The 57,671-nt window shown below is 35.4% G+C and carries 49 protein-coding genes, 2 tRNA genes and 1 pseudogene (1 of these 52 running past the window's edge); 31 read left to right on the plus strand and 21 right to left on the minus strand.

The features are described 5' to 3' along the window. Nucleotides 1–344: 344 nt before the first annotated feature. From RMO83_RS11695 to RMO83_RS11760, 14 genes and pseudogenes are all read left to right on the plus strand, one after another. The gene (locus RMO83_RS11695; protein WP_310559878.1) at nucleotides 345–3,188 is read left to right on the plus strand and encodes a gliding motility protein; all 2,844 of its coding nucleotides are present in this window, start codon (nucleotides 345–347) and stop codon (nucleotides 3,186–3,188) included. Between the two features lie 3 nt (nucleotides 3,189–3,191). Continuing rightward, nucleotides 3,192–3,599, plus strand: coding sequence for a polymer-forming cytoskeletal protein (locus RMO83_RS11700; RefSeq protein ID WP_310559879.1), 408 nt, complete (start codon nucleotides 3,192–3,194; stop codon nucleotides 3,597–3,599). Then, complete coding sequence (locus RMO83_RS11705) at nucleotides 3,565–3,798, plus strand: AtpZ/AtpI family protein (protein ID WP_310559880.1); 234 nt, start codon at nucleotides 3,565–3,567, stop codon at nucleotides 3,796–3,798. The genes RMO83_RS11700 and RMO83_RS11705 overlap by 35 nt, the downstream gene beginning before the upstream one ends. An 8-nt stretch (nucleotides 3,799–3,806) precedes the next feature. After that, entirely contained in the window at nucleotides 3,807–4,205 is a 399-nt protein-coding gene (locus RMO83_RS11710) for a hypothetical protein (RefSeq protein WP_310559881.1), read from the plus strand. 117 nt (nucleotides 4,206–4,322) lie between these two features. After that, entirely contained in the window at nucleotides 4,323–5,450 is a 1,128-nt protein-coding gene (gene atpB, locus RMO83_RS11715) for a F0F1 ATP synthase subunit A (RefSeq protein ID WP_310559882.1), read from the plus strand. 114 nt (nucleotides 5,451–5,564) lie between these two features. After that, complete coding sequence (atpE, locus tag RMO83_RS11720; protein WP_073367797.1) at nucleotides 5,565–5,756, plus strand: ATP synthase F0 subunit C; 192 nt, start codon at nucleotides 5,565–5,567, stop codon at nucleotides 5,754–5,756. An 82-nt stretch (nucleotides 5,757–5,838) separates the two neighbouring features. Then, a complete protein-coding gene (locus RMO83_RS11725; protein WP_310559883.1) occupies nucleotides 5,839–6,339 on the plus strand; it encodes a F0F1 ATP synthase subunit B in 501 nt (166 codons plus the stop codon). A gap of 1 nt (nucleotide 6,340) precedes the next feature. Then, a complete protein-coding gene (gene atpH / locus RMO83_RS11730; protein WP_310559884.1) occupies nucleotides 6,341–6,877 on the plus strand; it encodes an ATP synthase F1 subunit delta in 537 nt (178 codons plus the stop codon). A 16-nt stretch (nucleotides 6,878–6,893) separates the two neighbouring features. Beyond that, nucleotides 6,894–8,471 carry a F0F1 ATP synthase subunit alpha gene (gene atpA, locus RMO83_RS11735; RefSeq protein WP_310559885.1) on the plus strand — a complete coding sequence of 526 codons (1,578 nt, stop codon included), beginning with the start codon at nucleotides 6,894–6,896 and terminating at the stop codon, nucleotides 8,469–8,471. Nucleotides 8,472–8,553: 82 nt separating this feature from the next. Next, nucleotides 8,554–9,414, plus strand: coding sequence for an ATP synthase F1 subunit gamma (gene atpG / locus RMO83_RS11740; RefSeq protein WP_310559886.1), 861 nt, complete (start codon nucleotides 8,554–8,556; stop codon nucleotides 9,412–9,414). Nucleotides 9,415–9,744: 330 nt separating this feature from the next. Further along, nucleotides 9,745–10,152: a carboxypeptidase-like regulatory domain-containing protein gene (locus RMO83_RS11745; protein ID WP_310559887.1), complete on the plus strand. Its 408-nt coding sequence runs from the start codon at nucleotides 9,745–9,747 to the stop codon at nucleotides 10,150–10,152. Nucleotides 10,153–10,171: 19 nt separating this feature from the next. Further along, a pseudogene (locus RMO83_RS11750) lies at nucleotides 10,172–10,302 on the plus strand (F0F1 ATP synthase subunit gamma); the annotation flags it as partial. 224 nt (nucleotides 10,303–10,526) lie between these two features. Continuing rightward, complete coding sequence (locus RMO83_RS11755; protein WP_310559888.1) at nucleotides 10,527–13,307, plus strand: outer membrane beta-barrel protein; 2,781 nt, start codon at nucleotides 10,527–10,529, stop codon at nucleotides 13,305–13,307. Nucleotides 13,308–13,490: 183 nt separating this feature from the next. Continuing rightward, nucleotides 13,491–14,702 carry a hypothetical protein gene (locus RMO83_RS11760; protein ID WP_310559889.1) on the plus strand — a complete coding sequence of 404 codons (1,212 nt, stop codon included), beginning with the start codon at nucleotides 13,491–13,493 and terminating at the stop codon, nucleotides 14,700–14,702. Between the two features lie 115 nt (nucleotides 14,703–14,817). On the opposite strand, the gene RMO83_RS11765 is transcribed toward RMO83_RS11760, so the two are convergent. Beyond that, a complete protein-coding gene (locus RMO83_RS11765; RefSeq protein ID WP_310559890.1) occupies nucleotides 14,818–15,165 on the minus strand; it encodes a membrane-binding protein in 348 nt (115 codons plus the stop codon). A 200-nt stretch (nucleotides 15,166–15,365) separates the two neighbouring features. On the opposite strand from RMO83_RS11765, the gene RMO83_RS11770 reads away from it, so the two are divergent. The 7 genes from RMO83_RS11770 to RMO83_RS11800 all read left to right on the plus strand — a co-directional run bounded on the left by RMO83_RS11770 (nucleotide 15,366) and on the right by RMO83_RS11800 (nucleotide 22,679). After that, nucleotides 15,366–15,803 (plus strand): GNAT family N-acetyltransferase, encoded by a 438-nt coding sequence (locus RMO83_RS11770; RefSeq protein WP_310559891.1) that lies wholly within the window; start codon nucleotides 15,366–15,368, stop codon nucleotides 15,801–15,803. Nucleotides 15,804–15,998: 195 nt separating this feature from the next. After that, nucleotides 15,999–17,462, plus strand: a complete 1,464-nt coding sequence (locus RMO83_RS11775) for an oligosaccharide flippase family protein (protein WP_310559892.1) — start codon at nucleotides 15,999–16,001, stop codon at nucleotides 17,460–17,462. Nucleotides 17,463–17,528: 66 nt separating this feature from the next. After that, the gene (gene dut, locus RMO83_RS11780; RefSeq protein WP_310559893.1) at nucleotides 17,529–17,963 is read left to right on the plus strand and encodes a dUTP diphosphatase; all 435 of its coding nucleotides are present in this window, start codon (nucleotides 17,529–17,531) and stop codon (nucleotides 17,961–17,963) included. A 168-nt stretch (nucleotides 17,964–18,131) separates the two neighbouring features. Next, a complete protein-coding gene (locus tag RMO83_RS11785) occupies nucleotides 18,132–19,142 on the plus strand; it encodes a sugar phosphate nucleotidyltransferase (RefSeq protein ID WP_310559894.1) in 1,011 nt (336 codons plus the stop codon). 51 nt (nucleotides 19,143–19,193) lie between these two features. Continuing rightward, nucleotides 19,194–20,543 carry a cytochrome C biosynthesis protein gene (locus tag RMO83_RS11790; RefSeq protein WP_310559895.1) on the plus strand — a complete coding sequence of 450 codons (1,350 nt, stop codon included), beginning with the start codon at nucleotides 19,194–19,196 and terminating at the stop codon, nucleotides 20,541–20,543. 8 nt (nucleotides 20,544–20,551) lie between these two features. Further along, nucleotides 20,552–21,349, plus strand: coding sequence for a DUF4292 domain-containing protein (locus RMO83_RS11795; protein WP_310559896.1), 798 nt, complete (start codon nucleotides 20,552–20,554; stop codon nucleotides 21,347–21,349). A gap of 22 nt (nucleotides 21,350–21,371) precedes the next feature. Next, nucleotides 21,372–22,679: a peptidoglycan DD-metalloendopeptidase family protein gene (locus RMO83_RS11800; RefSeq protein ID WP_310559897.1), complete on the plus strand. Its 1,308-nt coding sequence runs from the start codon at nucleotides 21,372–21,374 to the stop codon at nucleotides 22,677–22,679. A 76-nt stretch (nucleotides 22,680–22,755) separates the two neighbouring features. On the opposite strand, the gene RMO83_RS11805 is transcribed toward RMO83_RS11800, so the two are convergent. Genes RMO83_RS11805 through RMO83_RS11815 form a run of 3 tightly spaced genes read right to left on the minus strand, consistent with a single transcriptional unit; the run spans nucleotide 22,756 to nucleotide 26,154 of the window. Next, on the minus strand, nucleotides 22,756–23,727 hold the full coding sequence (locus tag RMO83_RS11805) for a transglutaminase family protein (RefSeq protein WP_310559898.1): 972 nt from the start codon (nucleotides 23,725–23,727) through the stop codon (nucleotides 22,756–22,758). A gap of 4 nt (nucleotides 23,728–23,731) precedes the next feature. Next, entirely contained in the window at nucleotides 23,732–24,685 is a 954-nt protein-coding gene (locus tag RMO83_RS11810; RefSeq protein ID WP_310559899.1) for an alpha-E domain-containing protein, read from the minus strand. A 32-nt stretch (nucleotides 24,686–24,717) separates the two neighbouring features. Then, entirely contained in the window at nucleotides 24,718–26,154 is a 1,437-nt protein-coding gene (locus RMO83_RS11815) for a circularly permuted type 2 ATP-grasp protein (RefSeq protein ID WP_310559900.1), read from the minus strand. A gap of 695 nt (nucleotides 26,155–26,849) precedes the next feature. On the opposite strand from RMO83_RS11815, the gene RMO83_RS11820 reads away from it, so the two are divergent. The 5 genes from RMO83_RS11820 (at nucleotide 26,850) to RMO83_RS11840 (ending at nucleotide 30,362) form a co-directional block, all read left to right on the plus strand. Beyond that, on the plus strand, nucleotides 26,850–27,461 hold the full coding sequence (locus RMO83_RS11820) for a hypothetical protein (RefSeq protein ID WP_310559901.1): 612 nt from the start codon (nucleotides 26,850–26,852) through the stop codon (nucleotides 27,459–27,461). A 455-nt stretch (nucleotides 27,462–27,916) separates the two neighbouring features. Further along, nucleotides 27,917–28,471, plus strand: coding sequence for a cupin domain-containing protein (locus tag RMO83_RS11825; protein WP_310559902.1), 555 nt, complete (start codon nucleotides 27,917–27,919; stop codon nucleotides 28,469–28,471). A 54-nt stretch (nucleotides 28,472–28,525) separates the two neighbouring features. After that, a complete protein-coding gene (locus tag RMO83_RS11830; RefSeq protein WP_310559903.1) occupies nucleotides 28,526–29,041 on the plus strand; it encodes a hypothetical protein in 516 nt (171 codons plus the stop codon). Nucleotides 29,042–29,052: 11 nt separating this feature from the next. After that, nucleotides 29,053–29,565, plus strand: a complete 513-nt coding sequence (locus tag RMO83_RS11835; RefSeq protein WP_310559904.1) for a hypothetical protein — start codon at nucleotides 29,053–29,055, stop codon at nucleotides 29,563–29,565. Nucleotides 29,566–29,753: 188 nt separating this feature from the next. Beyond that, nucleotides 29,754–30,362 (plus strand): hypothetical protein, encoded by a 609-nt coding sequence (locus RMO83_RS11840; protein ID WP_310559905.1) that lies wholly within the window; start codon nucleotides 29,754–29,756, stop codon nucleotides 30,360–30,362. A gap of 152 nt (nucleotides 30,363–30,514) precedes the next feature. Here the strand turns inward: RMO83_RS11840 and RMO83_RS11845 are convergent, their stop codons facing one another. Together RMO83_RS11845 and RMO83_RS11850 are read right to left on the minus strand one after the other, a co-directional pair. Continuing rightward, nucleotides 30,515–30,757 carry a hypothetical protein gene (locus RMO83_RS11845; RefSeq protein WP_310559906.1) on the minus strand — a complete coding sequence of 81 codons (243 nt, stop codon included), beginning with the start codon at nucleotides 30,755–30,757 and terminating at the stop codon, nucleotides 30,515–30,517. A gap of 57 nt (nucleotides 30,758–30,814) precedes the next feature. Further along, a complete protein-coding gene (locus tag RMO83_RS11850) occupies nucleotides 30,815–31,630 on the minus strand; it encodes a helix-turn-helix domain-containing protein (protein ID WP_310559907.1) in 816 nt (271 codons plus the stop codon). A 266-nt stretch (nucleotides 31,631–31,896) separates the two neighbouring features. On the opposite strand from RMO83_RS11850, the gene RMO83_RS11855 reads away from it, so the two are divergent. Beyond that, nucleotides 31,897–33,975, plus strand: a complete 2,079-nt coding sequence (locus RMO83_RS11855) for a TonB-dependent receptor domain-containing protein (RefSeq protein WP_310559908.1) — start codon at nucleotides 31,897–31,899, stop codon at nucleotides 33,973–33,975. Between the two features lie 13 nt (nucleotides 33,976–33,988). Here the strand turns inward: RMO83_RS11855 and RMO83_RS11860 are convergent, their stop codons facing one another. The 10 genes from RMO83_RS11860 to rseP all read right to left on the minus strand — a co-directional run bounded on the left by RMO83_RS11860 (nucleotide 33,989) and on the right by rseP (nucleotide 45,847). Continuing rightward, entirely contained in the window at nucleotides 33,989–34,450 is a 462-nt protein-coding gene (locus RMO83_RS11860) for a cytochrome c (protein ID WP_310559909.1), read from the minus strand. Between the two features lie 12 nt (nucleotides 34,451–34,462). Then, the gene (locus RMO83_RS11865; RefSeq protein WP_310559910.1) at nucleotides 34,463–35,587 is read right to left on the minus strand and encodes a PQQ-dependent sugar dehydrogenase; all 1,125 of its coding nucleotides are present in this window, start codon (nucleotides 35,585–35,587) and stop codon (nucleotides 34,463–34,465) included. A 154-nt stretch (nucleotides 35,588–35,741) separates the two neighbouring features. Next, nucleotides 35,742–38,132 carry an EcoAI/FtnUII family type I restriction enzme subunit R gene (gene hsdR, locus RMO83_RS11870; protein WP_310559911.1) on the minus strand — a complete coding sequence of 797 codons (2,391 nt, stop codon included), beginning with the start codon at nucleotides 38,130–38,132 and terminating at the stop codon, nucleotides 35,742–35,744. A 105-nt stretch (nucleotides 38,133–38,237) separates the two neighbouring features. Next, nucleotides 38,238–39,896: an ATP-binding protein gene (locus RMO83_RS11875; protein WP_310559912.1), complete on the minus strand. Its 1,659-nt coding sequence runs from the start codon at nucleotides 39,894–39,896 to the stop codon at nucleotides 38,238–38,240. Between the two features lies 1 nt (nucleotide 39,897). Next, nucleotides 39,898–41,094, minus strand: coding sequence for a restriction endonuclease subunit S (locus RMO83_RS11880; RefSeq protein WP_310559913.1), 1,197 nt, complete (start codon nucleotides 41,092–41,094; stop codon nucleotides 39,898–39,900). Beyond that, nucleotides 41,091–42,545, minus strand: coding sequence for an N-6 DNA methylase (locus tag RMO83_RS11885; RefSeq protein ID WP_310559914.1), 1,455 nt, complete (start codon nucleotides 42,543–42,545; stop codon nucleotides 41,091–41,093). Before RMO83_RS11885 ends, RMO83_RS11880 begins: the two co-directional genes overlap by 4 nt. Nucleotides 42,546–43,282: 737 nt before the next feature. Beyond that, entirely contained in the window at nucleotides 43,283–43,723 is a 441-nt protein-coding gene (locus RMO83_RS11890) for an HU family DNA-binding protein (RefSeq protein WP_310559915.1), read from the minus strand. Nucleotides 43,724–44,067: 344 nt separating this feature from the next. Further along, nucleotides 44,068–44,139 (minus strand) — tRNA-Arg (locus RMO83_RS11895). A 150-nt stretch (nucleotides 44,140–44,289) separates the two neighbouring features. Further along, a tRNA-Asn gene (locus RMO83_RS11900) sits at nucleotides 44,290–44,363 on the minus strand. Between the two features lie 137 nt (nucleotides 44,364–44,500). Further along, the gene (gene rseP, locus RMO83_RS11905; RefSeq protein ID WP_310559916.1) at nucleotides 44,501–45,847 is read right to left on the minus strand and encodes an RIP metalloprotease RseP; all 1,347 of its coding nucleotides are present in this window, start codon (nucleotides 45,845–45,847) and stop codon (nucleotides 44,501–44,503) included. Between the two features lie 238 nt (nucleotides 45,848–46,085). Here rseP and RMO83_RS11910 point away from each other — a divergent pair, with 238 nt between their 5' ends. The 4 genes from RMO83_RS11910 (at nucleotide 46,086) to hflX (ending at nucleotide 50,931) form a co-directional block, all read left to right on the plus strand. After that, a complete protein-coding gene (locus tag RMO83_RS11910; protein WP_310559917.1) occupies nucleotides 46,086–47,153 on the plus strand; it encodes an NADH:flavin oxidoreductase/NADH oxidase in 1,068 nt (355 codons plus the stop codon). A 133-nt stretch (nucleotides 47,154–47,286) separates the two neighbouring features. Beyond that, nucleotides 47,287–48,330 (plus strand): Gfo/Idh/MocA family oxidoreductase, encoded by a 1,044-nt coding sequence (locus tag RMO83_RS11915; protein WP_310559918.1) that lies wholly within the window; start codon nucleotides 47,287–47,289, stop codon nucleotides 48,328–48,330. 95 nt (nucleotides 48,331–48,425) lie between these two features. Then, nucleotides 48,426–49,637 carry an MFS transporter gene (locus tag RMO83_RS11920; protein WP_310559919.1) on the plus strand — a complete coding sequence of 404 codons (1,212 nt, stop codon included), beginning with the start codon at nucleotides 48,426–48,428 and terminating at the stop codon, nucleotides 49,635–49,637. 61 nt (nucleotides 49,638–49,698) lie between these two features. Continuing rightward, nucleotides 49,699–50,931 (plus strand): GTPase HflX, encoded by a 1,233-nt coding sequence (gene hflX / locus RMO83_RS11925; RefSeq protein ID WP_310559920.1) that lies wholly within the window; start codon nucleotides 49,699–49,701, stop codon nucleotides 50,929–50,931. Between the two features lie 67 nt (nucleotides 50,932–50,998). Here the strand turns inward: hflX and RMO83_RS11930 are convergent, their stop codons facing one another. The 5 genes from RMO83_RS11930 to RMO83_RS11950 all read right to left on the minus strand — a co-directional run. Next, a complete protein-coding gene (locus RMO83_RS11930) occupies nucleotides 50,999–52,774 on the minus strand; it encodes a T9SS type A sorting domain-containing protein (protein ID WP_310559921.1) in 1,776 nt (591 codons plus the stop codon). Nucleotides 52,775–52,893: 119 nt separating this feature from the next. Then, nucleotides 52,894–54,483, minus strand: coding sequence for an ELWxxDGT repeat protein (locus RMO83_RS11935; RefSeq protein ID WP_310559922.1), 1,590 nt, complete (start codon nucleotides 54,481–54,483; stop codon nucleotides 52,894–52,896). Nucleotides 54,484–54,641: 158 nt separating this feature from the next. Beyond that, complete coding sequence (locus RMO83_RS11940) at nucleotides 54,642–55,844, minus strand: T9SS type A sorting domain-containing protein (RefSeq protein WP_310559923.1); 1,203 nt, start codon at nucleotides 55,842–55,844, stop codon at nucleotides 54,642–54,644. A 117-nt stretch (nucleotides 55,845–55,961) separates the two neighbouring features. Beyond that, nucleotides 55,962–57,614 carry an ELWxxDGT repeat protein gene (locus tag RMO83_RS11945; protein ID WP_310559924.1) on the minus strand — a complete coding sequence of 551 codons (1,653 nt, stop codon included), beginning with the start codon at nucleotides 57,612–57,614 and terminating at the stop codon, nucleotides 55,962–55,964. Nucleotides 57,615–57,666: 52 nt separating this feature from the next. Next, nucleotides 57,667–57,671, minus strand: partial view of a hypothetical protein gene (locus RMO83_RS11950; protein ID WP_310559925.1) — the end only. It continues 592 nt past the right edge of the window; the window shows 5 of its 597 coding nt (coding positions 593–597); its start codon lies beyond the right edge, outside the window; the stop codon is at nucleotides 57,667–57,669.

Here is a 57,671-nt window from a genome sequence, read left to right on the forward strand (position 1 = left end):
CAAACTTAAGATAAATTTAAACCACATAGAATCACTGTTAAAATTGTTAAAAAGATTGTCATAGAAAATACATTTTGCGCATAGTAGCTATGTCAACTATGTAAAAGTGAAGCTTTCTAAAATTATACCTATGTTGCTACATTAAAAACTATGTGGTTAAAAACTCCACAACATTTCCAGTAGAAGCATTTTTATCTACTAAATTACGTTATAATGCAGTTGTATATTTCATTTAGTCCACAAATTTGGACTATTTTGAAATAACTAACGGTATAAATTTCTATATTTCAAAAAGAAACGTATTTTTACCAGTCATTATACTAAAATGCGCTTTTAAAAGTTAAATGATAAACTGTTTCCAATTGAAAACCAAGATATTTAAACACACTTTCTTAACCTTATTTTTGATTTTTTTGGTGGCTTGTTCTACTAAGAAAGACACATTTTTAGCCAGAAACTCTCACGCTTTAAGTACCAGAGACAATATTTTGTATAACGGTACAATCGCATTAAACAAGGGAGTTGAAAGTATAAAAAGTGGTAATAAAGATAATTTTTGGTCGCGATTGCCTATAGAGAGAATGCAATTAAAGGAAGATGATTCTCCTAACGGAAATACCAAAAACACCGATTTTGAAGCGGCTGAAGCCAAAGCCACTAAAGCCATTCAAAAACATTCCATGAACATTGATGGCCAAGAAAAAAATTATCAAATAGACGAAGCTTATCTGCTTTTGGGAAAAGCGCGCTATTATGATCAACGCTTTTTTCCTGCACTCGAAGCCTTCAATTATATTTTATACAAATATCCTATGAGTAGCAATATTGGTCCTGCCAAAATCTGGCGTGAAAAAACTAATATGCGTTTAGGAAACGATGCTCAGGTTCTAAATAACATCGCAAGACTGCTAAAAGAGAAAAAACTGAAACCACAAGTTGTGGCTGATGCCAATGCGCTTTTAGCCGAATCTTTTTTAAATGTAGAAGAAAAAGATAGTGCCATTGTAAAATTAAAAATTGCTGAAAACAACACCAAAATCAATGCTGAAAAGGCTCGATATCGTTTTATTCTTGGACAATTGTATCAAGAACTAGGAATTAAAGATACTGCTCTGACTTATTATCAAGGTGTAATCGATATGAACAGAAAAGCTAGTAGAGAATATGTTGTTCAGGCTTACGCCAAAAAAGCTCAATTGTTCGATTTTGAAAACGGAGATAAAGAGGCTTTTGTAAAAACCTATAACAAACTCGTTGCCGACCGAGAAAATCGTCCTTTTTTAGGAACTATCTATTATGAAAAGGGCGTTTTTTATGATAAAAATAACGATGAAAAATTGGCCACTGATTTTTACAATGCATCTTTAAAATCAAAATCAACGGACAACTACTTAATAGCTTCGAATTACAGGAATATAGGGAATATGCACTTTAAAAACACCGACTATTTCACTGCCGCAAAGTATTACGATAGTACTTTGGTTAAATTAGATGTTAAAACTAGAGAGCATATTCATATCAAAAAAATCCGAAAAGATTTAGATGAAGTCATTGAATTTGAGACTATTGCAAAGTCAAACGACAGTATCTTGAATGTAGTTGCTATGAGCGACGCCAATAAAATTTTATATTATGAAGATTACATCGTTAAATTAAAAAAAGCAGATGAAGAGAAAAGGCTTTTAGCCGAAAAAGAAAAAGAAAAACAAAAAAATAGAGACATAAACGATATATCATCGTCTGATGATCCTGCACCAGGATCACCGCAAGGCGGAAAAACACCTCCAAGGAAATCTCTTGCGCCGCCTTCTATGAAAGCGCTGTCATCAGATAGCGCGTCAAATGTTTTCTATTTTTATAATCAAGCGACGGTAGCTTATGGAAAGTTAGAGTTTAAGAAAAAATTTGGGAACAGAGCCTTGGGAGGAAATTGGAGAATGACGCCCACTCGAACTGACGTAGCTGTTGGTGAGATAACAAACGATATAGATAAAACACAAAAAGAAGAAACTTTTGTTGCCGAAACACCTCAATATACGACAGCATTTTATATCGGAATGCTTCCCAAAACTCAAAAAGAAATTGATAGTATTGCCAAAGAAAGAAACTTTGTTTATTATCAACTTGGATTGATTTACAAAGAAAAATTCAAGGAATATAAATTGGCAAGTACTACATTTGAGCATTTACTACAGCAAAATCCCGAAGCAAAACTCGTATTACCTTCAATGTATAATTTGTATAAGATGTATCAAATTACGGATGCTGTCAAGGCCGAAGAAATGAAAATCCGAATTTCTAGCCAATATCCGGATACTCGCTATGCACAAATTATTAACAACAAAAACCCTAATACAATTACCGAATCAGAATCTACTGAGGCGGAATATAATAAGTGGTACAAATCGTATCAGCAAGAACAATTTGTTACGCTTTTACAAAAAATAGATGGTCTAATTATTCAATATTATGGAGATGAAATTGTGCCCAAATACGAATTGCTAAAAGCCAAAACCATTGGAAAACTTAGAGGTGTGGAATCCTACAAGAAGGCCATGCTATTCGTCGCAGAAAATTATGCATCAACCGAGGAAGGGAAAAATGCCCGTGAAATTTTAACCACTCAAATTCCTTTATTGGAAAAAATGAATTTTACCAGCACCGAATCTAAAAATTGGAAAATACTTTATAAAGTAGGTCAACAAGACGACAAAGCCACAAAAAACTTAGAAGATAAAATTAAGAAATTCATTGAGGACGAAAATCCAACAAGACTGACTTATACTTTTGATATTTATACCGAAAAAGAAAATTTTATTACCATTCAAGGAATAAAATCAGAAGCCTATGCCAAAAATGTTGCTTCAATCTTGAAGGACGATAAAAAATTTAAAATCATAGATCCAGCAATAGTAATTTCGAGTGATAACTATGGCGTAGTTCAAATCAAGAAAAATTTAGACGAATATTTATCACCAAAAAAACCAGTAGAAACTCCATCTCAGCAACTTGCACCAAAGGCTGTTGTTCCGCAACCAGCAACAGACAGGATTGCAGTGCCAAATGATATAAATTCAAATGACGAAACACTACCGCCTAGCAAAGCATCCAAAGTAAGACCTCCAGACGGGGCGTTAGAAATAGAAGGCAGTGATGATCCCAATCTAGGTTTAACTCCAAAACAGTAAATTATGTTTGAAAAAAAGACAAAATCATACACGGAATTTTTGGGGAAAACCAATAGAATTGTTGAAGGAACAATTATAAAAGGAGATATTATTTCGCAAGCCGACTTTAGATTGGATGGAGAATTGACAGGAAATTTTCAAACCAAAGGAAAAATCGTCATTGGCCCAGCAGGAAGTGTTTCTGGAGATATTATTTGCAAAAACGCCGACATCGAAGGAAAGTTTAATGGGAAAATTGAAGTTGCTGAAATTTTGAATGTGAAAAACAAAGCCAGCATTCACGGCGAAGTAATTTGCGGAAAATTATCGGTTGAACCAGGAGCTGACTTTAGTGCTTCTTGCAGGATGAAAACCAACACAAAAAACCACATTGTAAATGACGGACAACAAGGGCCAGAAGAAGCAAAATAACAATAAGTGGTTAGCGCTCATTAATATTCCTATTCAAATGGGGGCAATCATATTCCTATTTTCGTATTTTGGAAATTGGCTAGACGAGAAATACCCCAATTCACATAGTGTATATGTCAAAATTTTAACCTTGGTGGGAGTTGCAATAGCTTTTTACAATATCAACAGGCAGCTGAAAGACATCAACAAATCTTCATAAAATCCCGAATGAATTTAAAAAAATACAAGCCCATTCTCGAAGTTTTATTTCTTTCGACTTTGGTTTATTTAATTCACAAACTAATTTTTTTTCTGAATGAAAATAATCCAAATATTGAAGGCTTTCATTTTCTTATAGAAGTTGTTTACGGATTTTTCTTCCTGTGCTCAGTACTAATTCTCCTAATATTAATTAAGGTCAAAGAAAAGAATATTGACAATGTTGGCTACACTTTTCTATTGGTCACTTGCATCAAGATGGCTCTTTCTTACGCTGTTTTGTCTCCTATACTACATTCCGGAAATCCAAATATTAGAATCGAAAAACTCAATTTCTTTCTCATTTTTGCTTTGTTTTTAACAATTGAAACCATTGTAACTGTCAGAATTTTAAACAATAAGCAATAAATCGTTATTAAAAAGACAATTCCTTGGTTTTTTTTTATTTATTGCTTTTGGCATATTAATTTAAAATGTACCTTTGCACCCAATTTCAGAAACTAAAAATTAAGTTAATAAACAGTTATGGTGATTTCAAACAAACCACTTCATTTTATAATAGCAATTTTAATAGCCTGTCTTCCACTATTTGGTTTAGCAAATAACCCTTCGGAAAACACAGCAGCCCAAACTGAAAAAACTGGCGTTGCTCCAGAAACAGCTGAAGAAAACTCTGAAATTAAAGAACAAATAAAAGAAGTAATTGGTCATCACGTTTTGGATGGTCACGAATTTTCTCTTTTTGAAGACGAAGCAACTGGAGCTCATTACGGATTTCCATTACCAATTATTCTTTGGGACAACGGAGTTCATATTTTCTCTTCTTCTAAATTTCACCACGGAGAAGCAGTTGCAGAATCAAACGGAAATTTCTACAAATTACACCACGAAAAAATATACAAAACCGATGCTGCCGGAACTTTAACCGAAGAGCACGGACATCCAACAAATGCAAAACCAATCGACCTTTCTATCACAAAAGGAGTTTTGACCATAATGGTTGTGGCTTTGTTAATGTTTTTATTATTCACCAGCCTAGCAAAATCTTACTCTAAAAACGGAGGAATTTCTTCAGGTTTCGGAAGACTTTTCGAACCAATCGTATTGTACATTCGTGACGAAATTGCGATTCCAAACATTGGCGAAAAGCACTATAAAAGATATATGAGTTATTTATTGACCATCTTTTTCTTTGTATGGTTTTTGAATATCTTTGGTTTGACTCCACTAGGAATCAACGTTACCGGAAATATCGCCATCACTTTTGGTTTAGCGGTAATCACTTTCATAATCACGACTCTTACAGCCAACAAAAATTATTGGGGACACATTTTCTGGATGCCAGGTGTGCCAACTCCAATGAAAATTATTTTGGCACCAATAGAATTATTGGGTGTATTTATCAAACCGTTCGCATTGATGATACGTTTATACGCCAATATTTTTGCAGGTCACGTAGTATTGATGAGTTTGATTGGATTGATATTTATTTTCAAAAGTTGGTTGGGAAGTAGCTTGTCATTTATGTTGTCATTCGCTATATCCATCATCGAAATATTAGTTGCATTGTTGCAAGCCTATATCTTTACAATGTTATCAGCATTGTATTTTGGATCGGCAGTTGAGGAGCATCATCACGAAGAAGCTCACTAGATTGCAGATTTCTGAATTATGATTTTTGAATGCAGATTTGCAATTCTGAAATCTAAAATCGTTAATCTTCAATCTTAAATTAATTTGAATGTTTAATTTTTAATACATATTTTTATGGAAATTCCTAAAATCGTTGGAGCAGGATTAGTAGTTATTGGAGCAGGTATTGGTATTGGTAGAATCGGTGGTTCTGCAATGGATGCAATCGCTCGTCAACCAGAAGCTACTGGAAAAATTCAAACAGCTATGCTTATTGCAGCTGCGCTTATTGAAGGTATTGGATTTGCAGCTTTATTCGCTGTATAATTCTACAAAACAAAAAGCTGTAACGGTTGGTTGCAGCTTTAGTTTTTAAATTAAATTAAAAGAATACAATTAAAAATATACTATGGAAAAGTTAATAAATGATTTTTCGTTTGGATTATTTATCTGGCAAACAATAATTTTTGTTGGATTAATTTTCCTATTGAAAAAATTTGCTTGGAAACCTATTTTGGATGCCGTTAACGAAAGAGAAGAAGGAATCAAAAATGCCCTGCTTTCTGCCGATAACGCTAGAAAAGAAATGCAAAACCTTCAGGCAGACAATCAACGTATTTTGCAAGAAGCAAGAATGGAACGTGATTCTTTATTAAAAGACGCACGTGAAATGAAAGACAAAATGGTTGCAGATGCTAAAAATGAAGCTCAAGCTCAAGGTTTGAAAATGATCGAGCAAGCAAAAGCAGCTATCGAAAGCGAAAAAAATGCAGCTATGGCTGAATTGAGAGCGCAAGTTTCTAATTTGTCAATCGAAATTGCTGAAAAATTATTAAAAGACGAATTGTCTAACAAAGAAGCCCAAGTAAAATTGGTGGAAAAAATGTTAGGCGACGCTAAATTAAACTAATATGTCAAGTACAAGAGCAGCAATTCGTTATGCCAAAGCCATTTTAGAAATAGCAGATTCCAAAAAAGTCGCTTCTGAAGTGAGTGCTGATATGTCGTTGATTTCAAAAACAATATCATCAAATTCTGAATTGACTTTATTTATCCAAAATCCACTTATTGTAACGGATACCAAAAAGGATGTTGTTTCTGAAGTTTTTGCTTCTGTTAATGCGGTAACCACAAGCCTTTTCCAATTATTGTTGGAAAACAAAAGATTTGAAATTTTGGATGGCATTGCAATAGAGTATAACAAATTGTTTGATATTATGAACGGTGTTGAAGTAGCCAAAGTTACGACTGCCATTCCTATGGATGCCGCTTTAGAAGCTAAAGTTTCGGCAAAAATAGCAACCTTTTCATCAAGCAAAAAAATCACGATTGAAAACACGATAGATCCATCCATCATTGGAGGATTTATTTTAAGAATAGGCGACAAGCAATACAACGCTTCCATTGCCGACAGATTACAAGTATTAAAAAGAGAATTAAGTAACTAGTTATTTATAAATAATTATGGCGGAAATTAAACCTGCTGAGATTTCAGCAATATTAAGAAAGCAAGTAGAAGGTTTTGAATCTGGTGCTACATTAGAAGAAGTAGGTTCTGTACTTCAAGTTGGAGATGGAATTGCTCGTGTTTACGGACTTTCTAATGTTCAATATGGTGAGCTTGTAGAATTTGACAATGGCCTTGAGGCGATTGTATTGAATCTTGAAGAAGATAATGTTGGGGTTGTACTTTTAGGACCATCAACAGGAATCAAAGAAGGTTCTACAGTAAAAAGAACACAACGTATCGCTTCTCTTAAAACAGGAGAAGGAATGGTAGGCCGTGTAGTAAATACACTTGGTCAACCAATTGATGGTAAAGGCCCTATTGGCGGTGAACTTTTCGAAATGCCATTAGAAAGAAAAGCTCCTGGAGTTATCTTCCGTCAGCCAGTTACCGAGCCATTACAAACAGGTATCAAAGCAGTAGACGCAATGATTCCAGTAGGTCGTGGACAACGTGAGCTAGTTATTGGTGACCGTCAAACAGGTAAATCTACCGTTTGTTTGGATACTATTTTGAATCAAAAAGAATTTTACGATGCAGGAAAACCTGTATTCTGTATATATGTTGCCATTGGGCAAAAAGCGTCAACTGTGGCAGGAATCGCAAAAATGTTGGAAGAAAGAGGTGCAATGGCTTACACAGTTATTGTGGCTGCCAATGCTTCTGATCCAGCTCCAATGCAAGTATATGCTCCTATGGCAGGTGCTGCAATTGGAGAATATTTTAGAGATTCTGGTCGTCCAGCTTTGATCGTTTATGATGATTTATCTAAACAAGCTGTTGCTTACCGTGAGGTTTCTCTTTTATTAAGAAGACCACCGGGACGTGAGGCATATCCTGGAGACGTTTTCTACTTACACTCTCGTTTATTAGAAAGAGCTTGTAAAGTAATTGCTGATGATGATATTGCCAAAAATATGAATGATTTACCAGATACTTTGAAAGGTATCGTTAAAGGTGGTGGTTCATTAACAGCTTTGCCAATTATCGAAACACAAGCCGGTGACGTTTCTGCATATATCCCAACTAACGTAATTTCGATCACAGATGGTCAGATTTTCTTAGATGGAGATTTGTTTAATTCAGGAGTTCGTCCAGCGATCAACGTAGGTATTTCGGTATCTCGTGTGGGTGGAAATGCGCAAATTAAATCAATGAAAAAAGTAGCAGGTACTTTGAAATTAGACCAAGCACAATACCGCGAATTAGAGGCGTTTGCTAAGTTTGGTTCTGATTTGGATGCCGTTACTTTGAATGTAATTGAAAAAGGAAAAAGAAACGTGGAGATTTTGAAACAAAATCTAAACGACCCCTACACTGTTGAAAATCAAACGGCTATTATTTATGCAGGTTCTAAAAACTTGTTGCGTAATGTTCCTGTAAATAAAGTAAAAGAATTCGAAAAAGATTATTTGGACTACTTGAACAACAAAAACAGAGCTACTCTTGATGCATTGAAAGCAGGAAAACTGACTGACGAAATCACAGATGTTCTAGAAGCAGCAGCTAAAGAAATTTCAGCGAAATATAATTAAATAGGTTCTAGGTTTTGGGTATTGGGTTTTAGGTAAAACATAATCCAACACCCAATACCAAACACCCAATACCCATCGTACAATGGCAAATTTAAAGGAAATCCGTAATAGAATTACTTCCGTTTCATCGACGATGCAGATTACTGCAGCGATGAAAATGGTTTCTGCAGCAAAGCTAAAGAAGGCACAAGATGCCATCACGGCAATGCGACCTTATGCCGAAAAATTGACGGAATTATTACAAAATCTTTCAGCGACTCTTGATGGAGACGTTGGAGGAGAATTTACAAAACAACGTGAGGTTAAGAAAGTATTAGTCGTTGCGATAACTTCGAATAGAGGTTTGTGTGGTGCTTTTAATACCAATGTAATCAAGGAAGTTAAAAACCGTGCTGATTTTTACGCAGGAAAACAAGTGGATGTTTTTGCCATTGGTAAAAAAGGAAACGACATTTTGACCAAAACGCTAAAAGTTGTGGAAAACCAAAGTCAAGTTTTTGACGCTTTGACTTTTGACAATGTTACTGTAATTGCTGAAACATTGACACAAAAATTTGTGTCTGGCGAGTATGACAAAATCGAATTGGTGTACAACCAATTTAAAAATGCCGCGACTCAAATCGTTCAAGTAGAGCAATTTTTGCCATTAGCAGCAATAAAATCAGATACTCCAGCTTCTACTGGAGATTATATTTTTGAACCATCTAAAGAAGAAATTGTATTAACATTGATTCCAAAATCATTAAAAACACAATTGTACAAAGGAATTAGAGATTCATTCGCTTCAGAACACGGAGCGCGTATGACTGCAATGCACAAAGCAACAGACAACGCAACCGAATTGAGAGACCAATTGAAATTGACTTACAACAAAGCGCGTCAAGCTGCGATTACTAACGAGATCTTAGAGATCGTCGGTGGAGCGGAAGCTTTGAAAGGTTAAGAATTTTATTCGATATATATTTAAGAGTCCCGATTTTATCGGGACTCTTTTTGTTTTCTAAAACCTTATATTTCACATAATTTTTAATACCGATTATGTGTTCAATATAGTCCAATAAATTGTCCTAGTTTCTCATTATATCGGCATTATACCAGAAGTTCATCTAACTAAATTATAATTTTGTTTGGTATTACTTGAGTAGCACTGAACATAGACTTATTGTTTAGTTCACATTAAATTAACATTGACCGATTTAAATAAATATTTGTTAATCTATAAGTAACATTCGAGATTAGTTTTCAAGGTATTTTTGCATAAAATTTCTAAAGAATGAAGAATTTAAAACTAGTGCTATTCACTTTTCTTTTCGCAGCCATTTCCACTGCACAGACTAAAGGCACCTTGACAGGCATCATTACTGATAAAGATGCGAACAACGATCCATTAGCATTTGCAACTGTTTTAGTAAAAGAAACTAAAACCAGCATATCGTCCGACGAAAACGGAAAATATTCTATTGAGCTAAATCCTGGAAACTATACAATTGAATTTAGCTTTGTAGGGTACGAATCTTTTGAAAAAACCATAACCATTAAAAAAGGAGAGGTAACTACAATAGATGGTTACATGGGTTCCGGAAATTATACCTTGAAAGATGTTGTAGCAGCAACAAATCGTAAAAAGATTACCGAATCTGAAATCATAGTTGAGGTTAAAAAAAGCCAAACAAGTGGTTAATGCAATTTCAGCGGAGCAAATGTCTAAAGTGACAGACAACGTCACCAATTGAGAGATCAATTGAAATTGATTTATAACAAAGCACTTCAAGCGGCGATTACTAATGAGATCTGTGAGATTGTTGGTGGCGCAGAAGCTTTGAATAGATAAAATTATTATTCTACATATATTTAAGAAGTCCCGAAGATTAGGGACTTTTTTTATGCTTTAAAAACCCTAAATTTTACATAAAATTAAACTTAGGTTAAAATCAACATATAATTATTGTTTACCTAACATAAAATTAACCTTGGTAGCGTTTCTATAAAATTTGTTAATCTCTAATTAACGTGTAGACCTTATATTAGGGGTAATTTTGCAAAAAATTTAAAAAAATGAAGAATATAAAACTAATTGTATCAGCCTTTTTTTTTGTTACTATTGCAATAGCGCAAACCAAAGGCACTTTGACAGGTATTATCACTGATAAAGAGTCAAACAATGCACCTTTACCATTTGCAAATGTTTTTGTTAAAGAAACAAGAAACTCCACAACTTCAAATGAAATCGGAAAATATTTGATTGAACTAAATCCAGGAACCTATGTAATTCAATTTAGTTCAGTAGGCTATGAATCTTTTGAAAAGACAGTAACCATTAACGCAGGAGAAATAACTACATTAAATTGTACCTTAGGTTCTGGAAATTATACTTTAAAGGATGTTGTTGTTAAGGCGACTGCCAGTAGAGAAAAAGAAACCGCTATTTTGTTAGACCAAAAAAACGCTGTCGTTATCAAACAAAGTATAGGAGCTCAAGAAATGTCTCGAAAAGGAATTAGTGATGTAGAGGAGGGTTTAACCAAAATTACTGGAATTACAAAGGTGGACGGTAGAGGATTATTCATTCGTGGTTTAGAAGACAGATACAATAATTTATTGATAAACGATCTACAATCGCCATCAAACAGTCCTTTCAAAAAAATAATTCCATTGGATTTATTTCCTACTGACGTTGTGGGAATTTTAAATGTTTATAAAACTTTTAATCCAAATATCTCAGGAGATTTTGCGGGCGCAACAGTTAATATCGAAACACCTCAACCAAAAAATATTACTAAATTGAACATTGGTTTTGGCTACACCACAAACAATAATCTTAGAGATTTCTTGCTTTCACACGATGCCAATTCAAGCAAAGGGAAATTAGGTCTTATTGGCGATGACAGGGCAATTCCAGATGCATTTGGATCGGTTCCAAATGGAACAAAACTTTCCCCATCACAATACGAGGAAGCATACGGTAAAAACAATTGGGATGTTGCATCCACCAATAGCCCTTTGAATTCCAGTATTGGATTCTTGCACGCCCAAAAATTCAAATTGGAGAAAGAAAGAAACTTCAGCTACATTATGTCATTCAATTTTGATAACAACTATGTTTATAATGAAGGTGTTGACCGAACTTTCAATCTTGGTCAAGGCAATTATGATAATAATCTTTACACCACACAATACAGTTATCAAACAACGCTTTCTGGTTTATTGGGATTAAATTACAAAACAAAACGTTTGAGCACCAGCTTAAATTCGATGATAATCAAGGCGACTGAAAGCAAAATACAAGATCAACTAGGATATACCAATAGTTTGGCCAACCAAACCAATAATCTTATTCGGATGAATCAATACGAGGAGTCGATTTACTGGAATAACCAATTATTAGCAGATTATAAAATAACCGAAGACGCAAAACACACTATTAAAGCTGGTGGAGCTTATGTAAGCACTTCTTTTCAACAACCAGACAGAAAATTTCTTTTGGGAGTTAAAAACGAAAACGACATTAATATGTCCTATGGTGGAAATAACTTGAATCGTCAATATCTTGACATCAAAGGAAATTTCTATTTCTCTTCGTTTCTGGAATACAACTTGAAATTTGGTTCTAAAGAAAAGAATAACAACTTGTCGATAGGTTACAACAGCTTTCTGAATGATATGCAATCCAGCTACCGTTTCTTGTCAGGCAAAAAAAATATCGAAAAAAACTATACTGCTAATCTAAACAGCATCAGTTCATCTATCAATGACGACATCAACAATGGAATATTGTATGTTCAGGAAGAATCCAATGGAGATTACAAAGTAAAACTGAACCAGTTTGTGAATGTGGGTTATTTTAATTTATTCATGAATTTTGGAGAAAAGTGGGATATCAATGCGGGATTGAGAGCCGAAAATTCTACACGTGAAATAAAATACAGAGAACAAGGAGATCCTTTTGGAAGTGCTTATCGTTTAAAATCAGATGACAAACTTGACATTCTTCCATCTATAAATGCAAAATACCTTTTGAACGACAATAGCAATTTAAGAGTATCATTGGCAAAAACCATCACTCGACCAGTTGCCATGGAATTACTTCCCATAAACTACATCAATGCCGACGGAACTTCTGAAAGTGGTAACCCAAATTTGCTGAACAGCGAAAATTATAATGTTGATTTCAAATACGAATTATTCCCTAATAATAAAGAATTGTTTGCTGTTGGAGTGTTTGGAAAAATGATCAACAATCCAATCGAAAGGGTTTTTAAACCAACGGCAAACAGCGGTGGACAAATTACCACTTTCAAAAACTCGGAAGAAGCCATAATCTTTGGAGCCGAAATAGAAATGTTATTTCAATTGAGCAGAATTCACGAATCGCTTTCTAATTTCTCTTGGGGTTTCAACACTTCTTTAATGAGTACCGACGTCACTATTGACATCACTAAAATAGGAAACGAATTAGAAAATACCAAAAACAGGGCTTTGCAAGGAGCTTCCAATTGGTTGATCAACTCTGATTTGAAGTATGATTTCAATATCAACAAGGATTGGAAAAATTCAATGAGCTTGGTTTACAATGTTTACGGAGACAGGATTTTTGCAGTGGGTTCATCAGGAATAGACCATATCTATGAAAAATCATTCAGTAAACTAGATTTTATTTGGACTAATACCATCTCGAAAAACATTGAAGTGAAATTTGCGATAGACAACATTTTAAATCCAAGCTATAAAAAAGAACTCGGAAGCGAAAGTACACTGAACATTACCGAAGATTCGCTAATCGTTCGAGAATATAAAAGGGGAGTTGGTTTCTCCATCAATCTGGGATACACCTTCTAAAAACAACATCAAAAAGAGCTTATTCAGCTCTTTTTTTTATGTTTTTTGGTAACATAAAATTTACGTGAAATTCACGGTTATATAATACTTTAGTAACAATTTACTAACCGAACTCAGGAATATCAAAACTAATTTTGGCATTAATAATTAAATAGAAAAAATTAAAATTAAAAATCACTAAAAATGAAAAAATTAGTATTTAGTATCGCCTTCTTATCATTGGTTTTTACCGGTTGTTCATCAAGCGACGACGACGTGGTAACCCCTCCAGTTTTGGGGACAGGAGAAATAACAGGAGATGTAACAGCTTCTAAAACGTATATCAAAGGAACTTACACTTTAAGCGGAACGGTTAGAATAAAAAGTGGAATAACAGTAACTTTCGAAGCAGGTTCTGTTATTACAGCTGACGTCACCAATGGTACCGATGCATTATTGGTAGAAAAAGGAGGAATGTTAAACATCGCGGGGACGGCTGCTGAACCAGTTGTGTTTACAGAGAAATCGAAAACTGCTGGATCTTGGGGTGGAATAATCATGTTTGGAGAAGCTCCAATCGTTTCTGGAAAAACGGCTGACGGAACTCCAATTACAACAGCAACTTCAGAAGACGGAACAAATATTGTTTACGGTGGAACCAACGCTACTCACAGCAGTGGAAGTTTGAAATATGCTCGTGTAGAATATGCAGGAAAGAAAATCCTTGACGGAAACTCTGAAATGAATGGATTTTCATTCTATGCAGTAGGTTCAGGAACAGTATTGGAAAACCTTGTTTCTTATAAAGGTGCTGACGATGGTTTTGAATTTTACGGTGGAACTGTAAGTGCCAAAAACTTGATTTCTTACGGAAATACGGACGATTCTTTTGACTGGCAAGATGGATGGCAGGGTCAAGCTAATACCAACTGGTATGCTTACCAAACAGGAGCTGGGAATTTCGGAATGGAAATTGAAGCAAAAAGTGTAAACAACGCTTTCGGACCAAAAGTTTCCAACATCACATTAAGAAGAGCTGCCGGTACAGCTACTGAAGCTGGAAATCCACTTGAAATTGATGCTTTTCAATTCAAAAAAGAAGGAAATGGAGAATATTCTAACATTGTAATTTCAGGATACACAAATACTGCAATTTCAGGAACTACAACTATAAATGCAGTTGCGGTAAGAATTCAAGAAGCTGCCACAAATACTAACCAAGTTAATGGCGGAAAAATAAAAATGTTGAATGTTAAAATTGCAGACAGCACCCCTCTAACTGGGGCAGGAGTATCTACAATTACAGTAGCTTTTCCAGTTGGAAATTTCACGACAAGCACAACTGCTACTGGTGCAGCTTTGACTCCTGGGGCTTGGGCAATTGTTGATGGTGTAAACTTGTTAAGCAATTTGTAAGAACACATTTATAATTATATTTAAAAAGCCGTCTCAAATAATTGAGACGGCTTTGCTTTTTTTCCTTTGTACAGCAGTATTTAACTTTATCCTATTCACCTACGAAACAACGTTTCTAATTGCTATAAGCAACAGGGTTTTTGTTTATGACTACAACCTTTACAATATTGTTGTTTTTATAATCAACAATTTTTGTTACATACGGACTTTCAAAATATTGCCATTTACCGTGTTTTTTACCCTCTCTGTACTGAGCAATTGCTGTTATGGTTCCATCTTCTGAATAAGAAATCCATTTTCCTTCTAATTTACCATCTATAAAATCTCCAACTTGTTTCACTTGACCATTTTCATAATAATAAGTTGCAGTTACTACATCGTCTACATTTTCAATTACAGGTGTATTTTGAGAAAATATAACTGCAGAAACCATCATCATTGAAATTAATAACATCTTTTTCATAATTCTTTTGTTTTAAATTAATAATTACATAACAAATATATATATTAATTTACAATAAAAAAACTATTTGGTAACAATTTGATAACATTGGAGGATGTTTTTATGTTTTAATTGACACAAAAAGCATATAGTGGTTGCTTCTGATACGATTCCGAAACTTTTTTGCTTAATTTTAAACCTTATTACTAACATTCCCAACTTTGAAAATTACCGAACTCACCACATTAGACGAAATGTTTGCTCAAATCGAAATAATCCGTCAGTTGTACCCCAATATTTCCGACGAAAAATACAAATCCTATCTTGAAGCAATGATTCCTCACAATTATACCCAAGTTGTCGTTAATGATGGCGAAGAATCTGTTGGACTCACCGGTTTATGGTATGGTATTAAATTATGGTGTGGAAAGTATATGGAAATCGACAATTTTATTGTGCATCCCAATCATCGCTCTAAAGGAATTGGCAAACTCCTAACCGATTACGTCAATCAAAAAGCAACTGATTTAGACTGCACAATGATTGTGCTCGATGCTTACACCCAAAATTTTACCGCACATCGTTTTTATTACAATCAAGGATATAATCCGAGAGGATTTCATTTCATAAAAACCCTAAACGAAGAAGGATTAACTTAAATCGCTAAAATGCCCCGAATTTTCTTGAATTTTAAAAATGGGTGTAAATCTGTGAATTGAAAATCAGCGAATACCAAATAAAATCACATTAATGAGCTAAATTTGTGTCTATTTTTTTTAAAAGCGAATGCTCTGAATCAGTTTTAAACCAAAGAATTGGTTATTTTTGCCTGATACAAATTAACGGACACTCTTTTGGGATTATATAAAAATCTTTTCAAGCAAACTGCCATTTACGGACTCGCAACGGTTTTGCCGCGAATGTTGAGTTTTTTATTGGTGCGGCTCTACACCGGGATATTGCCCACAGCCGATTATGGCGAAGTTTCCATTCTATTATCTTGGATGGTTTTTTTCAACGTAATCTTGTCTTACGGAATGGAAACTGGTTTTTTTAGGTTTTACAATTCCGAAAAAGACAAGCAAAATGTCATTGCTACTTCGACAATTTCCATATTTTGGTCCACCATCTTCTTCCTTTTTGGAGCCTTAATTTTTAGAGACTCGTTGGCGGCTTATGCCAAAGTCGATGTGCAATTTATTACGTATTCAATATGGATTTTAGCTCTGGATGCGTTGGTTATTATTCCGTTTTCAAAACTCAGGGCTAACCAACAACCCATCAAATATGCCGCTATTAAAATTGCAAATGTGATGGTCAATTTGATTCTTAACATTTTCTTTTTGGTGTATTTACCGCAATTGTCCGCAGAAAATCCTAACTCATTCCTCGATAATTTATATGTTGAACACTCCGAAATAGGGTACATTTTCATTGCCAATTTACTAGCGAGTTTGATAACACTAGTTGTGCTTTCGCCAAATTATTTCTCCTTAGATCGAAAATTCGACACTATTCTTTGGAAAAAGATGATGAAATATGGTTTGCCCATTCTTGTAGCAGGAATTGCATTTGCAGTCAACGAACATTTTGATAAAATTTTATTGGGTTATTTACTTCCTGAAAATATTGCCAAATCCGAAGTAGGAGCGTATTCTGCCTGTTACAAATTGGGGTTGTTTATGGTTTTGTTTGCCACGGCATTCCGTTTGGGAATTGAGCCGTTTTTTTTCAGTCATTCCAGCAGTGATAATGCGCCACAGACGTATGCCGTAATTACCAAATATTTCGTGATATTGGGTTCTTTAATTTTACTTGGCGTAATAGTTTTTGCCGATGTTTTAAAGATGTTGTTACTCGACAACACCTCCTATTGGGAAGCGATGAAAGTCGTGCCTTTAATTATTTTGGCTAATTTCTGCCTAGGTATTTACAACAATCTTTCCGTTTGGTACAAACTCACCGATAAAACGCAAATTGGTGCTTATATTTCGATTGTAGGAGCCATATTAACCTTGGTCTTAAACTATCTTTTGATTCCAAAATATAGCTATTACGGCTCAGCAATTGCCACTATTGTTGCTTACGGAAGTATGATGGTTATTTCTTATGTGCTAGGAAATAAATATTACCCTATTCCGTATGATATGGAGAAAATAGGCGGTTACCTAGGAATATCAATCTTTTTCTCTATCATTTCTTTCTATGGATTTAGAGAAAATTATTTCGTTGGCATTCCATTGTTAATTGGCTTTATATATTTTATATATCACAACGAAAAAGAAACTATATTAGCCATTGTAAAAAGGAAAAAATAAAATACATCCGCGTACGGACAGGTCGTACGGACAGGTTGCGACCTGTCCCTACCAATAATAATAAAAATGAAAATCAACATTATCAACAAATCGCAACACGAATTGCCCAACTATGAAACCATAGCTTCGGCAGGAATGGATTTGCGTGCCAATTTAACTGAATCTATAACCTTGAGACCATTGGAAAGAACTATAGTTAAAACTGGACTTTTCATTGAATTACCAATAGGTTACGAAGCTCAAGTTAGGCCAAGAAGTGGTTTGGCCGCCAAAAAAGGAATCACCGTACTCAATTCGCCAGGAACTGTCGATGCAGATTATCGTGGAGAAATTGGCGTGATTTTAGTCAATTTATCCAACGAAGTTTTCGTTGTCGAAAATGGCGAACGTATTGCTCAACTCATCATCGCCAAACACGAAAGAGCTGAATGGACTGAAGTGCAAGAGTTGTCCGAAACTTCAAGAGGAGATGGTGGTTTTGGGAGTACTGGAGTGAAGTAAGTATTCAGTGGTCAGAATTTTAGTGTTCAACCACAGTTAGTAGATTAAATACTCAAAAAAATCCGTGGAAATCGGTTTAATCCGTTCAATCTGTGGCCAAAAACAAAAAAAACTTCGTGAACTTTGCGAAACCCTTCGTGAACTTTGCGGTTAAATAACCTATAAAAAATGAAAATAATAGTACCAATGGCTGGACGAGGTTCTAGATTAAGACCACACACATTAACCATTCCTAAACCTTTAATACCAATTGCTGGAAAGCCAATCGTACACCGTTTAGTCGAAGATATTGCAGGAGTTTTGAATCAGGATATTGAAGAAATTGCTTTTATTATTCACGAAAGTTTTGGCAAAAAAGTAGAACAAGATTTAATCGCCATTGCTGAAAAATTGGGTTCAAAAGGAACAATATACTATCAAAATGAAGCACTGGGAACAGGTCACGCCATTATGTGTGCCAAAGATTCCTTGAGTGGACCAGCGGTTATTGCGTATGCCGACACCTTAATTCGTGCCGATTTCGATTTAGATCAAAACGCTGACAGCGTAATTTGGGTAAAACAAGTAGATCAACCTGAAGCTTTTGGCGTGGTCAATTTGAACGAAGCGAATCAAATTATTGAATTGGTCGAAAAACCAAAAGAGTTTGTTTCTGACCTCGCCGTTATCGGGATTTACTATTTCAAGGATGTTGCGGTTTTGAAAAACGAATTGCAATTGGTCTTGGACAACAATATTATTAATGGTGGCGAATACCAAATTAATGACGGAATCAAGCAAATGATGGCAAAAGGTATGATTTTTGTACCTGGCGAAGTCTCCGAATGGATGGATTGCGGAAACAAAGACGTTACGGTTGAAACCAATTGCAGAATGCTAGGGTTTTTACACAATGATGGAGAACATTTGGTAGATTATGATGTGAAATTAGAGAATTCAACTATCATTCCACCTTGTTATATTGGGAAAGATGTGATTCTGATTAACGCAACAGTGGGTCCAAATGTGTCTTTAGGAAATGGATGCCACGTTGTGGATAGTACTATAAAAAACAGTTTGGTGCAAACCCATTCACATATAAAAAACGCCCATTTAGACAATGCGATGATTGGAAGTCACGTTAGTTTTGACGGTAATTTTACCAGTATTAGTATAGGTGATTATTCGGTGTTGGAATAGTTCTGTGTCCTTCGTGACTTTTTTGTGGGCTTTGTGTTTAGATTTAAATAAATGAAAAAAACGGTTTCCTTCTTTTTATTCTTGGTTTTGCTTTGCAATTCAGCTTTGCTATTGGCGCAAACCGAACCAGAATCCATAGTGCTTGATGCGGACAAATTTCAGGATTATTTTTATGAATCCTTAAAGCAAAAAGGAATGGAAAATTACGATAAAGCCATTACCGCATTAGAAGAATGTTTAAAAATTAAACCCAATGATGCCGTTGTGTATTCTGAAATGGGGAAGAATTATTTTGGTCTAAAAAACTATGAACAAAGCTATTCTTCCTATGAAAAAGCGGCACAAATCGAACCTAAAAACAAATGGTTTTGGGCAGGAATGTATGATGTAAGTTACCAAATTAAGAATTACAACCAAGCCATTATTGCGGTCAATAAGCTGATAGAATTCAATGAATCGTATAAAGATGATTTGGTCTCATTGTATATGTACACGCAACAATTTGACAAAGCGCTCGTTTTAATTAATGAGTTGAATGAAAAGGTTGGAAAATCAGACAGAAGGGAATTGTACAAAACGCAAATTTTGTCGCAAGGAAAATTTCAAAATACTGGAATAGATAACTTAATAGCTAAAATTAAAATAAACCCAAAAGAAGAAGCCAATTATGTGGCTTTAATTAAGTTGTATTCGGAGAATAATGAAAGTGAAAAAGCAGCCGAAATTACCAAAAAATTAGAAACAGAAATTCCAGATTCGGACTGGGCACAAATAGGCTTATTTAAATTGTATTTAGACAAAAATGAAGCTCAAAAAGCCATAAATGCAATGAACGTAGTTTTGGCAAATGCCCAAATAGATTCTAAAATAAAACACCGAGTACTGAATGAGTTTTTACTATTTGTCGATAAAAACCCTCAATATTCGTCAGATTTGGATAAAGCAATCGCTTATTTTGATAAAGATACAACTGTAAATGTTGGGAAAGAGATAGGAAAGTTTTATCAAAATAAAAAGCAATGGGCGAAAGCCGCTTTTTATTATGAACAGGCTTTAAAAAATAGTTCGGGAGAAGATATTGAAACCAATATGCTTTTGCTTCAGACGTATGTCGAGGCCAAACAATTTGAGATTGTTTCAAAAAAAGCAGCCGCTTTAGTAGAAATTTATCCAAGTCAACCTCAGTTTTATTATTTTTCGGGTTTGGCAAACAATCAATTGAAGCATTATAAAAAAGCTATTGAAATGCTAGAAATGGGAATGGATTATGTGGTCGATGATGCACCATTAGAAACTAATTTCAATTTGCAATTGGGCGAAGCCTACAATGGCTTGGGAGATTTCAAGAAAAAAGAATACTATTTTGCAAAAGCCAATCAATTATTAAAAGCCAAAAAATAAGAAATAAAATGAATACATTTTTAAAAAACATAAGGCTCCTTTTTTTGGTTAGTGTCGTCAGTTCATTGGCGCTAGTTTCGTGCAAATCGAAAACAGGAGTGGTTGATTTGACTAAAAATGAAAACAAAAAGAGTGTTAATAAAATAATTGAAAACTACTACAACAATAAAAACGAGTTTAAAACAGTATATATAAAAGCAGCCGTTGCATACGCTAGCGAGAAACAAAATCAGAATGTTTCAGTTGAAATTAAACTCAAAAAAAATGAGCAAATATTAGTAAGCGTACGGTTTTTAGGAATCACTATGGCAAAGGCTTCAATTACACCCACCAAAGTTAGCTATTACGAAAAAGTAAAAGGAACTTATTATGAAGGCGATTTCAGTGCCATAAGCGAATTATTAGGAGCCGATTTAGATTTCGACAAACTGCAAAATATGTTGTTAGGAAGAGCAATTGATAATTTAAAAGAAGGAAAATATAGTGAAACTTTCACCGATCAAGTGTATCGATTGGACGAAGAATCTGACGGGAACACTAAGAAATCGTTCTATATTGACGGCAATAATTTTACTATCAACAAACAGGAAATTACACAAGCTAAAGAGGGAAGAATGATTCAAGTGGTGTATTCCAACAAAAAAGAATTTACAGAAATGACATTGCCCTTAACACTCAATATCGACAGTTATCAAAAAAATGGGAAAGCGGAAATAAATATAGAATACAACACTGTAAGCTTTAATGAAGAACTTTCTTTTCCTTATAGTGTCCCAAATGATTACAAAAGAATTATAATTAAGTAAATTTGCACAAACTTATTTTACTATGTCAAAATTTCTCCTAAGTTTAATTTTAATTGGTATGACTTCATTGATGTGGAGTCAAGAAACACAGCAAGAAAAATTAGAACAACGAAAAGCCCAAATACAACAAGAAATTAGGGATAATGAAAAGTTGCTACAAACGGTAAAGAATAAAGAAAAATCAGCGGTAAGCGTTGTTATTGTTCAGGCCAACAAAATAAAGCTAAAAGAAAAATTGATCAATACAACTGAAAAGCAAGCCAAGTTGTTGAGTAACGATATTTACATCAATCAGATGCAAATCAACAAATTAAATCGGGAACTTGTTGTCTTAAAGGAAGATTATGCCGAGATGATTTTAAAGTCTTATAAAAGTCGTTCTGAGCAAAGCAGAGCAATGTTTATATTATCGTCTGATAGTTTTTTGCAAGCGTATAAAAGAGCGCAGTATATGAAGCAATATACTAATTATAGAAAAATGCAGGGCGACGAAATTAAATCAAAATCAGATCAGCTAACGGTTTATAACGAAAAATTAGGCTCTCAAAAATCGGCCAAACAAAAACTGATTCAAGAAAACGAAAAAGAACGATTATCATTGCTTAAAGCCAAGCAAGAACAAGAAAGACTGGTTAAATCCATCAAGAAAGACAAGAATAAAATTGCTGCTGATATCAAGAAAAAACAGCAAGAAGCAAAAGCCATCGACCGACAAATTGATCGCATCATTCGCGAAGCAATTGCGGAAGCCAATAGAAAAGCAGCATTGGAAAAAGCAATGAAAAAAGCTGAAGCTGAGGCAAAAGCTGGAGATTCCAAAGAGGAAATAAAAAAACGAGCCAAAGCCATTGTTTCGGCAGCTCCAGCGGTGTCTTCGGCAAAAATTGTATTAACACCTGAAGAAAAAATATTAGCTGATAATTTTAAAGCCAATAAGGGAAAATTACCTTGGCCAGTAGAAAAAGGTTTTGTTTCTTTAGGTTACGGAGACCAACCTCATCCTCAATTTTCATCCTTAATGGTGCACAATAGCGGAGTAGAAATCACTACCGATCAAGGATCGACCGCTAGAGCTGTTTTTGCTGGTGAAGTAACTAGTGTTATGGTCTTGTCTCCCGTAAACAAAGCGGTAATGATACAACACGGAGATTATTTCACGGTGTATCAAAATTTAAGTTCGGTAAATGTCAGTAAAGGGGATAAAGTCAGTATCAAACAAAGTATTGGAAAAGTACGAACCAATGGCGAAACAGGAAGAACAGTACTAAAGTTTACCATTTCGCAGAATACGACTTATAACAATCCAGCTTCATGGTTGTTTAATATGTGATACAATATATAGAAAATACCAAACGGCGCCATTTTATTACTGATAAAATGGCGCCGTTATATATTGAGAAAATTAACTACTGTTGTTGTTGCTGTTGTTGTCGTAGTTGTAATTGCAGCTGATATTCTAGTAGATCAAGCTGTTTTTGCACATCATCGGAGACTTTTTGCAGTTTTACAACATTTACTTCTTCAAATTGTCTTCCATCTTCATATCCTATCGAAACGCTAACCGAAAGCGTTTGTTTGGCAAATCCTTTGAAAGTTCCTTTCACAGGTGTACATTCATTAAAATCTCTACCAACCGAAAGCTTGACGTGTTTGTCCATTGTCCAAATATTATTGGTTGGATCAATTCCTAACCAGCCTTGCGATGGTGTGTAAAATTCTACCCAAGCGTGAGTTGCTCCTTCTCCTCTAAATCCTGCGGCATTGGGACAAATGTAGCCACTCACATATCTCGAAGGGATTCCAGCAGTACGTAAGAATTGAAGCAGAACATGAGCAAAATCTTGACAAACTCCCTTTTTATGAACTAATATTTCATCGATAGTAGTTTCAATATTTGTAATTCCTTTGGTATACGTGAAGTTTTTATAAATGTATTCACTGCATTTCCGCGCAATTTCAATCACAGAAATGGTAGTAGCATCAATTTTTTTTAAATACGAATCTATTTTCTTTTGATTTGTAATAGGATCCGGATAACAAAGACGAAGTAACGAGCTGTTTTTTGCTTTTTCTACTTCTAAATCTTGAACTTTCGTAGTATCTATTTCAGGAATTTTGAGCGAATGATTCACTTTCACTACCATCTGAGATTCAATAATCATCTCTTTGTGCGGTTCCAAAATATTGAAATTACCCACACTATTGCCGTAAAAATCCTTTGATATTTCGACAAAGGGATTAGTGGTTATTAAAAGCTGATGTTGCAAGACCTCTTGATTATCAAATTGACATGGAAACAACCGCACTTCGTTGATACTCTCTTTGATAGGGAAATTGTATTCGTATTTTGTGATATGAACTATGGTAAATGTTGGCATTTTACTAGGTATAAGAGAAGAATAATTTAGAAAAATCAGTCGAAAATTGAACTAATTGTGTTTCAGTATCGTTTAAAACATCTTCTAATTGTTGGTTTGTTAAATTGTAATAATCGGTATATCTAACCATGCTTTTTAGCCTTCCAAATTGATTTTGTAATGTTCTCGCTTCTTGAGAAATATTGTCTATACACAAGTACCCTAAATATTTATCAATGATATCTAAAATGTACATTACCGAATGTGAAAAATCTTTATTGAAAACTACATGCTGAGCGATTTTTCGATTGTGCGATATGTTGCTATAACTTTTCAAATATTGTTCGTAACCTGAAAGTGATAAGAGTAACCGTCTCCAATACAATAAATCTTCTTCGCCATCAAGATTATAATTAATAGGCTTATAGTAAGCTTGCGTCATTGAAATGGTTTGCAAACAGCGTTCTATGTTTTTTCCAATGCTTGAAAAACACCAGCCTAAACCTCTTGGCATAGTGACATGCAGTATTCCGTTATACAACAAAAGATCATTTTTGAGTTTGGTAATCACATTCACCGCTTCATACGTTTCCAATCTTTTTGGCAATTCAGGGGAATTCGTGTAATGATAGAGCGAGTTAATATGTTCCCAAAGCTCTTTAGTGATTTTGTCTTGCGAACCTCTAGCATTTTCGCGGGCTTTCCGAACAAGGTTTTTAACAGAATTAATATTGTGATTATCACAAATGATGTGTTTCAGGACAAAATTCGAATCATATTGCGATTCAATAATTTGATTTTTGGTCAAATCAGTATAATATTCTAATAACGGTCTGTATCCCTGAGAATCATTCATTTCTTTGTCAAAAGACAAAATATAAAAGGTGTTAAGAGTCAACAACATTCCATCCGTTCTTTCCATATATCTGTTGAGCCAAAACATTCCGTCTGCAACTCGGCTGAGCATATTTGTTTTCATTTTATTATCGTTTATTTTAGAAAAAATTTTTATTATTCTATAATCCAAGTGTCTTTACTTCCTCCTCCTTGCGAGGAATTCACTACCAAGGAACCTTCAGTAAGTGCTACGCGAGTCAATCCGCCAGGAATTATTTTTACACCATCTGGGCCAAATAAAGCATAAGGTCTTAAATCTACATGACGCAATTTGAGTTGGCCATCAATAAGGCAAGGTACTGTGCTCAGCTGAATAATGGGTTGTGCAATGAAATTCCTCGGATTGGCAAGAATGGCTATTTTTCCTTTTTCAAGTTCTTCTTCAGTAGCTTTATTGCCCATAATCATGCCATATCCACCACTTTGATTGGTTTCTTTGATAACCATATTTCCCATATCAGCAAAAACCAATTCCCGTTCTTCTTTGTTTTCCATTTGATAGGTAGGAACATTTTTTAGAATAGGCTCTTCGTTGAGATAATATTTGATCATGTCGGGTACATAAGCATAAACTGCTTTGTCGTCAGCAACTCCATTTCCTACTGCGTTTACAAGTGCTACATTCCCCATTTTGTATGAGCTAATCAATCCTGGAACTCCTAGAGCACTATCGGGTCTAAAAACCAAAGGATCGAGATAATCGTCATCAAGGCGTCTGTAAATTACATCTACTTGTTCCAGTCCAGAAGTGGTTTTCATATAAACATTATTGTTGTTTACAATCAAATCCCTACCTTCTACTAACGGAATTCCCATTTGTCTCGCTAAAAAAGTATGCTCATAATAAGCCGAATTGTAAACACCTGGAGTGAGCAAAACAACGTTGGGATTTGAGATGTTTCGGGGCGACATTGCGATTAAAATGTTGTGTAAGACCATTGGATAATTGCCCACCATACTAACATGATTAGACGTGAGCATTTCTGGGAAAATCCGTTTGGTAATCTCTCTGTTTTCGAGCATATAACTTACACCACTCGGACATCTAAGATTGTCTTCTAACACATAAAACGCTCCGTTTTCCCCTCGAATTAAATCGATACCCGCAATGTGAATATGAATATTATGAGGCAATTTTACCCCATGTACTTCCTGAAGATAATGAGGACAAGAGGATATCAAAGACGCTGGAATGATACCTTCTTTGATAATAAGTTGTTCGTTGTAAACGTCCTCCAAAAATAAGTTGAGCGCCTTTAATCGCTGCCCAATTCCTTTTTCTACCTCGTCCCAATCTTTATGAGTGATTATTCTGGGTATAATATCAAACGGAAATATTCTTTCTATCCCTTGATTGTCATCGCTATAAACCGTGAACGTAATTCCTTGGTTCATAAAAAAATCAGAAGCTTGTTTTTGCTTTTGTTCAATATTCTCGGGACTAAGGTTTTGTAAGGTATGTAAAACGTTACGATACGAATTTCGCACTCCTTTACTCGAAAACATTTCGTCCCATCCGTTTGGGTTCAATTTGGGAATAGACTTCATCATATTTTGCATTATTAAATAGTCAACTTTTTAAATTATAATTTGTTAAAAAAATTGATAAAAACAAATTTATTGTTTTATTTTTATCAAAATGCTCGTTGTGCTGAATAATTAATAATTTATGTGATATTCTTTTTTTTGAGTTTTATTTTTGACAAATTTATTATTTTTTATATCCAAATTTTGAATTCATTAATATATAAAAAGTGAAAAATTGAGTATTACCCCTATTTTTTAGGGGGTTTTAGTTCATTAAACGGCATGCTTTGAATAAATAAACCTTACTGTTTGCGGGGTGTCGATTGGTTTTATTAATGTAAGCACCGTCGAACAAATTGGGAATTTGTATAAATGAAAAGACTTTACATTTCTAAAAAGTCATTGCAATTAGTGTCTTACTTGCCCCGAAAACTTTCGAGGGAGTAAAAATATAGCTCTACAAAATCTTCCCTAAAATAAAATTATTGTTCTATTCTAGGTTGCTATGCGATTCCGATAGCTATCGGAACTCGCCTTCGCACCCGTTCCGGTGGTCCACACTGTTAATCAAGCAAAAAAAATATTTATTTGTAGTTTAAATCTACTATATTTACTTGATTTTACAATCCAATTTAAAACAAACGGAGCTTTTTATACAAGCTGACTTCAGTTGCCAGTTTAGGCAAACTTTCGAAAAATCAACATAAAAAACAATAGAAATGACAAACGAAATAAAAATTAAAAATTTACGAAGGGCAGGAATTTGCTATATGATTGCAGGAGTGAGTATTCTTTCGATGGGTTTTCCTTATTGGTTTTTCGGAAAAATGGTAGTTGACCCACAAATGCATCAACTTTTTGGTATCATTCATCAAATAGATAACTTCAAAGAGGGTTTGATTGAAGGTTGGGGTTATCATTTGTCTTCTTTTCTAATGTTAGTTGCCCATTTCTCACTGTGGAAAATCGGTGAGCCAACTGGTTGGCGGAAACGTCATTTTTTACTCATACCAATAATTGGTTCAATTTGCCATATTTTTACTTTGATATTTCCTCTTCCATTTGCTCCAATTGGGTCGATTTTGAATGGTTTGGGTATGATTATTGTCGGAATATTTAGCATTAAAACAAAAATTTGGTCAGGCTGGAAGCGCTATACTCCACTCATTTTCGGGCTTTTCCCTATCGTAGTCCAAGTTCCAATTCGTTATGTATTAGGATTGCCTCCTTATGACATTCTTCCTCTTATAGGAATAGCGTTGGGTTTATTAGGCTTTGCCGCTTGGAAAAGAAGTATAGAAATAGGTGAACAGTCTAACAAAATTATCTAAAAATAATGCACCAGAAGAAACCTATCAGTTAACTGCTAGGATTTATTTGTGTGCGCAGTACGAATTAAAAGTTGTGCATATTTGAAATTGATGGTTATGATGAACCTGCTGTGACAATGAAATGTCCCCCAGCTCTACTAGTTCTTCCCTCTAATAAAAATATTGTTCTATTCCGGGGTGCTTTGCGATTTTATCTGACTTCGCACCGCAAATTATAAGCTCTAGTTTGGATTGCCAAGAATAACGAACGTTTTCTAGAAAGATGTAGTCCTGAGAATGTTTTAGAAGAAAAAAAGGATATATTTGTTAAGTACTACGCTGTCTATTAGGGACTATATATCCAAAATTGGAAAGATTGTCGCTGGTTTGTACCGAGTATAAGGGAGTAGTCATTTTGGAATACATTGTCCATAAATAGGTTGACCACAAATAAACTCTAATTTTAAATTTGACACATGGAACGTAAAAAATTTTTATTGACAACCGCATTAGCTATTCCAGCACTTTTGGTCGGACAAGTTGCAATAGCCCAAAAACCAAAAAGACCAAATAAAGGCTTTGTTGTAAAAGCAAATGAAAGTAGGTTTGGCGAAAAAACATTGTTGTTTGGAAATTGCCCTAATGACATTAAAGTTTCGCAAAAGGACACAAACGGCGACTTAACAATTTTTGAATACATAGGAAACCAAAAAGGTGGGCCAGCATTGCATATTCATCCCAACCAAGATGAAATATTTTTCATCGTTCAGGGTGAATATCTATTTCAGGTTGGTGACAAAAGGCATAATTTAAAATCAGGGGATACCATTTTTTTACCAAGAACAGTACCCCACGCTTTTGCACAACTTTCCGATACTGGAAAAATGTTTTTTCTTTTTCAGCCATCAGGAAAAATGGAAGATTTTTTTAGACTTCTTGGTGATCCAAATTTTAAACCAACACCAGAAGAAGGTGACAAAATATCTCTTGAACACGGAATGAAAGTGGTTGGACCACCTTTGCAATTTTAGAAATTCGACTATTATTATAACATTCCGTATTATAAAACTAATAAGAAATCCAAAATGAGTACGATAAACAATATACCAAAAATAATAATAACTTTTCTTGTCGCAATTTCTATAACTTCTAAAATAGTTGGGCAAATTGTACCAAGAGGAAAATACGATACCACAAATTATCCCCAAGACCGCAAAATCATCAACGATATTAGTAATATTTTTGACAAATCCTTATCATTAAATGATAACTCTGTTAGCATTGGTGCCGACGGAAAAATATCGTATGGTATTGAGGCAGAACTTCAAACATTTGTAAATGACAGTATGAGTTTTAAGTCGGTTACGCCAGTGCCTGGGACAGTATTACTGCGAATATTTAATGGAACAACTGCTATTAAAACCAAAGTAGCTGATGTAGTTTTTGATTCGCCCAAAGGAGAGGTGCATTTTAAAGTAATTCGATGCGAAACGTTTATTAAACAAAAAGGAAAATGGTATTTTGTTATGGGACAGGGTACAAACGTTATGTCACAGGAAGAGTTTGACGAGTATAGAAAAATTCACACGAAAAAAAATTAAACTAAAATATTATGAAACGTATTCTATCTTCTCTACAAATAGTGTTTTTATACTTGATACTTGTACTCATTGGACTATATGCAGGTATGCTTTTTAATCACAAAATATGTCCAGTTGAAACGCAGCTAAATCCTATTGAATACGCAAAATATTGGAAAATAGTTGACGGAACTTTTATGCACGAACGAATGGGGATTATTGGGCCTGCAATGGGGATCGTATTTGTAATTACTATTTTATTGTTTTTAAAAAATTGGAAGAGTCTGACCTTTTTATTTATCGTACTCTCATTTATAGCCTTTTATCTTGATATCAGTTTTACTTTTACAGACCAAATGCCTATAAACGCTTATATCAACGCACTCGACTTAAAAAACATTACTGCATTGCAACTTCAGCAATTGACTGAATATCAGAATAAAGCCATAGCCAATTTTGATACTCGATTTATTCACAGCTCCATTAGTTTTTTACTACTTTGCCTTTCCCCTTTTTTTCTAACAAGATTACAAAATGAAAAATAACAATTAACTACTTATGCAAAACAATAATCTAAATAAAATTAATTATGGAAAAACGCAGCTACCGTGCGAATTCTTTCGTGCAGTGGTTAAAAATAAAACCTGAAGTCGACCAAGCTTAAACAGTATAATATATTTTTTAAATTCATTTTTATAAACACTTTTATTATCCTATGAAAAAAAATGCAATTATGGAACTGACAAACGATTTTAAAATTAAAAAATTACAAATAGCATCTATTTGCTATGGCATTACAGGACTTGGATTTTTACATCTTGCTTATCGGTATTTATTTTTAGGTGCAGTTGACGAACTCCCTAAAGGACACAATGTAAACGCTTTTATTTTTTTAACCGATGAATGGGGATTTGAATTTGTACCATTTGTGTCTATTTTACTACTGTTTATAGGAACGTATTCACTTTGGAAAATAGGCGAACCAACAGGCTTTGGCACAAAGAGAAATTTCTTCTTTGTAACTATGGCAGGAACAATATCCTATAATTTAGCAGCACGTATGCCGTGGCCTTGTACCCCAATTGGCGCTTTATTATGTTCTTTGGGAATGATATTAGTTGGAATTGCTGTTTTAAAAAATCGTATGTGGACAGGTTGGCAACGCTTTACACCACTATTAGTAGGACTTTATCCATTTATTTTTATGTTTCCGATACTTGTTTTTACAGGGACGCGACCGCCTGTTATGATTGGACTTTGGGGATTTACTTGGATATTATTAGGAATTGCAATTTGGTTGCGACGTACAGAACTAATTAAAGAGAGCAACAAAATAAATTAAGAAATAAGAATAGAAGAAAACGGTAGGCAACAACTAGAGTTCCTTCTTGGCGTGCGCAGCACAAACAATGAAACCCAGCTATAATTCTGTGAATGATAAACTAATGGAATAAAAATTAAGTGTTTAAGGAACCCATAATTTTAAAGGAGGTCTTATTTGTCATTTAATCCTATTCCAAATCCAAACATCGCAGCTACCAAACCTAAATGGACAATTAAAACTGCTTTTTGCCAAAAAGGCCTGTAATCCCATTTTTGTTCTGGATCAAACGGGTCAAAAGCCAATCCAATTCCTAATGAAGCAGCGGCTTGCATATAGTCCGTAGAAAATAATGCCTGGTAGATGCCTAATAAAAGGAATCCAATGTACAGTACTTTGTTGAATGATGTTTTCATAATTTTTTTTACCAAAAATAGCACCAAGCAATTTAGTAAAATTGTATTTTTAAGACACTATAGTATTTCCCAAACAATTTTTTCTCCATCTAATTGGCTTACGCTTTTAAAAAATTCTTTGGGATTGTGATTCGTAAGTCTTTTGAACTCTTTAATAAAATGCGATTGGTCAAAATAGTTGTTTTCGAAAGTAATATCCGTTAATGATTTTAGCTCTTTCGAATTTAATTTTGTCTCTAGAGCATTTCTAAATCTAATAATTCTTCGGTAATCTACTGCAGAACAACCGATATGTTTAATAAAATGACGCTGAAAAGTCTTCAAGTTATAGCCTGGTTTTTCTGCAATTGCTGTTACCGAATAGTTTGTATCCCAATTTTTAATTAGAGTTAAAGATTTCTCTAATTGGCTTAATTCATTGTCTTCTTTAAATTGTGCAAGCAAGAACTCTTCTAAGCTTTTTATCTTATTTTCACTTTCAAATAATGTTTCGCCAAAGCGCTGCCAGTCTAAATTAGTGTAGGCTTGTGAGAAATTTGGAGCAACTGAATTATAATTTTTGGGCAAAAATCTATTAATTCCAAGGGGTTTAAAAACGATTGAAATTTCTTGAATTTTACCACTATACTGAATCAATAAAGGATTAATGTATTTTCCTAAAAGTTCTAGTTGAACATTTAAATGGGGGCTTTCTACTATATCAACTTGAAAATGGTTTCTGTAGATTTCAACTCCTTTAAAAAACGAAAGGCCACAATTATAATGCGGAAAAGCCAAATATCGGAATTGAAACGGGCTTTCACAGTTGAAAACATAGAAACATTCGATGTAATTTTGCAGAAACGCAGATTGAGGAACATGAGTTTTTATCATCTTACTCTAATTTTTGGGCTAAAAATAAATAATTTTATTGAATAGTAGATTTTGATCACTAACAAAAAAGACGCTACTTCTCTGAAAGTCCATTTAGTAGTGCTGTTAGGAATCAAAAACAGATTAAAAGTTAAGAACTCCCTTTTTTGATTTATTGCTTACATTTAACTGATAGCTTAAATTTTGAACTAATTCAACATCTTTTTGAGAATCGGAAAGAATAGTTTAATTTTATAATCCTATTAATCACCTAAAGTTCCTCGCAATTGTATAAAAAAGCATTTTCTTTTTTTCTTATTTTCTTTGGCATTGCCCTTGTTTCCAGTCAAGTAAAAAAAGATACTTTAGCACTTTCGGAAATAGTATTGCAGGCTTCTCCAATAAAAAAATCGCTTCAAAACGCAGCTTCCTCAGTCTCCGTAATCAATTCAGCCGACATCCAAAAAACCGATGGAATTATTCTTACTCCTGTTTTGAACAAAATTCCAGGCGTTTTTATGCAGCAAGCCAGTTTAAATACCAATAGAATTAGTATTCGAGGAATTGGAGCTCGGGCACAATACGGCACAACGAGGGTAAAAGCCTATTTTAATTCGATTCCGTTGAGTTCAGGCGAAGGAGAAACGGTCATAGAAGATATTGATGTCGCTGCTATCGAAAAAATCGAAATTACTAAAGGTCCCAATTCAACCAGTTTTGGATCGGGTTTGGGTGGCGCCATTCATTTGTTTGCAAAGAAAACATCTTTGTTGGAATCTTTTGGAAAAGCAGCATCGGCTTTTGGCAGCTTTGGATTGCTTCAACAACGACTCTCTGGTGGATACAGCGATTTGAATTCTAATGTATTCTCCAGCTATGCGGATTTACAAAGTGATGGATACCGTGCCAATAGCGCTTACAATAGAAAATCGTTTAATCTTTTTGGAAACCAAAAAATAGGCAACAAGGGAAATTTGTCCCTATTGGGAATTTTTACTCGACTGAAAGCCTATATTCCGAGTTCTTTGAATGAAAATGATTTTAAAAACAATCCAGAAAAGGCCGCTACCACTTGGGCTGCATCGCAAGGATTTGAATCTTATGACAAATTGATGATAGGTTTGGGATATGACCATCAATTTTCTAAAAAATGGAATTTGAAATCGAGTCTTTTTTCTAATTTTAAGGACGGATATGAAGCAAGACCATTTGACATTTTAGAAGACAAAACCAATTCGTTGGGTCTTCGTTTGCATTTCAATTACAGAGACCGCTTGCTTTCTCTGCCTTTTGAGTTGAGTGTTGGAACAGAACTCGCAATCGAAAATTACCAATATTCCCTTTTTAAGAATTTATATTTATCGCAACCGGGTCAGGGAAGCATTCAGGGAGATGAATTTAGTACAATAAACCAAAAACGGAATTACAGTAATTATTTTTTGCAAATGGAAGTGTGGCTTTCAAAGAATCTTCATTTAGAAACCGGAATCGCACTAAATTCAACGAATTATTCCTTAGAAGATGTTTTCCAAACCAAGTCCGACAGTCAAAATAATGACTATACTTTTGGTGCAGTTTGGTCTCCTAGAATTGGGTTTTCCTATACATTGGGCAACGGAAAAAATATTTATAGCTCAATCAGTAAAGGATTTTCGGTTCCATCCGTTGCTGAAACTTTGACTCCAGAAGGAAAAATCAATACCAATTTGAAACCTGAAACGGGTTGGAATTATGAAATTGGTTTCAAGGGAAATTGGTTCGAAAATAAGTTATATACCGAACTTGCTTTTTTTAGCACACAAATCGAAAATTTGTTGGTAGCTCGACGCACCGCAAACGATCAATATGTGGGAATCAATGCAGGTTCAAGTTCTCATCCGGGGATTGAGTTTCTGGTAAATTACAAACTTTTAGAGACTTCAGCATTTCAAATCACACCTTATTTTTCAGCGACTATAAATAATTTTAAATTCAAGGATTTTGTAGATCGTGAAGCGGATTATTCAGGCAATGAACTCACGGGTGTCCCAGATAAACAATGGAGTTTGGGATTGGATGTAAACACAAAAAAGGGATTTGGTGTAACTATTTCCTATCTCACTGTTGGTAAAATCCCAATGAACGATGCTAATACGAAATACAGCGACACCTATTCGTTGCTAGACATTAAAACAACCTATTCATTTACAATACTCAAAGTACTCAAAACAACATTGAATGCTGGAATTAACAATGCTTTAAAGGAGAAATATGCAGCTAGTATTTTGCCAAACGCAGTTGGTTTTGGTCAAGCTCAACCAAGGTATTATTATCCTGGCAATCCGATAAATTATTATGGAGGATTTTCGGTTTCTTATGTTTTCTAATAAGAAGGAATGGTCAATTTAAAATTGTTGCAACTTCCTTTTCGGTGACCTTTTTCTTTTGTTTGTTGCCCCAAGCATTCATTACATAATTCATCACGTCGGCTACTTCTTTATTCGAAAGTCCCATTGTTGGCATATTGTTATTGAACTTCTTTTTATTGACCACAATTTCTCCATTTTGGCCAAATTTAACCGCGTGAATGCTTTCCGTTCTGCTTTTGGTTAGCCAGTCGGAGCCAGCGAGCGGAGGAAAATTTTTACCATCTCCTTTTCCATTTGCACCATGGCATTGGATGCAAAAATCGGCGTAGATTTCTTTTCCAGCATCTTGAATATTGTGCCGAGAATCATTAGACCCTGTTGCCTTTGTAACGATAATAGATCTGTCTTTAATAGGCATAAAAGTTTCAAGACCAGGATTTTCTAATGGAAAAAGTCCTAAAAGAACCAGTCCAAATCCATAATACAGCTTCATTATCAACATAATTTAATTGGGTATTATTTTAAGAATTCCTTTTCCTTCGACTGCGATGTAAATAAAGCCATCTGGACCTTGCGCGACGTTTCGCACACGACCAATGTCTGTCGCAATTTTTTGTCGCTCAATGATTTCATCCCCTTTCAACTTTAGGAGTTCCAAATATTGAAATTTTAAGGAACCCACCACTAAATGTCCTTTCCAATCGGGGTAACGGTCGCTAGTAACAAAAGCCATTCCGCTTGGAGCGATAGAAGGTAACCAATAAAAAATAGGGTCTTCAATACCAGGTTTTTTGTTTTCAGTGCTAATCGTTGTTCCATCATAATCAATACCATAAGTAACAATAGACCAACCATAATTGGCTCCTTTTTTCACAATGTTGATTTCATCACCGCCTTGAGGGCCGTGTTCATGTGCCCAAATTTCACCTGTTTCTGGATTCTTCGCCATTCCTTGCGGATTGCGATTTCCATAAGTATAAATCGCTTCTTTTGCGCCAACCTGACCTACAAAAGGATTGTCTTTAGGAATACTTCCGTCATCATTCAAACGGTATATTTTGCCGCAATCACGGGTAATATCTTGCGGATTTTTTATCCTATCGCCACGTTCTCCCACAGAAAAATACAAATACCCTTCGTTATCAAAAACAATCCTGGAACCAAAATGCTGTCCTTTAGTGGAGTTTGGTGAAGCTTTATACAAAGACTCAATTTGCGTTAAACCTTCATCTTGTAATTTGGCTCGAATGAGTTTTGTATTCCCGCCATCTCCCTCGCCTTCCTCTGCAGCATAAGTTATGTAAATCCAACCATTTTTGGCATAATCGGGGTGAAGGGCTATGTCTAACAAACCGCCTTGTCCTCTGTTGTACACTTTTGGGACATTTTTCACTTCGGTTTTTGTACCGTTTTTTACATGATACAGGACACCGCTTTTTTCAGTGACCAACATACTTCCATCAGGAAGCCACACCATTCCCCAAGGGATTTCAATATCGGACACAACAGTTTCTATGGTATAATTTTTAACTTCGTCTTTAACAGGAACATCGTTGGATTTCACTTGCGCATCACAACTTAGAAAAACTATAGAAAGAAATAGAATGTAAACAAGCGCAAATTTTTTCATATTTGATAATTATAAAGTCTGGTTTGAATTTAAAACTTTTTAAAATTAGTAAAAGCGAATTTAAAGAGATATATTTTATTAAATTATTAACTTATGGTAGCAAAGTATGTTGTTTGTAATTTATAGAGAAATAGGATGCTTTGTCTAACAAACCTTATGCCACCTTCTCCTCATACAAATGCTTCTGAAACTCCACAAACAGCTTGCTGATGTTTGACACATTGCCCAGTACCTCTTTAGCATCTTCGAGAGATTGATATTTGTTTGTGAGTAAGATTGGTAGTTTTTCTTGGTCGAGTTCTTCTACACCTGTTTCTATGTATTTACTCAATACGAATTCTATGAACTCTTTTTGTTTGTTGTCGAGTAAGGCGAAGATAGTGGCTTGTGCTGCGGCAACTCTTTCTTCTCGTGTCATTGGTTTGATGTCGCTATTGAAAACGAATTCTAGCACATCGAACAAATCGCTTTTTTCTGCATCTATAAGCTGCTGTAAGGTAGTTAGTTCTTCTTTGCCAAAACCTGCATCGTCTAATTTTTCTAGCAATGTTCTTCTGGTCATAGGATTGCTCCATAACGCTCTTAACTCTGCCTCGCTTTTGAAGAGGTTTGGTAATTCGCCAAATAGGTTGTTCAGAAATTCTTCTGCTGACATTGGTGTACCGTTTGCATTCCAAAAAGAAGTAGCCATCATATGTTGAATCTCCAATTCCTTGCCATTCCTTAATTTAATTTTTACCTTCTTTTTGCAAATGCAAGGCTGTTCTCCGCATTTGAGGCAAGGAGGCTTTGGCTCGCTTGGACACATACAAGGTTGTTGACCACAAATTGGACAAGGTTTAGGTGTTGGTTTTACGCAAACACAAGGCGACTGTCCGCATTTGGAACACTCCTCAGGTTCCAAAGGTTCTCCGTCCCATTCAGGGTCTGCAAAGTGGTGATATGCATTAACAAAATCATAAATAGTAAAGAAATCTTTCCCATCAAAAAGACGCGTTCCTCTTCCTACGATTTGCTTGAATTCAATCATAGAGTTAACTGGACGCATCAAAACTATATTTCTAATATTCCTTGCATCTACTCCTGTTGAAAGCTTCTGTGAGGTCGTGAGAATGGTTGGTATTGTCTTTTCGTTGTCTTGGAATTCACGCAAAAATTGTTCTCCTATTTCGCCATCATTAGCCGTAACTCTTACGCAGTAATTCGGGTCTTTAGAAGTCTTGTATTGGTTTACCAAATCACGAACAGCTGCTGCGTGATCTTGGGTAGCACAAAAGATTATTGCCTTCTCTTTTTGGTTGGCATCGTCCATATAAATCTTGACACGCTTCGCCTCTCTTGCTTTAATTTCGATTATGCGATTGAAATCAGCTTCTTTGTATATCCTGCCTTCTTCTATTTCGCCTTCAATGATTTGATCGTCGCTAGTGTAGATATAATCGTCAAGGGTTGTGTTGATGCGTTTTACTTTGAATGGTGTCAGGAAGCCATCATTAATCCCTTCTTTAAGAGAATAGATATAAACTGGCTCTCCAAAATATTTATAGGTATCAACGTTGTCTACTCGCTTGGGGGTAGCGGTTAATCCTAACTGAACCGCCGGAGCAAAGTAATCTAAAATACCTCTCCAGTTTCCTTCATCATTAGCTCCTCCACGGTGGCATTCGTCGATAATTATAAAATCAAAATAGTCTGGTGGGTAATCTCCGAAATAGGGAGCAGGTTTGCCTTCTTTATCTTTTCCGCTCATAAAAGTTTGGAAGATGGTAAAGAAGATGCTACCATTTGTAGGCACAGAACCTTTTTTACTAATCTCTTTCGGGCTGATTCTTATGAGAGCATCTTCGGGAAAAGAGGAAAATGAATTAAAAGCTTGGTCAGACAAGATATTTCTGTCGGCTAAAAATAATATTCTCGGTCTGCGGCTTCCATCACGTTTCAAGTTCCAACGTGTCTGGAATAATTTCCAAGCGATTTGAAAAGCAATTGCTGTCTTTCCTGTTCCTGTGGCTAAGGTCAACAAAATACGTTGTTCGTTATTTGCTAATGCTTCTATGGTGTTGTTCACGGCTATTTCCTGATAGTAGCGCAATTGCCAAGTGCCGCTTTTATCTTCGAAAGGAATAGAGGCAAATTTCTCTCTCCATTCGTTTTGAACGGCAAAAGTTTTGTGCCACAGTTCCTCTGGAGAAAGGTAATTATCAACCAAACCTTCTGCGCCTGTTTTCATACAGATGCTGTAAATTTCTTTTCCGTTGGTCGAATAGGTCGTTTCTAAATCTAGTTTTTCGGCATATTGTTTGGCTTGTGCTACACCTTCGCCAACGCCGAGATTATCGCTTTTAGCTTCGACAACAGCGAGCTTAATCCCTTTGTAAACCAAGATGTAATCCGCAATTGTTTTCTTGCCTCTAATGCCTCCGGTTTGTAATTTGCCTGCAGTAATGTTGTACTCCCGAAGAATCCTTGATCCTTCTACAACACCCCAACCACAAGCTTTTAGCTTAGGATCTATGAGCTCTGCTCTTGTTTCTGATTCGTTCATTTTATTTATTTATTCAGTTCTATTGAGTTTTTATTAAGTATTTATTGTTTTTCTAACATAATTTACTCAATAGAGATCGTTTTAATTAAAGCAGATTTAAAGCATTTATTCGTTTTCTTGCAGGTTTTGCTTTAAATGATATTTCATTCCTCTTGTTTCTCCAGTTATTCCTAAAACATCTCTTTCTACCATATTTTTCAACATCCGTTTCACTTTATATTGATTTATTTCTTCGCCAATACGTTTATGAATATCACTAAATCCACTATTAGGATAAGCTGAAATGTCTTTATAAATTAACTCTTCCAATCTGTAATCTTCAATATTTTTAAGATTCGTTTTACCTTTAAAATCAATTTTGCGAATAAACTCGGGGTTTACGGAATACTGCGTTCCCTTACCCTTTCCAGACTTTAAAATAAGTTCCAGTTCTACCAATCTACCTAACCAATTTCTTAAACCTTGTTCCTCACTTTGATTTAAAATTTTAGATACTTCTGTTGCACTATAAGATTGTTGTTGAGCAAGTAATCCAAATGAAATAATTTCCTTCTGTTTTAAATTAAACTCTGAACTTGCTTTATCCATCAATCGAACTACCTCTTTGCTTATAAATTGCTTTTTAATAATAACAGTAACTCTTTCATCTGTTTCAGTTACTATTGGAAGTGGTTTTCCTGAACCTAATAATTTAGCATAAACCAAATCGTATCCGCTACCTTCTTTTTCCATTAATCCTAAATCGTAGAAAATTTTGGAGAGTTGTTCGTTTCGTCTAATGGATTGACTTAAAATATTTTTAGGGGTTACACCATATGGCAAACGACCAGGACTATGTATCTCTAATTTGTCTGGAAAAATATTAATAAAAATATCACCTCTCGTAGTGTAGGTCCTGTGCACCAATGCATTTACAACCAATTCTCTCACTACCTCAATTGGAAAAAATGGAATGTTTTTTCTAAACATACCTTCTGAAACCTCCATACTCTCTTGCCAATCAGGAACATCGTTTAGCACTTTGTCCAGCAATTCTTTGGGGTTTAAGAAATAATCGTCTAATAAAAGTTTCCAAACCTTTTCATCATTTTCGTTGTAACGAATAATTTGAATTGCAGGTGGATATAACAAAGAAGCCCTATCATTTCTCTCGCCAATCCATAAAATTCCCAAGTTGGTAAGAAGGTCGCCCTTTTTAAGAAAATAAAATTCAAGAATTTCATCATCCGACATTTCTTTTATAAAGGAACTAACTCGCTGAGATTTTCGTATATCAGTCAAAAATGTTACTTTCTTTTTTTCATCAACTTTTAATTTGTTGACCTTTTTTGTAGTCTGTTCTTCCCACACAAAAGCATTTTTATCGGCAGCTAATCGAGCCATTTCATCGGGTGGAATAGGACGGCACTCGTCAGAAACCCTAATGTAATATTTGCCGTCAGTTGTAGATGCAATCGTTTGTGCGTTTCTAAAAACTTGTATTTTAATAAACTCGGCTTTATTATCGGCTACATTTATAGTAATTGCTACTGCAACATTTACGGTACGCTGAACAATATTTTTTTGAATAGTTTCAGGTATGTTTTTATCTGTAATTTTTTGATTAATTGGTGGGAGAGCATCTTCATTTTCGATACCAATATAAATAAAGCCTCCCTGAGCATTGGCAAAAGCAACGCAATCTTTAGAAATTTCATCCCAATCAGTATTTTTACCTTTTAGAAACCGTAGTGATTTTTTATCTAAATTTTGACTTTCTTCCATATTACAAAAGTACTTTATTTACTGTTTTTAACTCCCCACTAAACGCCTTTTGCAACACACTCTTTTTTAGCTCCTCTAAATCATTTATTTTTTGTTGGTAAATGGCTTCTAGTCTTTTTGTTTCTAATGAAAGAGCATCGAGTTTTTGAATGGTGATTTGTTGTTCTTTTAATGATTTTGGAAAAGCTATTTTTATACTTGTCAGGTTGCTATTGTATAGTCTTGCTATTGTAGCTCCTTTAGATGGCTGCCAATCACAAAATTCATAAAAAACATATAGGTAGTCATTAAGAACTTGTGTTTCATCATTATCAATCCAAACAATATTTGAATCCTGAAAAAAGGCAGGTTCCCCATTGTACCGAACACGCCTTCCTATGGTTCCTGAGGCAGATATAAGAATGTCACCTTTTTTTGGAAATGAAAATTTCGTGCGATACAGGTCGTATATATCTTTAGAAATATAGGCGTTAGGTGTTTTCCCAAAGGTTCCGATTTTGTAAAAAGGAATATCGCCGTCGGAAGAAGTTTGCTCTTTTAGTATTCTTTTGCACATAGAAGGTTTCCCTATATCTCCCAAAGTTTTCTCTACCCAACCTTCTCCTTTATTCTCAAACACCCCTTGCAAATAACTTTCAAAAAGCTCTTTGGAGTTTTTGAGGTTTTGTTCTGCAATGGCTTTAGCCTTGGCTATGGCGGCAAAGGCTTCGTCTAAGATGGCTACGATTCGTTTTTGCTCGTGAAGTGGAGGAATTGGTAAAATAACTTTCTTAACTAAATCACCACTTATATTTTTTACTACTGAGCCACTTGCCAACTTATGAAATTGATCATTGACATAAGGTGATGAAAGAAGGTTGAAAAAATATTCAGTGTCTATGAATTTATGTAAGTGCAAAACAAACCAACCATCGTGAATATAACCATCGGTTTTCATAATGAATGGCTTACCAAATGACATAGAATTTGATAAAATAAAATCCCCTTCCTTTACGTACCTTGACTTTTCAGCTCCTTCTTTTGTGATTTTCTCCTTCGTTGTATATATGTATTTATCTACTCCTTTAGTGTCTCCAATTTTAATCCAGTTTACTCCATCCTGGCTATCAGTCTGAAATTTTTCAATAGGCCTTGGGGAACTTCCTCGTTCAACAATACATACATCTACTAGCTTTTTTATTTCCCAACCTTGTTTCATATCAGTTCTAAAATTGAGTGTAAAATATCGGCACTTTCTTCGTCCAATGCTTTTATTTCTTCTAAAATTTCAGCAGGTTTGCGCAAGGCAGCTTCTTCTTTTTTGTTTGGGTTTTTGGCACTTAAATCAAAAGTATTCTGGTCAAGCAATTTAACATCAATAGACCAAGAGTTTTCGCTGTCGGCTTTGGTTTTTTGCAGTGCTACAAAGTCAGCCAAATCTTTTTCGTTAAGTGAATTGGTCTTGCCTAGGTTTCTATCCAAATTCAGTTGGTAAAACCAAACCTTTCTGGTAGCACTTCCTTTTTCAAAAAACAAGACTACAGTTTTCACTCCTGCACCCGTAAAAGTTCCGGCAGGTAAATCTAACACCGTATGTAGGTTGCAGTTTTCCAGTAATACCTTTCGCAAACTCACAGAGGCATTGTCGGTATTGCTCAAAAAAGTGTTTTTAATAACCACGCCAGCTTTACCTCCTGCTTTGAGTATTTTAATAAAATGCTGCAAGAACAGCGAAGCAGTTTCTCCTGTTTTTATAGGGAAGTTTTGTTGTACTTCGGCACGTTCTTTTCCTCCAAAAGGCGGGTTGGCAAGAATTACATCATAGCGGTCTTTTTCTTGTATGTCGGCAAGGTTTTCGGCAAGGGTGTTTGTATGCACAATGTTAGGTGCTTCGACTCCGTGGAGTATTAAATTCATTGTGCCAATGATATAAGCCAGAGATTTTTTCTCTTTGCCGTAAAAGGTCTTTTTCTGTAAAGTAGTAATATCAGTCGTGGTCAACTTTCGACTTTTCATTAGATAATCGAACGCTTCACATAAGAAACCTGCGCTACCTACAGCACCGTCATAAACGGTTTGTCCTATCTCGGGAGCAACCACTTTTATAATGGTTTTAATCAAAGGACGAGGCGTGTAGTATTCGCCACCGTTACGCCCTGCGTTGCCCATATTCTTAATCTTGTCCTCGTAGAGGTGGCTCATTTCGTGCTTCTCGGCGTGGGTACGAAAACGGAGTTCGTCTATGCGGTTTATGATTTCGCGCAAGTTGTAGCCGCTTTGTATGCGGTTTTTCAGCTCGGAGAAAATCTCGCCTATCTTGTATTCTATGGTGTCGGCACTTTCGGCAGACTGTTTGTATTTTTTGAAATAAGGAAACAGTTGAATGTTTACAAAGTCTTCTAAATCGTCGCCGGTTAAAGCTTTGTGGTGGTCGAGTTTGCCTTCGTCGTCTTTTGGAGAAGCCCAAGTGTTCCATTGGTATTCAGGAGCAATGATGGGCGTGTATATTTTGCCCGTAAGTTCAGCAGCAGTGGCTTTGTCTTTCTCTAGATCGTCCAGATATTTAAGGAACAATACCCAAGAGGTTTGCTCTACATAATCTAATTCACTTCCACAACCAGCGTCTTTGTGCAGGATGTCATCTATATTCTTAAAGGTCTGTTGAAACATTAATTCTTATTTGTGTTTATGGGGTTAATTTATCTTGATAATTTTAACTCAAGAAATCTTCTTAATCAATTTCTTCGGCTAATTTATAGAAAAACAACTACAATGAACTACATATTGGGCGTGGAAATAAACTATTCCTGCGAAAATAAATCATCTGGTTTTAATTACTTTACGAGAAACCGTAAAAGAGGAAAATAATTTCAATAAGGAGCAGCGACAAAAGGAGCAAGGTCCAGATTAACTTTAGTTTACTTGTAGTTTAAAAATAGTTTAAAACTATCAAAAAAAAATTAAAATTTGTTCCACATTTTACAACATTTCACTACATTTAACCCGTAATTCGAAACGGTAACTGAAATTACTCGAGGTCTTACATTAAAAATTCGCTCAAAAAAACGAGGTGCTAGCCAGTGATTTTGAGCTTTTTTTATGGAAAAAAGGGAAGGAAAGAGCGGTTTTTGAGTGCAAAAAAAGGTAATATAAAGCCACCATTCCCTCTAAAAAAATCAACAGTGCGATAGTTTTTAGTGAAAAGTGCGACATAATTGGTTGTTTTCAATTGGTCCCGACGGGATTTTCACTTCATCAGGACTAACTTTTTGCTTCGTCAGGACGAAACATTTATCTCGTCGGGACGAATTGACGAAAGTTTTCGTAGAAAATAGATCAAAAAAAAGACCTCGGGCACTGAAATACCCGAGGTCTTACATCAAAAAAACAATCAAAAAAGTGAGGTGCTAGCCAGCTTTTTTGAAGGATACGTCATTCAACATAGAGCGCAATTTTTTTCCAGGACGGAACAAAATACGACTCTTGGTGATGGCGGTTGCCGAAACTTCAGCAGCGGTCACACTTCCTTTGGAGCTAAGGCCCACCTGAAAATTACCCAATCTGCCCAGTTTCACGATTCTACCTTGACCTAGTTCGCCAACGATGTTGTGTTCTAAAGCCATCAACACGGCATAACAGTCGGTTTCGGTAACCGTACATTGATAGGAAATCAGCTCCGCGAGCCTATCCAAATCGACATTGCCATCTGCAATTGCAGCGGCATAAAACTTCTCAGGTGCTGCGGCATCCTGAGGATTCTTCCGAGGAAGTACTTTGAATTTAATTGCCATTTCGTTTATGGTATTAAATGAATAAAAAGATATTTGCCTTAGTACATTGACTACCAATGTCTAACTGACAATCCAAAGTTAGGATATTCTTGTGATAAAAAAAGCCAAAGTTATTCACAATACTTAATGTAGCTTTATAATTCGTCTATGGATCATTTATGTTTTAAATAATTGATATTCAGTTTTTTAAAATAAATTTGTATTTAAAACTCAATTTTGATTTTAAACTATATTGTTAACAAAAAAAGTAAATTTATTTCTACTTTTTCTACAAAATAAAATATTTGAAAAAATAAAAGGTCTTGAATCTCTTTTTCAAAGTTTTGGAAGTTGAAAAATGTGGCTGCATACTTTGAAATAGTGATATAAAAAAAGACTATCATCCCTGATAATCTTTCAAGTAGCCCCGCCGAGAATCGAACTCGGATCAAAAGTTTAGGAAACTCCCATTCTATCCGTTGAACTACGGGGCTGGAAAATGAGTACTAAAATAATAACTTAAAATGTATTTAAGTGGTAATTTTTGGCTTATTTCAGAATGTTTAGTAAGATTTGATATTGACTTACTAAAGATTTACAACCAAATATAAACAAAAAAAGCTAGTCTTGCGACTAGCTTTTTGCTCCCTCTCTTGGGCTCGAACCAAGGACCCTCTGATTAACAGTCAGATGCTCTAACCAACTGAGCTAAGAAGGAAACTGTATTTTTTATTCTTTGTTTGGAATGAACGTTTTATGTTGCTTTAACTAGTAATTGTTGTTTGTTTAAGCGGTTGCAAATATAAGGTTTAAATTATTTTTCACAAATAAAACAGGACAAAAATTCAAAAAAAATTATTTCCCTACAATCGCCTTGTAAATATCGTTCCCATTGGCAAACAATAACAACGTTATAAGTAGAAAGAAACCAACCATTTGGGCGTTCTCTAGGAACTTGTCGCTAGGTTTTCGGCCGCTAATCATTTCGTATAATAAAAACATAACGTGACCGCCATCAAGAGCCGGAATAGGCAATAAATTCATCACGCCAAGCATTATTGACAATAAAGCGGTAATATTCCAAAACACTTCCCAGCTCCAATTGCTTGGGAAAATATTATAAATCGCTGCAAATCCACCCACACCCTTATATGCACCAGTATTGGGATTAAAAATCATTTTCAGTTGCTTTCCGTATCCTGCTAATTGATCTTGTCCTTTTTCAACTCCTACTGGAATCGATTCGAAAAAGCTGTATTTTTCTTTACTAATAGTATAATATCCTAATTTTTTAAGGTTGTCTTCGGTCAAAGAACCCAAGCCAACTCCTAATTTTCCTTGATTGTTAACCTCAACAGTTAGTGGAGTTTCTTTCAGATTTCTTAAAACAACGGCAAGAATTTTTTTGCCTTTATTAGCGTTTAATACAGTGGCTGCTTGGTCAAAATATTTTATTGGAATTCCATTTAGAGAAACAATCATATCTTTTGGTTTTAATACTTCTTTGTTTTTAGAAGTATCAGACAATCCACCCACTACAAAAGGCATTCTTAAAGTAATCACGCCTTTTTTATCAGAATCTAAAAATTTGCCAATAAAATTGACCGGCATATTGATTGTCTTTTCCGCTCCGTTTCTTTCTATAACAACCACTTTTGAGGTTAAAATGTCCAAAGAAACCGACGGAACAAATCGCTCTACTTTTTTGCCATCGACTGACACAATGCGGTCTCCTGTTTTAATTCCTGTATTTTCAACAACTGGACTGGTAACCCAGATTCCATCTTTTAAAGAGCTATTATCAATATAGTTGTCACCATAAGCAAAAGCCATCCCGATATAAATGATAAACGCCAATATAAAGTTTACAGTAACACCACCTAACATAATAATCAAACGTTGCCAAGCGGGTTTCGAGCGAAATTCCCAAGGTTGCGGAGGCAAAGCCATTTGTTCCTTGTCCATACTTTCGTCAATCATTCCAGAAATTTTCACGTAACCACCTAGAGGCAACCAACCAATTCCGTATTCGGTTTCGCCAATTTTCTTTTTAAGCAATGAATATTTTACGTCAAAAAACAAGTAGAACTTTTCTACTCGGGTCTTAAATATTTTGGCAGGAATAAAATGTCCTAATTCGTGAAGTATAATCAGTAATGATAAGCTCAATAAAAATTGAGAAAGCTTGATAACTATTTCCATTTATTTGTCATTGCGAGGAACGGTGCAATCACCTCATCCTCCTATTAATTAAATTTTGTAAAGCGCACAAAAGTAAGGTTTTCTATTTTAGTTCCAAAGGTTTCCTTTTTGGCAGACGATAATTATTTGTTAATAATTGTGGCTTTTCCTTTTTTACTACACCATATGTGTCTTAACTTTACTTTTTGTTACAAAACCAGTGCTTTTTTGTGTTATTTTACCTATAAAAAACAATACTATGTCTTCTAAATTATTTTTACCTCTTTCGATAAAAAGCATCACATTGAAAAACAGAATCACCATTTCGCCAATGTGTCAATACTCCTCGGAGGATGGATTTGCCAACGATTGGCATCTCGTACATTTAGGAAGCCGAGCCAGTGGTGGAGCGGCTTTAATCATTCAGGAAGCGACTGCTGTTTCTCCCGAAGGACGAATTTCTCCAAGTGATTTAGGGCTTTGGAAAAACGAACATATTGAAAAAATGCAGGTCATCAATCAGTTTATACTTTCCCAAAATTCAATTCCGGGAATTCAATTGGCACACGCCGGAAGGAAAGCAAGCGTTTCAGAACCTTGGAACGGCAACAAAAAATTAGACGAAACCAACGGTGGTTGGAATGCCGTTGCACCAAGCGCGGTTGGGTATCATTCGAACGAAAAAGCGCCAATTGCTTTAGACAAAATAGGGATTCAAAAAGTAATTTCCGATTTCAAATCAGCGACCAAAAGAGCTTTGAAAGCTGGTTTTCAAGTCATTGAGATCCATGCCGCTCACGGCTATTTATTACACGAATTCCTTTCGCCATTATCCAATTTCAGAACGGACGAATACGGCGGAAGTTTCGAAAACAGAATCCGTTTGCTTCTCGAAGTTCTCGAAGCCGTGCAATCCGAATGGCCTGATAATTTACCTTTGTTCGTCAGAATCTCAGCTACTGATTGGGCGGATGGCGGATGGAACATCGACGAATCGGTACAACTTTCGAAAATTCTGAAAGGAAAAGGCGTGGATTTAATAGACGTTTCTTCTGGCGGATTAGTGTCACATCAGCAAATTCCTTTGGGACCCAATTATCAAGTTCCTTTTGCTGGCAGCATCAAAAAAGAATCCGGAATTTTGACTGGAGCTGTCGGATTAATCACGGAAGCCTCTCAAGCAGAAGAAATTGTCGCAACAGGAAAAGCCGACTTGGTTTTGTTCGCCAGAGAATCTTTGAGAGATCCAAACTTGGCATTGAATTTTGCCAAAGAACTGGGTGTCGATATACAATGGCCAAAACAATACGAAAGAGCAAAAATTTAAACACGAATAACACAAATTAATCACATCTTAAATGACCTTAAATGCCTTATATGGTAAATTTTTGAAACATATAAGGCATTTAAGGTCATAGAAGTTTCAATTTTAAATATAGTTGGATTTTAAAGCAAACAAAATGCAAATAATAAAAACAGCACTCTTATCATACGGAATGTCTGGAAAAGTTTTTCACGCTCCGTTTCTGGAACTTCATCCCGGTTTTGAACTCTTGGGTTCTTGGGAAAGAAGCAAAAAACTAATCCAACAAGATTATCCTGAAGTCAGAAGTTATCCAAGTTTGGAATCGATTTTGGAGGACAAAAGTATCGATTTGGTTATCGTCAACACGCCCATTGACACTCATTTTGAGTATGCCAAAAAAGTTTTGCTGGCTGGAAAACATGCCATTGTCGAAAAAGCATTTACATCAAACGTTGCCGAAGCAATGGAATTAACAGCTTTGGCCAAAGAAAAAGGGTTGAAATTGTCTGTTTTTCAAAACCGAAGATGGGACAGTGAATTCAAAACTGTGAAGAAAATTCTTGACGAGAAATTGTTGGGCGAAATCGTCGAAGCCGAGTTTCATTTTGACCGATACAATCCTGTTTTGAGTCCAAAAGTGCATAAGGAAACCGTCAATTCGGGTTCTGGAATTATGAAGGATTTGGGACCACATATTATTGACCAAGCTTTGTGTTTGTTTGGTTTGCCCAATGCCGTTTTTGCCGATATTCGAATCATAAGAGAAAACTCAGTAGTTGATGATTATCTGGATGTTTTATTGTATTATTCGGATTTTAGAGTGCGATTGAAAGCGGGGTTTTTAGTCAGAGAACCAAATCCTTCCTATGTGGTTCACGGCAAAAAAGGTTCTTTTTTAAAATCGCGTGGCGATGTACAGGAAGACGAATTGAAACTAGGTAAAAAACCCAATTTGACTAGTTGGGGAACTGAAAAAGAAGGCCGAGAAGGGCTTTTGCATACCGAAATTGACGGGAAAATTATCAGGGAAAAAGTACCAACGCTTCAAGGAAATTATTATGACTTTTTTGAAGGCGTTTATCAAGCCATTGCCAATGATCAATTGGAGCCGGTGACGGCTCAAAATGGTGTAAACGTGATGCGAATTATAGAAGCGGCTTTTCAAAGTAGCGCGCAAAAAAGAGTGATCGATTTATAAACAATAACGTTGTATTGTTCCGTTTAAAAAGGAAACGACAAACACAAACAGATTGATTTTGTATTTTTGCAGATTCAATTTTAAAATAAAACGATTTGCAGTATTTTAATTTTATCGGTATTTACAAAACGAAAGGCAAGTACAAGAAATCGTATCTAGACGCCAAACAATCGTATTTAAACCGAATTCGTTGGGGCGTTTCGATGTTTTATTTTGGGATGGGTTTATCTTTTGCCACTTGGGCAAGCCGAATTCCTACCATCAAAGCGGATTTGCAATTGAGTGATGGCGAACTAGGAACAATTTTATTTGCATTGCCAGTGGGTCAGTTGATCATGATGTTTTTTTCGGGCAAATTAGTGACTCGTTTTGGCAGTGATCGCGTTCTCCTTTTTGCAGCCTTACTATATGCTTTTAGTTTAACGAATATCGGTTTGGCTCAAAATGCCTGGCAATTGGCTCTTGCTTTAGTTGCTTTTGGCATCTTTGGCAACTTGACTAATATTTCAATCAACACGCAAGGAGTTTACACCGAAGGACTTTTCAGAAAAGCGATTATGTCTTCTTTTCACGGAATGTGGAGTTTGGCTGGGTTCACCGGAGCTTTAGTTGGACTAGGAATGTTGGCGCTAAATAGTACAACTTATATGCACTTTGTCATTGTGGCTTTCGTTGTTTTACTGTTGGTCACCATCAATTTCAAATATTTAATAAAAGCTAAAGAAAAAGTGCATCCTGAAAAGAAAAAAACATTCAGAAAACCCGATATGTCCTTGGTTTTATTAGGAGTTATTGGTTTTTGCAGTATGGCGAGCGAAGGAATTATGTTCGATTGGAGTGGTGTTTATTTCAAAGATATTGTAAAAGCTCCTGGCTCACTAATTGTTGTTGGTTATACCTCTTTTATGATAATGATGGCTAGCGGACGATTCTTTGGAGATCATTTAATCAACAAATTTGGGCGAAAAACCGTGATGCAAATCAGTGGAGTGATGATTTCTTTTGGTTTGTATATGGCGGTGATTTTCCCCTATATCATTCCGTGTACTATTGCTTTTATGATTGTAGGATTGGGCGTTTCTACCGTTATTCCAACGCTTTACAGTATTGCAGGAAAGCATCCAACAATTCCAACAGGAGAAGCACTAACGGCAGTTTCCAGTGTAAGTTTTCTGGGTTTTTTATTGGGTCCACCCGTTATTGGACATATTTCAGAACTATTTGGTTTACGATATTCATTCGCTTTTATCGGAATGTTCGGAATTTTGATTGCCTTCTTGGTCAAAAGAGTGAAGGCAATGGAATAGATTGCAACGCAATGTCCATAAGTCCCTCACAAATCATTAAATTTGCAACTTATTCAAAGACATGTTAGAAAAAGAAATAATAAATTTTGAAAAAACCGCCATTGTTGGCATTGTAACTCAAAACCAAAGTGAGGATAAACTCAAAGAATATCTAGACGAATTAGAGTTTTTGACTTTCACCGCAGGCGGAGAAGTGGTGAAACGTTTTTGGCAAAAAATGGATAAACCCAATCCCAAAACATTTTTAGGTACTGGGAAAATAGACGAAATCAATCTTTACGTCAAAGAAAATGATATTTCAAGTCTAGTATTCGATGATGAATTGACTCCTTCGCAACAAAAAAATATTTCCAAAATTATAGATTGTAAAATCCTCGATAGAACCAATCTTATCCTTGATATTTTTGCGCAAAGAGCTGAAACTTCCTATGCTAGAACGCAGGTAGAATTGGCGCAATGTATCTATTTGTTACCAAGATTATCGGGTCTTTGGACGCACTTAGAACGTCAAAAAGGGGGAATCGGGATGCGTGGACCGGGAGAAACGGAGATTGAAACCGATAGACGAATTGTTCGGGATCGAATTTCGTTATTGAAAGAAAAAATAAAAGCCATCGACAAACAAATGGGAACCCAAAGAGGCAATCGTGGCGCAATGGTTCGTGTGGCTTTAGTAGGGTATACCAATGTTGGAAAATCGACTTTGATGAATGCCATTGGGAAAAGCGATGTTTTTGTCGAGAACAAACTTTTTGCTACTTTGGACACCACGGTTCGAAAGGTGGTGATTAAAAACCTGCCTTTTTTGCTTTCGGACACGGTTGGATTTATTCGAAAACTGCCGACACAATTGGTCGATTCTTTCAAAAGTACGCTCGATGAGGTTCGCGAAGCGGATTTGTTATTGCACATTGTCGATATTTCGCATCCAGAATTCGAGGATCATATTGCCTCGGTAAACCAAACTTTATTGGATATCAAAGCGAACAACAAACCGGTGATTATGGTTTTCAATAAAATCGATGCTTTCAAGCATTTGACTATTGACGAGGATGATTTAATGACCGAAAAAACACCAAGACATTTCACGCTCGAAGAATGGAAAACCACTTGGATGCATCGTGTGGGCGAAGAAAACGCCTTGTTTATTTCGGCTACCCATAAAGAAAATTTCGAGGAATTCCGCGAACGAGTTTACGAAGCCGTTAGACAAATTCACATCACACGATTTCCTTACAACAAGTTTTTGTATCCTGATTACAAAGATGCTGTGGAGAAAGAAGAAAAAGAATAATTTTTACAAAAAAGCCTGCTCGGATGAACAGGCTTTTTTTGTTATATATTTAATCCCGCAGGAATACTTAATCCTTCACAAATTTACTCACAAACTTTTCCTCACCCGAAACAGCTTCTATAACGTACATTCCTTTGGCTAAATTACTTACGTTTACTTGGCTAGAATTATTTTGCTCTAAAACTTTCTTGCCTGTTAAATCGGTTATCGTGATTTTATCTGCCCTAACTTGATTAGGAAATTGAAGATTAATTTGATTTTTGGCAGGGTTAGGGTAAACCACTATGTTGTTTTTATCAAAACTAGCAATACTCAAGGTATTCGTGAAATTATAAACTCCAGTAGCAATATTAAAACTGACGTTATAAATACCTGTTGTAGGAATAGTAATATCTCCTTGTCCTCCCATCAATCCTTTGCCAGTAGGAAAAGGGTTGGTTGCTGCGGCTCCCCAATTAATTCTCCAGTCATGGTCAACTCTAAATTTGACTGCTTTTCCTGAGATTAGGCTTACATTATTAAGTGTATAAGTAGTGCCATCAAGGGTAGTCATATTCAAATCATTGGTGAAATTTCCGTTCAGGTAAGCATCACCTATTATTGATACTAATGGTGTTTTAAGAAAAATTCTTTGAATGGTTGGGGTATAGAGACTGTAATCAGCATTTGATGTTTCTCCAAATGTAAGCAGATAAGTTTCATTAGGCATTACCATAGACCAGTTTTCAGAATACGGGCTTTGCATATCCAATCTTTTAAAATCAAGTACGCCTGTAGTTCCAACTCTTGCGGAAAATAGAGAGGAAACTCCATTTGCGTCCATCGCAACACTTCCGCACAATAGTACTTTGTCGTCTGATTGCATCAGCATTTTATCAACATAGTTACCGCCAAAATCATAGGTGTAATTAAAAGAACCTGCTGTGCCATAAGAAGTGTCTACAGTTCCATTGGCATTGATGCGATTCAGTATGGCATTAGTTCCATTTTGAGGACCTGTGGTGTTAATATAAACAATTTTACCGTCAGATTGGGTTTTAGTTTGCCAAGCATCGCCTGGATTGGTGCCGGTATAATAACCGTTGGTGCCAAAAGTAGTATCACTATTTCCTAAACTATCAAATCTTCCTATAAATGGATAATTTACAGCATTAATCGTTTTATAGCCACACAAAACAATTTTACCATTCGCTTGAAAATTCATATGCCTATATTGAGAACTATAAAAACGACTATCGGTGGTTAAAAAAGGAAATTCACTATTATTAAAGGTAGCGTCTAATGTTCCATCGGCTAGATGATAGCGATTTAAATATTGATGTTTCGTGGTTGGATTGGTTTTTAAAGAATAGATATAATTTCCATTAATTTCGCCATAAAGTCCGATGAGTGTCCCGCCTGTTCCAAAACTAGTATCTAAAGTGCCGTTGGCTAAATATTTTCTAAAAAACAATACCGTAGCATTTGAAGCATCTTTGTAGGTGCCCCGAACAAAGAAACTTGAATTACCCGTAAATAAAACCTCAGAAACAGTTTGGATTGTAGTGCTTAAATCAGAAATTTCCAACACACCATTAGTGCCAAATGCAGTGCGTGGTTTTCCATAAAAGTCATAGCGCCCCACATATCCAACTGTTAAACTTGCGGTTTTCTTGTACTGCCCAGCAATTGCAATCTCTCCCGAATAGGCTTCAAAATCTATACAATAGGGATAAGAGTTTTTTTGTGCTGGGGCAAAAACGCTGCCTGAAGTTCCAAAATTTGTGTCTAAAGTACCTGCGGTTTGTGCCTGTATAGTAAGGTTAATTACCAATACAAATAAATAAAATAAAGTTTTTTTCATGGTTTTTTGCTTTTTGGTTTGCTTACTCTAATGAGGATTTTCGGCTGGCTCCTTTTGTTTAGTATTAATCCAGTTCGTCCCGATAGTTATCGGTATGAACCCTGACGGTTTAGCATTATTTACTCCTTTATAAATTTGGTTTGAAACAATTCTTTTCCTGAAATAGCTTGAATGATATACAAACCAATAGCAAGTTTTTCTACATTGACTTGAGTTGTATTTATAGTTTGTTCTAAGATTACTTTTCCTGTTAGGCCAGTTATCCTTATTTTATCTACTGCTACTTGATTTGGAAATTGTAGATTAATTTTATTTTTGGCAGGATTAGGATAAACCGCAATGCTGTTTTTATAAATATTATTTTTATTGGTACTTAATTCCTGTCCTTCAGCAAAGAGGTTGCTTCTCCATAATTCAAAACCATTTACACCATCATTTGCCGAAAAGAAAACACCGCTTCCCATTAAAGTCAGATTATTTGGGTTACTATTTGATAAACCTGGAAATATATCTTTCATTCTAACGGTACTTAATTCGGTACCATTAGTTTTCCAAAGTTCAGTACCTCCATCGTAACCACTTGCTCGAAAATAAGCGGTAGATCCATCTGAAACTATTTCTTCAGGTTTTGTAACATTTTTTAACAGTTTTGTTCCTATACTTGTACCATCTGTTATCCATAATCCGCGAGGATATGAATCATAACCGACACTAAAAATAACCTTACTTCCTAAACTCACAAAATTCTTTGGGTAATCACTGCGAGAATCAATCTCTGCAAACATTTTTGTACCCTTGGCTGTGCCATCACTTTTCCAAGGTTGTCCATAATATGTTCCATCGCTTGCCGAAAAATATAGCTCTCCATTAACGTTCGCTATATTTTCTGGATAACCGCTTCCATATCCTACCTCAATATCTACAACAAGCTCTGTTCCGCCAAGAGTTCCATCCGTTTTCCAGAGCTCATATCCGTGAATTCCATCATTTGCCGTAAAATAAATAGCACCATTAAACTCTGTTAAATATTGAGGGTCGGAACCTTCCGATCCCGGACGAATATCTTTTATCATAAATGTACCTTCTTTACTACCATCACTTACCCAAATTTCATGATTGCTTACCCCGTCATCTGCTACAAAAATTAATAAGTTGTTTAAGGCAATCGTTTTAGTTACTTCAAATTTTCCCCCATTTGAATAATAATTATCCACGTTTATAGTATGAACTTTAACTGTACCTTCTTTAGTACCATCACTCTTCCATAATTCACTACCTTGTGTAGTTCCTTTCATAAAATACAAAGTACCATTTACATTTACCATTAATCTATCTATACCAGGAAGTGAAGATGTTGAAAATGCTGCTACTTCTAAAGTGCCGCCTTCTGTGCCGTCCGACTTATAAAGTGAAGCTCCTTGAACAATGAAATAAGCCCAGCCATTTAATTCTATTAGATTAGAAATCCCACTGCTGTATGCGCCTATTAAAGGATTAGCGTTGGAACCAGGTGAAAGATCTTTTACTAAGTGAGTACCTCCAGGATCTCCATCACTTACCCATAGTTCACGTCCGTTTTCAACATTACTTGCAATAAAAAATAATTTTTGACCAATTAATGTCAATAAACTAGGAAAACTGCTTAAACTTTGATCGTTTATGTTTTTTATTAATGCAGGTGTTTGTTGTGCATTTACATTCCAACCCATAATGACTAATGCAAAAGCTAATAACGTAGTTTTATTTTTCATTATACTTATAATTTAAGTTTTACCTACTCTTGTTCAGAATTTTCGGCTGGCTTCTTTTATTTAGTATTAATCCAGTTCGTCCCGATAGTTATCGGGACGAACTAGGTTGTTTTTTTTTATTCCTTAATAAATTTTCTAGTTTCTTTGTTATCGCCCACAAGAATCTGTAAAACATACATTCCCTTGGCTAGGTTTTGAACATTGAGTTGGTTTGTCTTATTTTGCTCCAACACTTTTTTACCCATCAAATCACTTACTGTAATTTTATCAACTGTGGTATTCGATGCGGTTTTGATGTTTAGGAAATCCTTAGTTGGATTAGGATAGACCGTGATGACTTTGTCAGCGATTTCAACCTTTTCGATACCAAGCGTTATAGCACTTGTATAATTATAAAGGGTTCGGTCGGTAGAGGTGTAGGTAGTTGTTGCTGTATCATACAAATAACCAGTATACCCTAGTGCTTTATTGACAAATGGGGCATCTTCAAAAAGATAATCGAAACCTGTTTTGTCTTTGAATGGGTGTGCGAAACTCGACATCAGTTTAGCGGTGTCGTAGGTATATTCGTTTTTGCTTTGATAGGTGCTGCCATTGTATGAATTATACATTGTTTCTATGGTTTTGTTGCCCGTAGCATCCCATTCGTAGTCGGATTTATTGCCGTCTTGTACCCATAAATTATTGAAAACGTCCCAAGTGGCCGATTTTTGATTTAAGATTTTGTTGTTGGTCGTAAAGGTAAATACTGTTTTGGTTTCATTAACCCATTGTGTTCCATCCCATTTTTCAGTTACATCGGTAGTCACTCTATTATTGGCATTATAGGTCAGTGTTTCGCGGTATTCGTTGTCCCACTGCGTTCCTTTCCAGGTATAGGTCGACGCTGTTTGGGGAAAATTGTTGCCGTTGTAGGCTATTTCTGACTTAGTGCCTATGACCCAATTCAAATTGACCCAATCATAATTTTGTATTAAAGTAACTCTACCATTAGTGTAAGTAAATGTTTGTTTGAATGAATTTTCGAGCTGGTTGGTTGTGGTATTACTTGTTTGATAAATATTTTCTGTAACCTTATTACTAGCATTGTACGTGTAGAAATTTTTGTCGCCAATATTCCAAGAATTAGTACCATTATCCCAATTCAGAGAGGTTTCTAAGGTTAGATTGTTATTGCTATCGTATTCATAATTGCTTCCATTGCCATTTTGCCAATCGCCATTTCCCACGTTATATTGGACGACACTCGATAATAATTTGTTTTGTCCCTGTACCGTAATTGCAAAAACGATTAGTAGCAATGTTGTAATTTTCTTCATGGTATTTGTTTTTTGTCTTGCCTACTCTTGTTTAGGATTTTCGGCTGGCTCCTTTTTAAAAAATAACCTATTCAGTCCCGATAGCAATGGGGATGAGCCCTGACGGTTTAGCATTATTTACTCCTTGACAAATTTTGTTTGGAACTTTTCTTTTCCTGAAAAAACCTGTAAAAAATACATTCCCTTTGCTAGCTTCTCAATGTTTATTGATGTTGTATTTCCGGCACTCTCTACTATTTTTCTACCTGTTAAATCAGTGATTACTATGCCGTCTATTGTTGAATTGTCCTCCACGCTTAAAATAAGAATGGTAGATGTGGGGTTGGGATAAATGTTCACTTTTAATTTGTTACACCTTTCTTCATTTATCCCAAGAGCATTTCCGTTATAACTCCAAAGTTCTCGACCGTTTTGAAAATTAGCCGCACTAAAATACAAGTTGTCTTTATAAATATGCATTGCATAAGGAATGGAGCCGCTACTGCCTTCGAAAATGTTTTTTAACATAACTGTTCCTGCGGCACTACCATCACTTGTCCACAATTCTGTGCCATTTAGATTGTCAGTTGCTGTAAAATACAGTTTATCTTTAAAATTTATAAACGCATTAGGAAATGATGAATTTAATCCAGGATTTATATCTTTTATCATTATAGTTCCTGCGGTTGTACCATCGGTTTTCCATAGTTCAGCTCCACTAACACCATCGTCTGCTCTAAAATAGAGTTGATTTCCTAAGGTGGCTGTTGTAAAATCATCTGGCACCGTGTTAACGTAACCGCCTTTTGTTCCAATATTAATATCCTTTACAATTTCCGTTCCTGCGGTTGTACCGTCGGTTTTCCATAATTCAAAACCTAAAGTGCCGTTAGTAGCAAAAAAGAATAATTGACCATTAACATCCATTAACTTCTGTGGGAATCCATTATTTGTCGAACCTGCAAATATATCTTTTACCAGCATAGTCCCAAAATTTGTTCCATCCGTTTTCCAAAGTTCACGACCAGCAGTATTGCTGCGTGCAGAAAAAAACAATAAATTATTCGAAACAACAAATCCTTCTGGATAGCCAACTTTACTGGAGGGACTAACTAAAACTGTTCCTGCGGTAGATCCATCGGTTTTCCATAATGTTTCTCCAGTATTTGAGCCTGAAAATCCAGCACTAGCTTGAAAATATATTTCGTCATTAAAAACAGTAAAATTTTTAGGATTACCATTTGAACTTCCAGGATAAATATCTTTAACCATGGTCGTTCCATTTGCTGTACCGTCACTCTTCCAAAGTTCAACACCATTGACACCATCATCAGCGGTAAAATATAAATTTCCTTTCAAGGCGATAAAGTTTTGTGGATCGGATCCAAAAGTCCCAGGGTTAATCTCTTTAACCAGCATTGTTCCCTCTGGTGTACCATCGCTTTTCCATAATTCATAAGTATAATTATTTCCGTCTGTGCAGGCTCTAAAAAATAAGGTTCCATTTACATTTGTTAAATTTCTTATAAACGAAGTATTTGTGCCCGGTGCAATATCCTTAACAAGGACAGTTCCATTAGAAGTTCCATCACTTTTCCATAGTTCACTGCCTGCGCTAATAGACCCGTATCCGTCGAAAAAAAACAATCCATTTGAATTACAGAATGGGAAAGGGTAAACTCGAAAAGCATCTGTTGATCCCGGAAAAACATCTTTGAATAATTGTTGGCTATGAACAGTATTGACAACAAAATTTAAAAACAATAGTAGAAGTACTTTTTTTGATAACATTATTTCTATTTTTTAATAAATTTTCACATTTTTTTAAAAATCATAAAGAAAACTAGC

The sequence above is a fragment of the Flavobacterium sp. genome, assembly GCF_031423415.1.
Classification (GTDB): domain Bacteria; phylum Bacteroidota; class Bacteroidia; order Flavobacteriales; family Flavobacteriaceae; genus Flavobacterium.

What these genes read in the sequence shown, in the direction of transcription:
- RMO83_RS11695 (WP_310559878.1), top strand. Translation starts at nt 345, where the DNA reads ATGATAAACTGTTTCCAATTGAAAACCAAGATATTTAAACACACTTTC.
- RMO83_RS11700 (WP_310559879.1), top strand. Translation starts at nt 3,192, where the DNA reads ATGTTTGAAAAAAAGACAAAATCATACACGGAATTTTTGGGGAAAACC.
- RMO83_RS11705 (WP_310559880.1), top strand. Translation starts at nt 3,565, where the DNA reads ATGACGGACAACAAGGGCCAGAAGAAGCAAAATAACAATAAGTGGTTA.
- RMO83_RS11710 (WP_310559881.1), top strand. Translation starts at nt 3,807, where the DNA reads ATGAATTTAAAAAAATACAAGCCCATTCTCGAAGTTTTATTTCTTTCG.
- atpB (WP_310559882.1), top strand. Translation starts at nt 4,323, where the DNA reads ATGGTGATTTCAAACAAACCACTTCATTTTATAATAGCAATTTTAATA.
- atpE (WP_073367797.1), top strand. Translation starts at nt 5,565, where the DNA reads ATGGAAATTCCTAAAATCGTTGGAGCAGGATTAGTAGTTATTGGAGCA.
- RMO83_RS11725 (WP_310559883.1), top strand. Translation starts at nt 5,839, where the DNA reads ATGGAAAAGTTAATAAATGATTTTTCGTTTGGATTATTTATCTGGCAA.
- atpH (WP_310559884.1), top strand. Translation starts at nt 6,341, where the DNA reads ATGTCAAGTACAAGAGCAGCAATTCGTTATGCCAAAGCCATTTTAGAA.
- atpA (WP_310559885.1), top strand. Translation starts at nt 6,894, where the DNA reads ATGGCGGAAATTAAACCTGCTGAGATTTCAGCAATATTAAGAAAGCAA.
- atpG (WP_310559886.1), top strand. Translation starts at nt 8,554, where the DNA reads ATGGCAAATTTAAAGGAAATCCGTAATAGAATTACTTCCGTTTCATCG.
- RMO83_RS11745 (WP_310559887.1), top strand. Translation starts at nt 9,745, where the DNA reads ATGAAGAATTTAAAACTAGTGCTATTCACTTTTCTTTTCGCAGCCATT.
- RMO83_RS11755 (WP_310559888.1), top strand. Translation starts at nt 10,527, where the DNA reads ATGAAGAATATAAAACTAATTGTATCAGCCTTTTTTTTTGTTACTATT.
- RMO83_RS11760 (WP_310559889.1), top strand. Translation starts at nt 13,491, where the DNA reads ATGAAAAAATTAGTATTTAGTATCGCCTTCTTATCATTGGTTTTTACC.
- RMO83_RS11765 (WP_310559890.1), bottom strand. Translation starts at nt 15,165, where the DNA reads ATGAAAAAGATGTTATTAATTTCAATGATGATGGTTTCTGCAGTTATA.
- dut (WP_310559893.1), top strand. Translation starts at nt 17,529, where the DNA reads ATGAAAATCAACATTATCAACAAATCGCAACACGAATTGCCCAACTAT.
- RMO83_RS11785 (WP_310559894.1), top strand. Translation starts at nt 18,132, where the DNA reads ATGAAAATAATAGTACCAATGGCTGGACGAGGTTCTAGATTAAGACCA.
- RMO83_RS11790 (WP_310559895.1), top strand. Translation starts at nt 19,194, where the DNA reads ATGAAAAAAACGGTTTCCTTCTTTTTATTCTTGGTTTTGCTTTGCAAT.
- RMO83_RS11795 (WP_310559896.1), top strand. Translation starts at nt 20,552, where the DNA reads ATGAATACATTTTTAAAAAACATAAGGCTCCTTTTTTTGGTTAGTGTC.
- RMO83_RS11800 (WP_310559897.1), top strand. Translation starts at nt 21,372, where the DNA reads ATGTCAAAATTTCTCCTAAGTTTAATTTTAATTGGTATGACTTCATTG.
- RMO83_RS11805 (WP_310559898.1), bottom strand. Translation starts at nt 23,727, where the DNA reads ATGCCAACATTTACCATAGTTCATATCACAAAATACGAATACAATTTC.
- RMO83_RS11810 (WP_310559899.1), bottom strand. Translation starts at nt 24,685, where the DNA reads ATGAAAACAAATATGCTCAGCCGAGTTGCAGACGGAATGTTTTGGCTC.
- RMO83_RS11815 (WP_310559900.1), bottom strand. Translation starts at nt 26,154, where the DNA reads ATGATGAAGTCTATTCCCAAATTGAACCCAAACGGATGGGACGAAATG.
- RMO83_RS11820 (WP_310559901.1), top strand. Translation starts at nt 26,850, where the DNA reads ATGACAAACGAAATAAAAATTAAAAATTTACGAAGGGCAGGAATTTGC.
- RMO83_RS11825 (WP_310559902.1), top strand. Translation starts at nt 27,917, where the DNA reads ATGGAACGTAAAAAATTTTTATTGACAACCGCATTAGCTATTCCAGCA.
- RMO83_RS11830 (WP_310559903.1), top strand. Translation starts at nt 28,526, where the DNA reads ATGAGTACGATAAACAATATACCAAAAATAATAATAACTTTTCTTGTC.
- RMO83_RS11835 (WP_310559904.1), top strand. Translation starts at nt 29,053, where the DNA reads ATGAAACGTATTCTATCTTCTCTACAAATAGTGTTTTTATACTTGATA.
- RMO83_RS11840 (WP_310559905.1), top strand. Translation starts at nt 29,754, where the DNA reads ATGGAACTGACAAACGATTTTAAAATTAAAAAATTACAAATAGCATCT.
- RMO83_RS11845 (WP_310559906.1), bottom strand. Translation starts at nt 30,757, where the DNA reads ATGAAAACATCATTCAACAAAGTACTGTACATTGGATTCCTTTTATTA.
- RMO83_RS11850 (WP_310559907.1), bottom strand. Translation starts at nt 31,630, where the DNA reads ATGATAAAAACTCATGTTCCTCAATCTGCGTTTCTGCAAAATTACATC.
- RMO83_RS11860 (WP_310559909.1), bottom strand. Translation starts at nt 34,450, where the DNA reads ATGAAGCTGTATTATGGATTTGGACTGGTTCTTTTAGGACTTTTTCCA.
- RMO83_RS11865 (WP_310559910.1), bottom strand. Translation starts at nt 35,587, where the DNA reads ATGAAAAAATTTGCGCTTGTTTACATTCTATTTCTTTCTATAGTTTTT.
- hsdR (WP_310559911.1), bottom strand. Translation starts at nt 38,132, where the DNA reads ATGAACGAATCAGAAACAAGAGCAGAGCTCATAGATCCTAAGCTAAAA.
- RMO83_RS11875 (WP_310559912.1), bottom strand. Translation starts at nt 39,896, where the DNA reads ATGGAAGAAAGTCAAAATTTAGATAAAAAATCACTACGGTTTCTAAAA.
- RMO83_RS11880 (WP_310559913.1), bottom strand. Translation starts at nt 41,094, where the DNA reads ATGAAACAAGGTTGGGAAATAAAAAAGCTAGTAGATGTATGTATTGTT.
- RMO83_RS11885 (WP_310559914.1), bottom strand. Translation starts at nt 42,545, where the DNA reads ATGTTTCAACAGACCTTTAAGAATATAGATGACATCCTGCACAAAGAC.
- rseP (WP_310559916.1), bottom strand. Translation starts at nt 45,847, where the DNA reads ATGGAAATAGTTATCAAGCTTTCTCAATTTTTATTGAGCTTATCATTA.
- RMO83_RS11910 (WP_310559917.1), top strand. Translation starts at nt 46,086, where the DNA reads ATGTCTTCTAAATTATTTTTACCTCTTTCGATAAAAAGCATCACATTG.
- RMO83_RS11915 (WP_310559918.1), top strand. Translation starts at nt 47,287, where the DNA reads ATGCAAATAATAAAAACAGCACTCTTATCATACGGAATGTCTGGAAAA.
- hflX (WP_310559920.1), top strand. Translation starts at nt 49,699, where the DNA reads ATGTTAGAAAAAGAAATAATAAATTTTGAAAAAACCGCCATTGTTGGC.
- RMO83_RS11930 (WP_310559921.1), bottom strand. Translation starts at nt 52,774, where the DNA reads ATGAAAAAAACTTTATTTTATTTATTTGTATTGGTAATTAACCTTACT.
- RMO83_RS11935 (WP_310559922.1), bottom strand. Translation starts at nt 54,483, where the DNA reads ATGGGTTGGAATGTAAATGCACAACAAACACCTGCATTAATAAAAAAC.
- RMO83_RS11940 (WP_310559923.1), bottom strand. Translation starts at nt 55,844, where the DNA reads ATGAAGAAAATTACAACATTGCTACTAATCGTTTTTGCAATTACGGTA.
- RMO83_RS11945 (WP_310559924.1), bottom strand. Translation starts at nt 57,614, where the DNA reads ATGTTATCAAAAAAAGTACTTCTACTATTGTTTTTAAATTTTGTTGTC.